This is a genomic window from Ditibartonella apihabitans, assembly GCF_002007485.1.
GTDB classification, from domain to species: Bacteria; Pseudomonadota; Alphaproteobacteria; order Rhizobiales; family Rhizobiaceae; genus Bartonella; species Bartonella apihabitans.
This window is the reverse complement of sequence record NZ_CP015820.1, coordinates 1,326,443-1,384,113: the sequence shown is the minus strand read 5'-3', so window position 1 is coordinate 1,384,113 and position 57,671 is coordinate 1,326,443. Positions and strand designations below refer to the sequence as shown.

Here is a 57,671-nt window from a genome sequence, read left to right as displayed (position 1 = left end):
ACATCATCGACGCTCGTTGGCGCGGCTTCGGCAATAAGTTCAAACGAGTGTTGAATGACATCTTCGACCATTAACGTGATCTGGCGTCTAACGACTTCATAACCGGTTCTTGTCTTATCAAGATCGGGATATTCACTTTTTATCGACCCGAGGATACCGGCTGTTAGTTCGACGTCTTCCAGTTGCTTCAAACTTAAAAGGCGGGCACGTAGCCCGTCATCAATGTCATGAGCGTTATAGGCAATATCGTCGGCAATGGCGGCACACTGGGCCTCAAGACTGGCAAAACGGTCAAGTTCCAGATCCTGATGTTTATTATATTCTGCGACTGCAAGCGGTATTGACGAATTGGTGGCCGCCGGCCCCGCAAGCGGGCCATTATGTTTGGCCAATCCCTCAAGAGTTTCCCAAGTGAGATTTAGACCATTGAATTTCGGATAGCGGTGTTCGAGAGATGTAACAATCCGTAAGCCTTGGGCATTATGGTCAAAACCACCGTAAAGTTTCATCCTTTCATTCAAAGCATCTTCGCCGGCATGACCGAATGGCGTATGGCCAAAATCATGAACCAGCGCGATAGCTTCTGCCAAATCTTCATCAAGACGTAATGCCCGTGCCAATGCGCGGGCTATTTGCGAAACTTCTATTGTATGGGTTAAACGTGTCCGATAAAGGTCACCTTCATCAGCTATAAAGACCTGTGTTTGTGGTTCAGACGCCGAAAAGCATTTGAATGGATTATTCTGTCGCGATCCCGCTGGAAAGGTGTGCGCGTAGGGCTTTCAGGTTCATAAAACAAACGTCCGCGGCTTTTTGCCGGATCGCTGGCATAGGGCGCTCGCGGCCGATAACCAAAGCCTATATTTTTAATATCCATTGCAACTTGTCCGATCGAGACCTAGATTCATCAGAAAATATCTCTTATCTGATATTCAAGTTTACGAAAACAGTTTAACGCAAGGAAATTTTGATTATGGGCGTTGAAGTTACAAGTTCGGCGATCAAGCGCATAGCGCGGATTTTGGCAGGAGAACCTGACAAGACAGCGTTGCGCATTTCCGTTGAAGGTGGCGGATGTTCCGGTTTTTCTTATAAATATGATCTGGTAAACGAAGCCCCAGCCGACGACGATCTGGTCATAGAAAAAGATGGCGCAAAGATATTTATTGATTCGGTGTCATTGCCTTTAATGGATGGTTCTGAAATAGATTTCGTCGATGACCTGATGGGGCAGGCATTTAAAATAAACAACCCCAATGCCGTATCTTCGTGTGGCTGTGGAGCCAGTTTTTCGATATAGTCCGGTTAACAATGAAAGCGCCTGATATGCTTTTCAGTTTATTTTGCTAAAACTCTTGAATCCCATCATAATGCTGACAGTTAAAATGAGATGACAGTAACTTCCAATTCGAAAAACATAGAAAAGATAATCTTTCCAGCGATTATCCTCATTTATTCGTGGATGTTCTGCGCCTTTAATAGCTATGCAGAGGAAAAAAAGCCGGAATTAAATCTGGTTGCTCCGGGACAACATCATCAAGATAATCAATTCAAGCAAAACACGGCGCCCAAAACCTCAAATCCACCTCCGGCAAGCCCGAATTCTCCTCAGGCTCACCCCTCCACAGTTCCATTAGACCATGCGACGTCGTCACAAAAAGCCGATCTCGCACTGAGCGCCAGATTGACAGACAAAGGTACAGATATCACACGCGGTCTCATTTGGCGTATTTACGAACCGATTTATGGTGTCGATAACAAATTACCACTGGTCGCTTCTTCAGAGGGGGGAGACGCACATTTTACGCTCGATCCGGGTAGTTACATTGTGCATGTGTCTTTCGGACATGCCAGCGCTATGAGACGGGTAACTGTAACTACAGACCAAAAAATGTCTGAAATTCTGGTATTGAATGCTGGTGGACTAAAACTCAATGCGACGATGCCGGAAGGTAAGATCAACCCGCAATATTTACGTTTTTCGATTTATTCGGATGACAGCGAGAACGACGATACTGCATTGATTTTGGCTGATGTAAAACCCGGCAAAGTCATACGTTTGAAAGCCGGAGATTATCATATTGTTTCCAATTACGGATCGGCAAATGCGATTTCGCGCTCCGATATCAAAGTTGATGCCGGTAAAATTACCGAAGCAACGATGCAACATCATGCAGCCTTGATCACCTTGAAGCTTGTACGCCAGCAAGGGGGAGAAGCTTTGGCAGACACCAGTTGGTCAATCACCAACGATTCTGGTGATATTATCCGTGAGACGGTTGGCGCTTATGCTACACTGGTTCTGGCTGAAGGCGATTATATTGCTATCGCGAAAAATAAAGATCAAATCTATCAGAAAGAATTTTCCGTCACATCCGGCCACGATCAGGATGTCGATGTGTTGACAACTGCACAACCTGTTGCACCTGTTGATGATTCAATGGATTGACAATTTTTAAATAACAGCAGTTTTCACGAAGCGGTTTGAATAACTAAACCATCCGGGAATGGCTTTTCTTACTTATTTTCAGATGAAAATATTATTGGATAGCATCTACTTGTTAAGTGCGTGGTCCATTTTTGTTTTTAAATTCAATATTGAAATTAATCGGTTCTCAGCAAAGCCAAGGCTTTCATTAATATTCTTGATCACCCGCGATCGATGTCTGAACATCTGGCAGATAAGAAGATTTATCTGCCAGACAATGGTTTAATTTCTATTCTTCTACGTTAGCCCGACGAAGATCGGGAGGCGTTGCTTCCTCTTTTAGATCGGCGATAACTTTTGACAGGGGCAGGGATATTTGTTCCTGACTTCCCAATCGACGCATGTTGACTGAACCGTCTTCAGCCTCTCTTTTACCGCAACCAGAATAACCGGTACTTTTTGTAATGAATGTTCACGAACTTTATAGTTGATTTTCTCGTTCCTGAGATCGGTTGTTGCTAACAAGCCGGCAGCTTTGAGCTTTTTGACGACCTGTTTTGCATAATCATCAGCTTCCGAGGTGATCGTGGCAACCACGACCTGAAGAGGTGCGAACCATAAAGGCAAGTGGCCGGCATAGTTTTCAAGAAGAATACCGAGAAAGCGTTCCATAGATCCGCAAATAGCACGGTGTATCATGACCGGCTGGCGTTTCTCTGAATCTTTATCAATATAGAATGCGCCGAAACGTTCCGGAAGATTGAAGTCGACCTGCGTTGTTCCGCACTGCCATTCTCTGCCAATTGCATCCTTCAGTGTATATTCGAATTTAGGACCATAAAACGCACCTTCACCGGGAAGAATGCCGGTTTTGATGCGGCCATTCGATTTTTCTTCGATTGTGCGCAAAACCTCTGACATGACGCTTTCGGCGTGATCCCATAATTCGTCGGAACCAACGCGTTTTTCAGGACGTGTGGACAACTTGACAGTGATCTCGTTAAAACCGAAATCGGCATAAGTGCTTAAAATCAGATCGTTGATTTTCAAGCATTCGTCGGCAAGTTGTTCATCTGTACAGAAAATATGAGCGTCATCCTGAGTAAAACCGCGAACGCGCATCAAACCATGTAATGAACCTGATGGTTCATAACGGTGAACAACGCCGAATTCGGCAAGTCTGATTGGCAATTCGCGATAAGATTTCAGCCCATGCTTGAAAATTTGCACGTGTCCTGGGCAATTCATCGGTTTCAAGGCATAAACACGGTCGTCATCGGCATCATCGCCCGCCGGTGTAACCTTAAACATATTTTCTTTGTACCAGCCCCAATGCCCCGATATTTCCCATAAGGATTATCAAGTACCTGCGGAGCATTGACTTCCGAATATCCCTGATCATCAAGACGCCGACGCATATAGCTTACGAGATTCTGGAACATTTTCCAGCCCTTGGCGTGCCAGAAGACAACGCCCGGACCCTCTTCCTGAAAATGAAAAGATCCATCTCGCGTCCCAGCCGACGATGGTCGCGTTTTTCGGCTTCCTCAAGCATGTGAAGATAGGCAGCGAGATCTTTTTCGTTTGCAAAGGCTGTTCCGTAAATACGCGTCAACATCGGATTATTGGAATCGCCTCTCCAATAAGCACCGGCGACTTTCATCAGTTTGAACGCGTTTCCGATCTGCCCTGTAGACTGCATATGTGGTCCACGACAGAGATCAAACCATTCACCCTGATGATAAATTTTTACGTCTTCATTTTCCGGAATTGCATCAACCAATTCAACTTTATAAAGCTCACCTTTATCGGCAAAAATCTTCTTTGCCTTTTCACGCGGCAACACTTCTTTTGTGAATTTTGCGTTGCGCTTGATGATTTCATGCATCTTCTTTTCGATGACCGGCAAATCTTCAGGCGTAAAAGGTTGATTGCGGGCAAAGTCATAGTAAAAGCCATTTTCGATAACCGGTCCAATGGTTACCTGAGTTCCGGGAAATAATTCCTGAACGGCTTCTGCCAGAACATGAGCACAATCATGGCGGATCAGCGCAAGCGCACGTGGATCGTCACGTGTGATAATTTCGATCGAGCCGGACTGGCCAAGCGGATCGGACATGTCGCGCAAAACACCGTCAAAGCTATAAGCAACAGCATTCTTTGCCAATGACTTTGAAATGGATTGAGCAAGCTCCAATCCGGTCATCTCTTCAGGATAATCGCGCTTCGAGCCATCAGGAAATGAGATAGAAACAGTGGAAGACATAAAATTACTCCTAGTCCAGTCCCGCCAACGAATGCGGGTGGGGGTGTCAATTGCTTTTGTCGGTTATAACAAAGCGGTTCAATGCCTGCTCTTTTAAGTTTTCTTTTTGTAAAAAGAAAGTCTATTCATGTCTCTTTGCAGCAATTTTCCAATAACGCCAAGGCATATACCAATGGCAAGTTGGGTCGAGACAAGTTGGAACCGGATCAAATCCATGTGTGCCGAACGGGCCACAACGCATAATGCGGAATAGCCCCATCCACGATCCTGTCCATAATCCATAACGTGCGATCGCCTCATATGTATATTCCGAACATGTCGGTAGATGTCGGCACTGGTTGCCAATAAAGCCCGAAAGAGTGAGTTGATAAAAGCGCACGAGACCGGTGCCGAGAAGCCTTCCCGGGGTTTTGCGCCATGGCCCGTCGTAATTACGGCTTCGAGACATTATCATTATGCCCATCTTTTTGGCGGGATTCGATCTGGTCTATACAGTCTACCACCGCATCAAATGTGAGCATAGTGGACGGTTGGCGGGCTTTATAATTCTTGATCGGTTCGAGGCAGGCAAAATCTGCAAATTTGCCTGTTGGAACCGGCCCGTTTTTAGTCAACATCTGCCAGACAGTCTCTCTGAGCGAACGCAGTTCATCAGCTTTGAGGCCGATAATGTGGCTTGCCATCAATGAGGAGGAGGCTTGCCCCAGAGCACATGCCCGCACGATATGCGCGAATCCCGTTACAACCCCGTTTTCCATATTGAGGTCAACAGTGACAGTTGATCCACAGATTCGGGAGTGTTTTTGTGCCGTAGCATCAGGCTGTGGGAGACGACCGATTTTGTCGATATGTGCCGCATAGCCGAGGATTTTGTCGTTATAAATTTCGTCAATCATATTTTGTTGCTCGAAAAAACAACCTGTTTTTTGTGAACTTACTTTGATTCTCGATATATGTGTCTATATAGGAGTAGTCATGAAAACTACCAAGTTTTCTCTGCTGGTAAATTGGAGTTGAATAATGCAATCCGCTCAAAAAAACGCTACTGATGCGGCTCATCAAACAAAAAACAAACGGCCTAGCCGTGAAGAGGCGGAAGCAGCTGTACGGACGTTGCTTCTTTGGGCGGGTGAAAATCCGGATAGGGAAGGTCTCGTCAATACTCCCAAGCGTGTTGTTAAAGCTTATGAAGAAATGTTTGCCGGTTATAACCAGTCGGCAGAAGAAATTCTTGGCACGGTGTTTGACGAAGTATCAGGCTATAATGATCCCGTTCTTATAAAGGATATTCCTTTCTATTCGCATTGTGAACATCACATGGTTCCGATCATCGGTAAAGCCCATATTGCTTATATGCCGGACGGCAGAGTGGTCGGATTATCAAAGATTCCCAGAGTCGTTGACGTTTATGCAAAACGTTTGCAAACTCAGGAAAGCATAACGGCAGAGGTGGCTGATGCGCTTTATCGTTACCTCAAACCGCGTGGAGTTGCTGTCCTTATCGAAGCTGAACATATGTGCATGGCAATGCGCGGAGTGAAAAAACAAGGATCAACAACTGTCACAGCGACTTATCGCGGTTTTTATAAAGATAATGTCGAAGCGCAGGTTAATTTTTTAAAAATGATACGCGGATTGTGATGACAGCGAGGGATGGAATTGTCTGAAGCGAAAAATAATCTGGAAGAGGGGACAGAATTTTTACCCAAATTCGATTCAAAAGGTCTCGTTACCGCAGTCGTAACCGATGCGGAGAGTGACGGTTTGTTGATGGTCGCTTTTATGAATCAAGAAGCGCTGAAGCTCACACTCAAACAGGAATCGCGCATTATTGGTCACGGTCCCGTCAAAAAATATGGAAAAAAGGCGAGAGCTCGGGAAACATACAGAAAATCGAAGAGATTCGTGTCGACTGTGATCAGGATGCATTGTGGTTGAAAGTTCGTGTTCTGGGAGCGGGTGCAACTTGTCATACAGGCCGTAAGAGCTGCTTTTATCGGCGTCTGGAAGTAAAAAATGGCGTTGCCCTCCTTGAAGTGGATTCGGAAAAGCCGCTTTTTAATCCGGCAGACGTATATCGGAGCTGAACTTATTTAAAGACCGAATGCGATAGAGACAAAGCGTTAAAACCGCTTTTCTTAACCGTGTTGTAACATAAATATTCACGTTTTTTGAAAAAAGGTCTTGTTTTGCTCCCGTCGATTTGTTAAATGCCGCCAGCCGGTAAATTACAGGCTTCTACCACGTGCGGTCGTGGCGGAATTGGTAGACGCGCAGCGTTGAGGTCGCTGTGGGGAAACCCGTGGAAGTTCGAGTCTTCTCGACCGCACCATTCTTGTTCCGATTGCGCTATTCATCTCCCGATTGAAACCTGTATTCGTCGGTGGACGGGGTATGAATTAATTTTTGTTAGAAACTCATTGTAAATACTTTTAAAAGGGGCGAAATCCACCCCTTAGAAAGCCGTTGTTTTATTGTGCGCCACTCCTACCCGAAATAGCGCTCAGGCATGATAAATACGGCTGATAACCAAGTGGGGATGGAATGAGTGGATTGATACTTTCTTAATAATATTTGCCAATAAAAAATTCTGTCATAGATAAAGTTGAATAATCAGGAATATGAATTAGTCAGTAACAACGTTTTAGAAGCCATTGTGATCATTAGAAATATTTTATTCGTTTTCCAGTTTAATAGAACAGATTGGTAGTGAACGGACTATCTACGGAACGACAGGACAATCCGATTTTTATTTTTTGTTCGCCCGTTAATCAATGAAGTTTTGTTAGCTTTTCTTTTATAAAAGGTAACTTTTCAAATGCAACTATGGATGATAATGTGACGCGCCAAACTTGGTTAGAAACGCATTCCTTTTTATCGGAATTAGAATGGAGACTGTTTGATGGCTGCAAAAGGTAAGGCAAAATGGGGTTGGATAGCGATCGCTGTGATTGCCATAGTTGCTGTCTATAGTGGCTTGAAAACCTACCTTCATCCGGGGTTGCCCGAAGGTATAGCTATGGGAAATGGTCGCATAGAGGCTACCGAAATTGATATTGCCTCAAAGCTTGCCGGGCGTATTCAGGATATTACCGTGAGAGAAGGCGATTTTGTCAATATTGGTGACGTTGTTGCCCATATGGATACCGAAAACTTGCGTGCGCAGTTACGCGAGGCGCAGGCACAGTTGAAACGGGCTGTTATCAATGTTGATACAGCTAAAATGGAAGTTGAGCAGCGGCAGGCTGAACAAGAGGCTGCCGAGGCGACAGTTGCACAAAATGAAGTACAGCGTGATAATTCCAATAGACGTTACCAACGTTCGGCTACATTGCAGCAAAAAGGTACTGTCTCTACCCAGGTTAGAGATGATGATCAGGCAACCTATGACGGCGCTCTTGCAGCCGTTGCGGCATCAAAAGCACAATTTGCTGCTGCAAAAGTAGCGGTTTCTACAGCCAAAGCAAATGTTGTGAATGCCGAAGCGGCTGTTGAAGCTGCCAAAGCAACGATCGAACGTATCCAATCCGACATTAACGATAGCGAATTGAAAGCAACAAGATCGGGGCGAATCCAATACCGTATTGCTCAGCCCGGCGAAGTTGTTGCAGCCGGAGGTCGGGTGCTTAATCTGGTGGATCTTGGCGATGTATACATGACGTTCTTTTTGCCTACAAAGACGGTAGGTAAGATTGCAATCGGTACGGAAGTGAGAATAGTGCTGGATGCCGCTCCGCAATACGTTATTCCTGCAAATATTTCGTTTGTTTCGGATGTTGCACAATTTACGCCGAAAACAGTCGAAACTGCCGAAGAGCGCGCAAAACTTATGTTCCGTGTTCGTGCACAAATCCCACAAAATTTGTTGGAAAAATACATTAAACAGGTCAAAACAGGCTTGCCGGGCGTGGCTTATGTTAAAACTGACCCGAATGCAAAATGGCCGACGATTGTTAGCACTCCTGTAGTTCAATGACAGAATCTTCTAAACTCTCAAAGCCGGAAACAGATCGACCAGTCGTAACACTATCTGGTGTCCGTCTGGTTTACGGTGAAAAGATAGCGCTAGACGGTATCGATCTTGAAGTGCCGACAGGAAAAATGATCGGCATGATAGGTCCGGACGGCGTCGGCAAGTCAAGTCTATTGTCGCTGATTACCGGAGCACGCGAGATTCAGGACGGCACTGTTAACGTATTGGGCGGTGATATGCGTGATAAGCAGCACCGTCTTGATGTGTGTCCCGATATCGCCTATATGCCTCAAGGTTTGGGAAAAAATTTGTATCCGACTTTGTCGGTTCAGGAAAATGCCGATTTCTTTGCTCGACTTTTTGGACAAGAAAAAGAAGAACGGCAAGCACGTATTTCGGAATTGTGCCAAAGAACCGGACTTAACGGTTTCGAAGATCGCCCCGCCGGTAAGCTTTCGGGTGGCATGAAGCAAAAGCTTGGTCTTATTTGTTCACTTATTCACGATCCGAAACTCCTTGTCCTTGATGAACCGACAACGGGTGTTGACCCTCTTTCAAGGCGTCAATTCTGGGACCTGATCGACGATATCCGCAAAGAACGTTCCGATATGAGCGTTATGGTCGCGACAGCTTATATGGAAGAAGCTGCGCGGTTTGATTGGCTGATTGCTATGTATGACGGCAAGATACTTGCCACAGGTACGCCGGATCAATTGCTTGAACAGACAAAGACGCAAAACCTTGACGAAGCTTTTATAGCTCTCATGCCGACGGAAGAACAGAAAGGCCACGTGGAAGTTGTTATTCCGCCTCGTCAAGAAACCGGAAATGAAGAAATAGCGATAGAAGCTGACGGCCTTACACAGCGTTTTGGCGATTTTACCGCAGTTGATCATGTAAGTTTCCGCATTAAAAAAGGCGAAATTTTCGGATTTCTTGGCTCCAATGGATGCGGAAAAAGCACGACAATGAAGATGTTGACGGGACTGCTTCCGGCAACAGAAGGCACCGCCAAATTGTTTGGACGACAAATCAATGCCAATGATATGGAGACGCGTCGTCACGTTGGATATATGAGTCAAGCGTTTTCACTTTACGCTGAATTGACGGTTCTTGAAAATCTGCAACTTCACGCAAAATTGTTTGAAATTCCGGAGGAAAAAGTCAAGGAACGTATGCAGGCAATGATCGACCGCTTCGAGCTTAAGGATGTGCTCGATGCGATGCCGGATTCGTTGCCGCTTGGCATCAGACAACGTATGTCTCTGGCGGTTGCGTTGCTGCACGAGCCGGAAATTTTGATACTTGATGAGCCGACATCGGGTGTGGATCCGATTGCGCGCGATCAGCTGTGGCAGCAACTTGGTGAATTGTCGCGCAATGATAATGTTACTATTTTTATTACGACACACTTCATGAACGAGGCCGAGCGCTGTGACCGTATTTCGCTCATGCATGCTGGCAAAGTTTTGATTACCGATAAACCTTCGGAAATTGTGAAATCGAAAAATGCCGACACACTTGAGGAAGCCTTCATAGAATATCTGCAGGACGCTATAGATAAGCAGAATGCCGAGAAAAAAGCCAAAGTCGATGTATCTTCGAGTGCCAAAACCGAGGCAAGTGAAAAATCTTCAGAAACGGATGCTAACAAACAAAATCCAACAATAATGGAAATCCGGAGATCGAACGGTCGCATGGAAGCCGTTTTAAACGACGTTTCGATTTTATGCGGATGATGAGCTATGCCAACCGTGAAGCATTGGAATTGCGTCGCGATCCTATCCGCGCAACGATGGCTTTACTTGGCAGTGTCATTTTGATGTTCGTTATCGGCTATGGAATCAATACCGAAGTTGAAAATTTGACTTTTGCAGTGCTTGATCACGACCAATCGGTTATCAGTCGCGATTATGTCCAGCAGATTTCGGGATCCCGATATTTTATTCAGAAGAAAGATATTGTCGATTATGACGACCTTGATGCGCGTATGCGCTCGGGCGAAATAAGTCTCGCTATCGAAATACCACCCGAGTTCGGGAAAGATATGGAACGGGGCCGCAACGTCGAGGTCGGTGCCTGGATTGACGGCGCAATGCCGCTACGTGCCGAAACAGTACGCGGTTATGTTCAGGGTATGCACGCCTTGTGGCTCCAGAATAAAGCTAAAACGCTACAGGGAAAAGCGGCCACTATGGGGGATTATCGCCTGGAAGTCAGATTCCTCTATAACCCCGGCATTGAAAGTCTTACTGCAATGGTTCCTGCAGTTATACCGATTTTACTTTTAATTATTCCGGCCATGCTTGCAGCTTTATCCGTGGTGCGTGAAAAGGAAATGGGCTCCATCATCAATCTTTACGTTACACCGGTCACAAGGCTCGAATTCCTGGTTGGTAAACAACTGCCTTATATCGGGCTTGGACTTATCAATTGTATTTTACTGTGGCTGTTCGCCATTTTTATATTCAGGGTGCATTTTACGGGCGGCATTTTGACATTCATGTTGGCGGGTTTGCTTTATGTGGCATTTTCAACGGCTTTCGGACTGTTGATTTCAACCTTTATGAATAGCCAGATTGCCGCAATTTTTGGCGCTGCAGTCCTCACTATACTACCCGCAACACAATTTTGCGGATTAATGGATCCGGTGAGCTCCCTTCAAGGAGCCGGGCGACTGATCGGCGATATCTATCCGACGACATATTTTATTCTGATTTCACGTGGTACTTTTGCCAAAGCACTCCAGTTCCACGATCTTGTCGGTTCATTTATTCCGCTGATACTGGCAGGTCCGATTTTGGTCATCATAGCCTCGTGGCTTACTAAAAACAGGCGAAGTAAAGTCATGAAGTTAAATCATATTCTGGATTTGGGAATTAAAGAATTGCTCGGCGTTTTCCGTGACCCGATGCTATTGATCCTGATTGTCTACGCATTCACAATATCCATTTATATATCGGCTAATGCGACGCCTGAAACTTTGAACAAGACGCCTATAGCAATTGTTGATGAAGATAGCTCACCTTTGTCGACACGTATTGCCACGGCATTTCTTCCGCCTTATTTCATTACTCCCGAAGATATAAACCAATCCGAACTTGATTCCCGCATGGATCAGGGGATTGATACATTCGCTGTTGATATTCCACCAAACTTTCAGCGTGATGTTCTTGCCGGCCGGTCTCCCGCAATACAGCTTGATGTTGATGCGACACGTACAACGCAGGCTCTCACCGGCTCACAATACATTCAGCAGATTGTCGACGCCGAAGTGAAAGAGTTCGTTTCGCATTACCGCACGAAAGAACCACAACAGGTTTCGCTTACCCTACGCGCACGTTTCAATCCCGAATTGGAAAAATCATGGTTCGGTTCGATTATCAATGTGATTGATAATGTGACAATGCTCTCCATCATTTTGACGGGGACTGCGCTTATCCGTGAACGCGAACATGGAACTGTCGAGCATCTTCTTGTTATGCCGGTCACACCGACCGAAATTATGATTTCGAAGGTGTGGTCTATGGGAGCAATCGTTCTCGTTGCGGCAACGTTTTCGTTGGTCGTTATTGTGCAAGGCCTGCTAAAAGTACCGATCGAAGGGTCGGTTGCGTTATTCCTTGCGGGAACCTGCCTACATCTGTTCGCCACCACGTCAATGGGCATTGCACTGGCAACGGTTGCTGGATCCATGCCACAATTCGGCCTTTTGCTTATGCTTGTTCTGATGCCATTACAAATCCTGTCAGGCGGCGTTACACCGCGTGAAAGTATGCCGGAATTTATACAGAATATCATGCTTGCAGCGCCGAATACGCATTTCATTATGATGGCTCAATCAATTCTTTATCGTGGAGCCGGTTTTTCGGTTGTTTGGGTAAATTTTGCTGCTTTGGCAGTGATAGGTTCTGTACTATTTGTCTTCTCGCTCAATCGTTTCAGGGCTACACTTAAATGAGAATAAAACTACTGGGTCGATATATAGCGTTTTGCGTTTGTCTGATCGCCCTTACAATTGTGGTGGCCCCCGTGCTGTTTTATGGCACGGAAAAAATGCTACACCGGCAACTGTTGCAGCTCAAAATGCCGCTATTCACAAACCTGGCCAACCCAAGGCAGTGGTTCCTGTCTATGTTGCAACGAGCAGACAAGCACAAGATGATTATTCCGAACCTTTTGGCACAAAGAGGTCGAAAAACCTGAATTACGCACGTGTTGATGTGGGTATACCACAAGAACACAAAAAAGGATTGGTTGAAACAAACGGTTATAAGCCCGATTTGAAAAAGTATTTTTCTGCGGTTAATATGGTTAAATATAATGGCCGCGAGGAATTCAAGAAACAGCTCAATAAAGCGCTTGATCAGAAACCTAAAGGAAAGCGCGAGATATTTCTTTTTATCCATGGCTACAACAACAATTTTGCCGATAGTACCTTTAGAGCAGCGCAATTTTCTTACGACTATTCTTTAAAAGCGGTTACCGTGCATTATTCATGGCCATCAGGCGGCTCTATCCCGCTTTATGTCTATGACCGTGACAGTGCGGATTTTGCACGTGACGGGCTTGCCGATCTTCTGACATTGCTCAGTGAAACGGATGCCAACGAGATTACTGTTGTCGCTCATTCCATGGGAAATTACGTAACAATGGAAGCGTTACGTAGCCTTTCGCTTCAGGGTAAACGTTATCCGATCGACAGAATATCAAGTTTCCTTATGGCCGCGCCGGACATTGATGTCGACGTTTTCGAGCGTCAGCTCAAGGATGTTAAAAAAATGCCGCAACCGACTGCGGTTCTGGTATCACGGAAAGACAAGGCGTTAGCAGTGTCCGGTCGTCTGGTTGGTGGGCACGCTCGTGTCGGAGATGGTTCAAGTATACCGTTATTGCAAAAAAACGGTATTGCGGTTCTGGATTTGTCCGATGTTGACGGTGGTGCCCATAATGTGTTTGCTTCTTCTCCAACGCTCATGGCTCTTGCCCATGATGGTTCGCTTTCAACTTCCATGATGAAAGAAACGAGCGAGACAAACGGGCAGCGGATGATGGACGATAGTGGAAACATCTTGCGCGGCACAACCAATCTTATTTTCTACACTCCGGCGAGAATAATTTCGGCTGTAAGTCAGGATTAAGGTCGTGCAGGGTTGAAAACCCGGAACAATGATCAAAAATAGATGCTAGAGGTTTTGTTGGAGTGCAATCTTGCAGGTTGATTAAGGTGTTTTTAAAAATATACCGGTTGTTTTCACTTGCTTTCGTTCTAACAATCGCCACCTCTCTTGTAGCGCATTCAGCTTATGCGATTGATAGAGATGCTTTCGTTAAACGTTTTTCGGAAGCTTTCGGAAAATCTGTGACGGTTTCCTATGGCGCAGTCCTTGGTGATGGCGATCATGTTATACTTGATAATGTGCGGGTAACGGGTACGCCGATTTCACCGGATTCATCACTGGGTAAAGTCGAATTTTCAGGTATCAAGCAAGAAGACCATGGCGGTTTTTCCGTCGAAAAAGTGGCGATACCGCAAATTTCATACGTTTACGAGGGTAACACAATCAAAGTTGCCGATGTAAGCTTTAACAATGTAATACTGCCTCCGAACAAGGGCATTTATAACCAGAACATCGGTTTCCGTTACCGGAATGGGCGATTTAGCAAGTTGGAGTTGCAAGACAATTCCAAAAAACGTTTGGCGTTGCTCGAAAAAGGCTCTGTTTCTCTTCGCCCCTCTATTCGTGAAAATCCGGTTGATTTTACGATCAATATTCAGAAAATAACTGTTTTTGTTGATAATTTTGCGGATGGCTCGACCAGAAAAGACTTTATTGCGATGGGCTATAAAAATGCGACCGGACGATTGGATATTTCGGGAGCATATGGCGGTTATCTTGCTATGATGGATTTGAAACATTTCCATCTTGTGCTTGATAAAGGTGGGGTGCTCGATGTCAGCCTGAAAATGGATGGAATGACACTTGACTCACTGTTAACCGTGGTAACACTTCAGCGCGAGAATGAACGCGGCCATATCAAGTCTAGCCAAATGTGGCTTGGTATGCTTGCTCAGGTTCAGCGTTATAATTTTTATGGTGGTAAATTAAAGTTTGAAGACCGCTCCATTACCCAAAAGCTTGTTAATACCGAAGCAAAGAGAATGGGAATAAGTGCTGATGCGCTTAAAGCAAAATGGAAAACGGGTCTTCCTGGCTGGCTTTCATTTGCAAAGGATACGAATTTTGAAAATGAAGCCCAAAAAGCCGTAACAGCTTATCTGGACATGCCTCGTTCATTGGAAATTTCATCCACTCCGATGGATAAATTACCTGTCATTATGCTTGCCATATCAGGAAAGCTTAGTCCGAAAGAATTCGTGCGCGAGCTTAACCTTGCAATTTCGGCAAATAAATAGCCCGAAATTGGCACATAGACCATCATACTATTGATGGTTTAAGGCTTAGGTAATTCGTGTTTTTCTCTTTCGACACCAAGCCGGAGCCAATTTTATATCACAAAGTGTGTCAGCTTTCTTCATTGAAATAGACGGTTGTTGACTGAAGACGTCAATGAATCCGAGAAAATTTCTATCGTTATTGAACGTCGGCTGTTTTTGATCACGAATATTTTTGAAAATAAATAGCGCGATAATTGAACAGTGAGCGAGCAATTCAAGCATGCAAATTTTTTGAACAATGAAATTTCAAAACCTTTGCAGAAAATGGATTTTATTGATTACGTGCTCAACTTATGTTTTTCGCTAACAATGCATTTGCAGAGTTATTCTTAAACCGGAAACCTTTAATGATTTAGATTCCGGCAGAAACGCTCAATCCTATCTGATCAATATAGTTGTAAGAGGAAAATTGGTGGAGCTAAGCGGAATCGAACCGCTGGCCTCTTGCGTGCGATGCAAGCGCTCTCCCAGCTGAGCTATAGCCCCTTGGCGAATGGAACGTCCATTACATTGTAGGCGGTATTAAAGTGCAACGCCTAGAAGATCAAGAGCGTTTTTCAATTCAGTTAAATTATCGCCTTAATTCTTTAAAAACAAACAAAAAAGGAGGCGAAATTCGCCTCCTTTTACTTTTATCGCATTCAGCCTGCTTTACGTGGCTCAACGAAGACTTCAACCGGGGGAAGTGTACTGGTGAATTTTTCGATTTCTACCACGGCAGTTTGACCGCAGTTCGCCTGAGCCAATTTTGAAGTCGATACACTGGTTGTCAAGTTATTAACGTCGCCATATCGACAGAGCGAATGAGGCTCTCTCGGATTTACCGGATCATACCAGCCGCCTTCATTGATACGGATAACACCGGGGCGGATAACATCGGTTACTTTGATGCCGACCAAAATCTGTCCGCGATCATTATAGGCACGAGCAATGTCACCATCTTTCAAACCACGTGCTTCTGCATCTTTCGGGTTGATCCAGCATGGTTCGCGTCCACCGATTGCATATTTCTCTCTCAATTTGGTGCCGCACAATTGTGAGTGCAAGCGATAAATCGGGTGATTGGATGCAATGTGCAGCGGATATTTGGTTGTCGGTCCGTCAAGACGTTCAATCGGCTCCATCCAGGTGGGGTGGGGCGGGCAATCGTCATAATGCATCTTCTCAATGTTGAGCGAGTAGATTTCGATTTTTCCGGAAGGTGTGCCCAAAGCATTGAGCAGCGGATCTTCACGGAAATCGGCATAACGGACAAACTGTTTTTGCGCTTCCTTTACAGGAAAACCGAGTGCTTCTTCACTTTGCCAGAAAGTGTCGAATACGGGCATTTCCATTCCCTTGGCACGAGATTCCAGACGGGCTGATTCATAGAAGCTCTTGATCCAGTCCATTTCGTTCATGCCTTCAGTGTATTCTTCACGTTTACCAAGACGTTCACAGATATCGCTAAAAATATCGAAGTCGGAACGTGCTTCATACATTGGTTCGACAAGTTTCTTCATCGGAACAATATGGCTTAACGCATAGTCACCCAATTGTTCGATGTCGTTGCGTTCATAGGAAGTTGTTACCGGCAAAACGATGTCGGCGTGACGTGCCGAGGCAGTCCATTGGAAATCATGAACAACAAATGTATCCAGTTTTTTCCAAGCCTCGACCATTTCATTGCGGTCCTGCTGGTGCGAGAACGGATTGCCACCAGCCCAATAGACCATATGAATTTCAGGCAGAACAATGTCCGACCCGTTATACTTTATGGTTCTGCCAGGGTGAAGCAGCGCTTCCACAAGGCGACAAACCGGAATGGAATTGGATTTAGGTTGGCAAGCAGATTCGGTAGAGCCGGGGTGACAACCGGCAGGCAAATCTGTTGCGGGAGCTGCAGGTCCATCGGTAATACCACCGAGAATTGGACTCGTAGCCGTTGGTGAACCACCACTGCAGTAGTGGTAGGAAAAGCCGAATCCGCCTCCGGGTAAACCAATTTGTCCAAGCATCGAGCAGAGGGTGACCAACATCCAGTGGGATTGTTCACCATGGTGCTGACGCTGGATAGACCAACCGGCAGCAATCATTGTGCGGTTCTTAGCAAAATCCCGAGCAAGCTGTTTGATTATGTCGGCATCAATGCCGCAAATTTTCGAAGCCCATTCGGCCGTTTTCGGAGTTCCATCTTCCTTTCCAATGAGATAGGCGAGGAACTTGTCAAAACCGACGGTATACTTTTTCAGAACTTCTTCATCGTGAAGTTTTTCCGCATAAAGTGTGTGGGCAATACCGAGCATCATGGCAACATCGGTTTGCGGGCGGGGAGCTAGCCACTCGCCGTCAAGATATTGACAGGTTTCCGTTTTGATCGGATCAATACAGATAACGCGGATGCCGGCTTTCTTGACCTCTTCGAGACCAACAAATGCACCATGGTCAGCAATCAACCAACCAATCTGGTCTGTATTCACAGGATTACATCCCCAGAACACAAGCGTCTTTGTGTTGTCACGTACAACGTCCCATGATGTACATTGTTCATAGACTTCCAAAGATCCGACAACATGGGGCAAAATAACCTGAGCAGCACCGGTTGAATAATCACCCAGTGAGTTTACAAAGCCACCGGTTGTCTTCAACATTCTGCGCAACAATGTTCGGCAATTGTGGAATTTACCAACGCTTTTCCAGCCGTATGAACCGCCGAAAATTCCGTTAGAGCCGTATTTCTTACGAACGCGGGTTAATTCGCCGGCAACAAGATCAATGGCCTTATCCCAGCTTACACGGACAAAGTCACCGGTTCCACGCCCTTCAGGGTCGGCGCCGGGACCTTTTTCCAACCAGGCACGACGGACCATCGGATATTTAATGCGCGAAGGTGAATAGATAGAATCCATCATACCTTCCAACATCGGCGTCGGATGAGGGTCATGTTCCCAAGGTGTCACTTCAACCAGGCGGCCGTGGTCAACACGTCCCCGGAAAACGCCCCAGTGACTGCCGGACATAGTCAATTTGGAGGCTGATTGAGCCTGTGCACCGCGGCTGAGAAGCGAACCGCTCGCGGCACCGACCATGGTCAACATAGCACTACTTTTGAGGAATGAACGGCGGTTCATGTCCGGTAGGGTAATTTTTGTTTTGTCGAATGACATAGCATTCTCCTAGTGTTTAATGTTGTCTTGGTTGCCAAAGAGGCGACCGAAAGACGAAAGATAAATAATAAGCAACTCGACCAAATGGGTATAGAGGCTATGACTAGCCACTTTACCCAATGCAGCATGCATTTCGGGAAGCCATGAAGCCAGACGAGATGTCATGTTGCGAATGGCGTCTTGATCATGTTGACGGAAAGCTTCAGCCAAAGCGGCCAATTCCAAAGCAATATGATCGGCCGGTTCTTTGCAAGATGCAGCAACCGAAACATCAAGTCTCGTCAATACATCCAGCATTTCGACATATGGGGCCTGGAATAATCTTCCGTTTTCATCCCGATAGTAACTTTCATAGGGAGGAACAGAGAGCGGTCCAAGAGCTCCGTCAAACAAACTTATATATTGCTGCGAAATCAAATGATTGAGCTCTTCCGGAGAATGATTGCGGAAATAATCCGCAATCATTGTGGTTAACTCCGTAGCTTTGAGCTCTTCACCGAATTCTTCCAGAAAAGTCATAACGGGAAGCGAACGACATTCCTCAAGCAATTCGATCTTCGGCGGGGCGATGAATAAACGGGCGAACCAATCGGTTATTGTCGCTTGAGCCTGATCTTCCCGAGAATTCGGTTGCTTGTTTCCGCTATATGACGTTTCTGATTGAACAACAGCCATCAGTGTACCTCTTGACCGTCATTGACATCTTTCGAATGGTTCTGGAGATAGCTCAAGAGCAAACGATATTGGTCAGGTGTCAAAGACGTATAACGTTTCATTGCATTCAGGTTACCGATCCACTGATTGGCCAGCAAATGGCCGGATTCAGGGAGTGAATGGCAAACGCTACAGGTTGCACTGAAGAGATCGGATGTGTACGACCACATGTCGCCGATTGAAACATTGACATCCTTATCGCTTGTCCACAATTCGAGACTTACAGGATACCAGGTTTGTTTGGTTTCCTCATCAACAACTGCTTTGCCAAGTTTATAGGAGGCCATGGCCTTGTCGCCCAACACGGCATACATAATGCGTTGGCCTTTCAGCGCATAGACTACCGAGGGAGCACCGTCCATTTGCCAACCGTCGAGACGAACTTTCAACTTATCGCCTTTGTGGTCAAGAACCGCGAGCTTGGCTGCTGCCAATAACTTACCATCCTCGTCACCTGAACCCTTTTCTTCGACATAAAACGGTTTTGTATAGACAGCATAAACTGTGTCTGCACCTTTAACCGCATTATCCGATGACGTTGGCAAAGTAACGTCGAGTTTGTTTGTTGTGGGCAACATTACAAGCTTCGAAGTATGGTTTGACTTCGGCTGTCCGGGAGCGGGCAGATCAACGCCTGGCAAGGTTTTGATATAGGCGGCCATCGCACGAAGATCCTCATCGGGAAGTTGCTTCGTATTTTTGATGACTTCCGCCATATCGCCGCCAGCGACCTTGTTAATCGGGCTTTTGCCGGTCTTCAAATAATTGAAGATAGAATTTTCAGCCCAGAATTTGATGCCGGTATCGTCCTGACTGATATTCGGGAAATGACCCTTGCCATCCGGAGTAGCACCACCGCCATAACGCAGATTGCTTTTTATCACGCCTATAAAATTTCGTGTGGAGTGACATTCGGCACAGTGACCGGCTCCTTCAACGAGGTAACGTCCGCGTTCGAGGAGTGCTTCTTCATCTTTGGTGTCTTTTGTGTCTGTCGTCGGTGTGACGGCCATGGGTGACAGTGCTTTACCGTCAAGAAACGCCAAACGCCACACACCAATGCCGCGACGCATATTGAACGGGAATTTCAAATTATGATCAGGTGCAACACCTGGTACCGGTTCGAGCGATTTGATGTAAGCAAAAAGATCACGAACATCATTTGCTGTCAAACGCTGATATGATGTGTAAGGGAAGGCCGGATAAAGGTTTTGTCCATCGGGCATGATACCATTTGGCCCTACACCTTCTCGTACTGCTTTAGTGAACTCGGCAAGTGTCCAATTACCAATGCCGTCCTTTTTATCCGACGAAATATTAGGCATATAAAAACGCCCGAATTCTGTGTCCAATGCACGCCCACCACCAAGCTTTAGCGGGTTATCCTGATTGGGCGAAGCATGACAGGTCGAGCAATCACTGGCAACAAATACAACGCGACCATTTTCCAGATCAGGCGCGGTATTATCAGCAACGTCTCGAGTGGGATGAGTAAGTGACCAAGTGATCGGGGAGGTAAGAACAAAAAAACCTACGATCCCTATAACAACAAGGACCAAAAACCATCGGGTTAGCCGTTTCATATTTTTGGCATCCTTCTATGCAATTTTATTCCAATTTTATTTGTCAACATTTTCTCCTGTTTCTACCTCCGCAACAGGAATGCCTTCGGGTTGAAGTTAAAATTAAACGTGACAATCTATTCATAGTTGCGAAATATCACTATTTCGTGACAGAAAAAATATTTTTGGAAAAACCGAAAAAAAGGAAAATCTAATGGAAAAACAGCAAGTTGAAGGTTGATATTTATCAAATAGTGATAAATAGGCCATTTTCTGTTCCTATTTTGAAACAGCCTCCGTTAAAAAACTAGCCAAATAAATAACATGATAGATTAAGACAGATTTTAAAAAACAGTAATCGAGAAGAAGCGATTCCGTTTAAATTTCAGTGATGGTTGCCTCTGCTGTTTCAAGATATTGGTTGCGGCCATTCACGATGACACTTTGGAAGGACCGCCATGCTGTCAAAAAAATGGCCGGTTTTTTGTATTTTAGATTAAGGAAATACAGGTTAATCGATTTGGTGGCCGAATAATCGCATCGGTTTTTCGCTCGTTAGGCTCATATCGTCTCAAAAGACAAATCGGCATCATACACCGGATATTATGTGATTGAACTTTCCACTCCTCATCAGACTTAAGTGATCGCACATGTAAGAGATGTAACTATTGATTGGACATTCTGTGATTTTCGCAAACCGGAAAGCAGAGTTGTTCCGAACATGGATAAAATTATGGCAATGATTTTGTTGGAAATGTCCGTTCTCGTTTTTTATTGGCAAAAAACGGTATTTTACTGAAATTTCCAATAGGGTGAAAATAGATAACGATATAATAATTTAATTATTTTAACAGATATTATGAGTTTATTTAGGATAATACTATAATAAATGACAAGTAAATATTTTTGATTTCTGATTTTTATTTATATGAAAGCTGTCGAACGTTTTTCGTTATCAATACTAAAAATAAAACGACTGCGCAACTACGCCTAGTCATTCAATAAAATATGTCATAATGTTTTCATCATGTTTAATTCGACGGACGTAAAAAGTTATATTCTTTAACAAACATATATCAATTCATGACCAAAAAAATTCCGACAACATATCGTAAAATTAGCTTGTTATTTTTCGTATCGCATGAAAAATGGACTTACACGACTATATTTATATGTTCGAATATGAAACAGTAGAGTGGATAAATAAGTATAGTATTTTTTTGAACATTCTTGATTGATATAGCATTAACAAATATTAACTTCGAGAAACGAGAAAAAATCAAAAACGAGCTTGTTGAAAAAGAAAAATTTTCCATATTTCAAAAGGCGTGCGGTTACCGCACCAATTTAGAATTCGTCAAATACAAATACAGAATATGTGAATTACCGGACTAATCCGTAAAAGCTCATATATTCCTAGCCAATGAAGGAGACCATCATGGCAAAGACGATGCAAGCCGCAGTAGTGCGTGAATTTGGAAAGCCGCTTACCATCGATGAGGTACCAATTCCCGAACCGGGTGAAGGAATGATTCAGGTAAGTGTGCAAGCCTGTGGTGTTTGTCATACAGATTTACATGCTGCACATGGCGATTGGCCGGTGAAACCGAACCCGCCCTTTATTCCCGGACATGAAGGTGTGGGCTATGTCTCAGCTGTGGGGCGTGGTGTAAAACATGTGAAAGAAGGCGATCGGGTGGGCGTTCCGTGGCTATATACGGCCTGTGGATGTTGCTCGCATTGTCTGGCCGGATGGGAAACGCTTTGTGAAAATCAGCTTAACACAGGTTATTCTGTCAATGGTGCATTTGCCGATTATGTTGTGGCTGATCCGAATTATGTTGGACATCTACCAAAAAATATCGGATTTAACGAGATAGCACCCATTCTGTGTGCCGGTGTCACAGTTTATAAAGGTTTGAAAGTAACAGACGCAAAACCGGGCAACTGGGTTGGTATTTCCGGCATTGGTGGCCTTGGTCATCTCGCCGTACAATATGCAAAAGCAATGGGCTACAATGTTGCGGCAATCGATGTTGCCGATGACAAAATCGAACTGGCAAAACAATTAGGGGCAGATGTCGGAATCAATGTAACAAAATACACTGATGCAACTGCCGAATTGCGTAAGCTTACCGATGGTGGCGTGCATGGCATGCTCGTTACGGCTGCGTCTCCAAAAGCGTTTGAACAGGCGCTCGGTATGGTTCGTCGTGGCGGCACTTTGTCCATGAACGGGCTACCGGCAGGCAGTTTTCCGGTATCGATCTTTAATATGGTGTTGAATGGAATAACACTGCGTGGCTCCATTGTCGGTACGAGGTTGGATCTTCAAGAGGCATTGGATTTTACCGCTGCCGGAAAGGTCAAATCACATATTTCCACCGATAAGCTGTCTGACATCAATCATATTTTTGATAATATGATAGCAGGCAAGATTGAAGGCCGCGTTGTCCTTGATATGACTAAATAAACATATGCCAAGCAAACGTTTTTCGGGTCTGATTATTCAGGCCCGATTATTTTAAGGGCTATATTTTTGACGAATTTGGAACCGCATTCGGATGTTTTTCTGGAGCCATGTGTTCTCTAAATTTATGCCGTATTGTCTAAAGGGGGCAATCGCCAGATCAAGCGTTTATCAGCTCTTTCTGATTGTTCGATATGTTCAGAAAAATGGGCGTTAAATGATCTTGAAGTGACATTAGGAAGCTTCATCAATCCCGCTTCCTGCCATATATAAGCGCTGTGAATCTTGTCGGACAATGATTTTCGGTAACCTACTGCTTTTATAAAGCTGCTTTAATCTGGCTAAACGTTTAACGCATGAATCATTATAATCTTGTCTGGTGGAAACCCGTTCGTTTTTTGCCATCAGTGCAGATTTCATAAGAAAAAACGTACCTGTTTTTTGGCAATCAATTTCAATTTTCTTTTGTCTAATCGTAATTACTCAAAAACCACCCATATAGCTTCGATTGAAGTCAAATTCGTCTTGGTCGGGCACAAATTGGTATTAATCGATTTTTGTTCGAAGTTTGCACAAAAAAGAGTTTGGCTAAACAAGATTGAAAGACAATTATCGATCAAAATCGGAATTTTATGACTTTTTGCTAAACCCGCATTTGCAGTGGGCACTCTATTTATAAAATACGGTTTGAACCCGGGGATTTCATTTTCGTGAATCGAAAAAGTTGTAAATTTACGTTCCTAAATGTGGGGGGGGGAAAAAGCTTTCGTAAACTGGAAACCACTTTTCTTTTCTGATGCCAGCGGTGCTGTTTGGCGGTGTCAGATTGTAAGACATAAGTACTTTTAACCAAATGTCCGGGTAAAGTACTGGTGCGTCAGATATTCACAGGTAATTTTATTGTGTTGATTAATGCAGTAGACAAAACTTTATAAATAATAATAGAAATTTGAAGGAGGGCTTTTGTTGGCGGTGGAGGCCACAAAGCAAGTATTTTTCATTGTGAGGATTTTCAGGAGGAGGGGCATATGGCGACCATAAGAAAACCCTTAACCACAACTCAAATCATAATTTTGATCATCTTGGCGGTACTGGGAGCCTTTTCATTGGGCTATATCGCGCTTCAACGGGGTGAAGCAATCAACGCCATGTGGATTGTTGTGGCGGCAGTTTGTGTCTATCTGGTTGCCTACCGGATTTACGGGATTTTTATATCCAGTGTTGTTTTAAAAGCGGACAGCACGCGTATGACACCAGCCTATCGGCGTAATGACGGGCTTGATTACGTTCCCACAGACGAGAAAATTCTTTTTGGGCATCATTTTGCAGCAATAGCGGGAGCAGGGCCTCTTGTTGGGCCGGTACTTGCTGCGCAAATGGGGTATCTACCGGGCCTCTTGTGGATTCTGGCGGGATGTGTTCTGGCGGGCGCCGTTCAGGATTTTATGGTATTATTTATATCCACGCGGCGCGATGGACGTTCACTCGGCGAGCTGGTTCGTGAAGAAATGGGGGATGTTGCCGGTGTAATAGCCTTGATTGCCTGTTTCATGATTATGATTATCATCCTCGGCGTGTTGGCAATGGTGGTTGTAAAGGCTTTGGCGGGAAGTCCATGGGGAACATATACAGTCGCTTTCACTATCCCTCTTGCTTTTTTTATGGGAATATATCTGCGCTTTATCCGGCCTGGCAGAATAGGTGAAGTTTCCGTTATCGGCCTTATCCTGCTTCTCTTCGGCATTGTTTCAGGCGGGTGGATAAAAGACAGTTCTTATGCATCCTGGTTCAATTATGAAGCAACAACATTGACGTTGATGATCATCATCTACGGATTTATTGCAGCGGTTTTACCTGTGTGGTTATTGCTTGCACCACGCGATTATCTGTCTACTTTCTTGAAAATCGGGACGATTGTTGCTCTTGCAATCGGTATTGTTGTGGTTCGGCCGATGCTTGAAATGCCGGCTTTAACCAAATATGTGGATGGCTCCGGACCGGTTTGGGGCGGTAACCTCTTTCCATTTCTTTTTATTACAATTGCCTGTGGGGCAGTCTCGGGTTTCCATGCTCTCATTTCATCGGGAACGACACCGAAAATGTTGGCTAATGAAGACCGAGCCTGTTTCATTGGTTACGGTGGCATGTTGATGGAATCTTTTGTTGCCATCATGGCTCTGATTGCTGCGAGCGTCATTAATCCCGGTGTCTATTTTTCAATGAACGCACCATTGAGTGTGCTTCTTCCATCTGGAACCGGCGATCTTGTGCAATCGGCTGCAACAGTTGTTTCAGGATGGGGATTTCAGGTGACACCTGAAATGTTGACAAATATCGCTAACGAAGTGGGCGAAAAATCCATCATTGCCAAAACAGGTGGTGCACCTACCCTTGCCGTGGGGATGGCTCATATTTTGCATAATGCCTTAGGCGGCTGGATGGGCATGTCCTTCTGGTATCATTTTGCAATTTTGTTTGAAGCATTGTTTATCTTGACGGCGGTTGATGCCGGTACACGTTCGGCCCGTTTTATGCTTCAGGATCTCCTTGGTATTGTGGTTCCGCATATGCGAAAAACAGATAATCTTTTCGCCAATTTGATAGCTACTGCACTGGTTGTGCTGATGTGGGGATATTTTGTTTACCAAGGTGCGGTCGATCCCAAAGGCGGTATATATTCGCTCTGGCCGTTATTCGGTATAGCAAATCAAATGCTTGCAGCTGTCGCGCTCCTGCTTTGTGCTGTTGTGTTGTTTAAAATGAAACAGCAACGTTATGCCTGGGTGGCGATTGTTCCGGCGGCATGGTTGTTTATCTGTACGATGACGGCCGGTTGGCAGAAGGTGTTTGATGCCAAGCTCAGCTTTTTTGTTGCAGCCGGAAAAGCAGCTAACAAACAATTGGCAGTTGGTAATTATATCAACGGTATCTTGACGGCATTATTTATGGTTGTCGTTGTTACGTTAACCTTATTCACGATCAGATCGGCCTTAAAGTCACTGAAAAGCGATAAACCCACTGTACATGAAACGCCTTACGAACCGTTTCCGACTGAACCTATTAAAGTCAGATAAAAGTGGCGGGTACAAATGACGTTATGGCGTTACCGGAAGGTAGCGCTATAACGTTAAAAATATGGAGGATGCTGAATATGTGCTTGAATTTCCTTAGTGTTGGCAAGTTTCTTGGACAAACGGCGAAGTTGATGGTCGGAGTACCCGATTATGACACTTACGTTCAACATATGAAGAATGTTCATCCTGACCAGACGCCCATGTCTTATAATGATTTCTTCCGGGAGCGTCAGGAAGCAAGATATGGAGGGAAGGGCGGTTTCAAATGTTGCTGACATGAAAGGCAAAAAGAAGGGGCTTACCGTTTTTTTACAAAAACGAATAAAATTAGAGAATAGTGAAATCAATGGATTCAAAAGATTTCAATTGGTTTTTCCTATTTTTTAAGTACGCAATCTTTTAATTGCACCGTCATATTTCATGTTGATGTTCTTTATCGTAAGCGAGGCGAATTAATAATTAAACTGCTGTAAAGACTTCCGGATTTGAAACGCAATTCGTCCGATAATAACGTGGCTGGCTTTATGATTATGCCTTGAATATGCTTGTTCTATTCACGGGGCACGATGCCCTTTCTTGCTCCCTTCAAATAGCTCATCGAGAAGGCAAGCAAACTCACGATTGACGATGGATTTCAATTGGCAGGTTGGTTGCGAAGTTTTGAATAATGGCAGAACATTCTCTGCTTAATTGCCGAATTTTACGTGGCTCTTTCGATTTTTAGAATGTGGTTAACCTGTTAAAATTCTAAATTTGTCTCCTTTATTGCTTTGATAATCGTAGTACTCAAAGTTGTTTGAGCCGGTTTTTACAAAACGAGATATCGGTGTCGTTATTTTAATCGGTGTGAAAAACTTGCAGAAACACCAGAAAAGCGTTTTTGCACAAACTTATCTCACAGATTACTATTTTTAAATCACCGTGCAAAAGAAGTCAGTATCCGACAAATTCGAGAAAGACGGGTATCCTCATTTCTCTATCGGTTTGATGACTTATGGTCATTTTTTTCTGCCTGTATCTTGTCAATCAAGATTGCATGAAGAGATTTTGCAAGACTTTTATAATCTTCATCAAAATGATGTCCGCCGGGCAGTTTTAAACGTTTTGTTGCATCAAGCGCAGGATCTGTACAAGCAGTATCATCTTCGTCCTCCCCATAGACACAGACCGTTTATCTGCAGGCACATATTGCATCTGATCAAGAACAGGTGTGTCACCCGAACCGCCGAGCCAACCATCAATGGAAATCTGAAAATCCGCTGTTTTGGACAAGCCCATGAGCGCTATCATAACCGTTTGGTCTTTGACCGTTTCATCAAGTACTTCCCAAGCAAACGGTAAAACATCCGCTCCGAAAGAATAACCGAAAAGTGCAACCGGTAACCGTTGTTCGGGGTCAGCCTCCTGAACAAGTTGCTCTATATCTTTGGCAATTTCCTCAGGGGTGCGTGTACTCCAGAAATAACGTAACGAGTCGATACCGATCACATGAATATCCTGGCTTTGCAAAAGATCGCCAATTTCCATATCGATATCGCGCCAACCGCCATCGCCAGAGAAGAAAATAACCAGTGCTTTTGCGGGGTTTTTGGACGGCATATCAATAATGGGCAGGTCGGCATCAGCCGCATCGCGAATAGCATAATCAAGTGCTGTATCAACAGTTTCCTTCATTCGCGATTCAAAAGCCGGGTCCTTGATGATTGCGGCAACTTTATCCCGTGCCGCCTGCTTTACGTCATTACCGGCCAATGAATTACTGATAATCGTCACCGGAGAGGGGACTTTTACACCTGTTTCATAACTATAGCCGCCGTCGGGCATTTTTGTTGCGTCAGCCTCTTCCGTGCAGGAAGGTAACCGTGTGTGCGACGATTGCGACGGATCAAGAACCACAGTGCCAGCTAATGTATTTTCGGGAGAATCGGCCGCCGCTGCATAGGAAACCGTGCCTCCTTCACCAATTCCAACCACAACAGGATGAAAATAGACGTCAAGATCCAACCGACGCAAAATGTCTTTTGAAAGAGCTTCAAGATCGGATACGAGATAAACACAATCGCCATCTTCTTTATCCAGTTCCTCGCGCCAGTTGTCAAAATTGACAGATGCAACAATAAGGTTCCGTTTCAGCAATGCCGCAGTCATATCTGTTTCCCGTGTTTTTGGACCACCGGTATCGGAAACGAGTATAACAAGACCTCTGATATCTCCTTGCGGCAAATAAACCGGTATATCGGTGAAACGTTCTCCTTCTGCATAAACAACAGGAGATGTGGAGCCGATAAAACTTGCCCATAGCCGGTTGATCTTGCCCCGATGCAAAACACCATAAGCAGCGGCTGCGATAATAAAAACGGCCAAGACCAATAAAATTATACGTCGGATTGTCATTTGCGTAAAAACTCCAGCGGGTTGCCGTTGATAAGTGTTGTGACATCAAAAAGAACTTTAGCAGTTTCAAAACCACCGGGGCAGATCAGATAATGCGGTGACCAAACCGGATCGAACTTATCCTTGAACGCTTTCAAGCCATCAAAATGATAAAGATCACGTCCGCGCCGATAAATAAAAGAGCCTATACGTTGCCACCTTGCTGCCAGACGGTTGGTCGACAGACCAGCGAGAGGAGCAGCTCCCAAATTGAACCACTGGAATCCTTGTTCTTTGCCATAAAGCAACAGATTGGCAAATAATGCATCCATCATAACTTTGGATACATTGGGCAGGTAACGCATCATATCGACTGTTATTTCATTTTTGTTACCACTTTTCCAGACATTGGCAAAAGCGACAATCTGATCATCTTTGGTCATGACTGCGACATCGTAACGTTTTAAAAATTCGTCATTGAAATAACCGATTGAAAAACGTTTTTCAGCTCCGGATTTCGAGGCAAGCCACGTATCAGACACATGTCGCAGTGCTAACAAATGATTTTCTACTTCATTTGCCGGAATAATGGAAAACACCAAGCCCTCGCGGGTCGCTTTACGTTCAGCATAACGAAATGGTTGGCGTTTTGGCCCGTCAAGTGAAAAATCGGGGAGGTAGACTTTGGCGACCTCGCCCAACTTGATTGCGGTTAATCCCATGTCGAGATAAAGCGGCAAATGACGCGGTCCTACACCATAAAAAACAGTGCGCAAGGCTGCGTCATCGGCATGTTTGCGAAATTCCCAAGCGAGATCGTTAAAAACCTTTTCGTCATTGCTTACGGGTTCACCTAAAGCAATCAAGCTACCACCGGATTTACTGTACATAATAAAGCCGTCCTCGTTGGGAGAAATCAGAAACTGTTTATCTCCAAGTAGCGCTAATGCAGTATCCGACAAAGGTGATTGGGCGACGAGCTTAGGGATACAATCAGGAATCGTTGTCGCGCGTTTTAACCGCTTGCGCAGTGGTCTATGGATAATATTGTAAAGCGCTGCAATAAAGATAACGGAAAATATGACAACGCTTGCTCTTAAAAAACGCGGTGCATTGGCGTTCCAGGCGAAGCTCCACCACAATTCATTTGAATATTCGACGTGACGGTAAACAAAAAAGCCAAGCCATATAACCGCACATGCAAAGGCGGCAATACTGGCAAGCCAACCCCAACTTATGGTCAAACCATTATTCAGTGGACGACGATAAAACGAGCGTTTGAACCCCCATAAGATCAATGCAAATATGCACAGAATAGTTGCTTCTTCCCAATCAAGTCCTTTGGTCAGACAAAAAACCGCACCTGCAAGCAAAAGAAAAATGGTAACAAACCACGCATTGACGAGGCGTCGCGCCAATCCGTAGGAAACAACGAGAAGTGTTACACCGATAAGGCTGGCAGCCAGATTCGACGTCTCGATAAAAATTAGTGGCAATATATCCGACAGGACATCAAGTCTTATCCGGCGCCCGGGAGTGACAACCGATATCAACATTACGACACCGGCCAGAAAGGTCAGACCGGCCGATATGAACGGTATCATCGGTTCGATAATGCGCGAAACCTGTGCGGCACGTGCCGAAACACGTTTGCGTTGCCGGAACATTTCCCAGAATGCAATGCCGACAATTGCAATGACAAGCGGCAATATTGTGTAAATCAACCGGTAAGTCAACAGAGCAGCCACACCTTGTGCGTTTCCGGCAAGGCCCAAACCACCAATAAGAATGGCTTCAAAAGCGCCAAGGCCACCCGGTGAATGGCTAACCACACCGATAACAATGGCAACTGCGAAGACCAGATTGAAAGCGAGAAAACCGGTTTGTAAATCGGCAGGCATGAGCACATAAAGCGTGGCAGATGCAGAGGTAATATCGACAAGCCCTGCAAAAATTTGCATCAAAGCGCCGCGAGAACCAGGAAGTTTCAAAGAAAGCGGGCCAATTTTCAGCTCTCTTGCTCCGCCGTAAAGCCACAATATCAAGGCAATCAATATGAGAATAATGGCGATGCCGGCAATCCTGTCAGCCGTTAAATTTAAGGTGCCGAGAAGGGGGAGATTTTCAGGTTCGAACGCAAGCGCAAATCCGATAACGGTAAGCAAAGCAAACCACATTGAAAACCAGGACATGCTGATGATACGCCCGATATCGGCAAGACCGACACCTTCTCCCGCATAAACGCGGTAACGGAGTGCTCCTCCGGTAAGAAAGGAAAAACCGAGAGCATTGGATACAGCATAACCGGCAGATCCAGCGAGAGCTGCGACCGGCATTGTGATTTTACCAGGTGCTATTGTGCGAGCCGCTACGACATCATAAAGCGCAATGCCGCAAAAACTTAGCGCGGTGAAGAACAATGCAAGCAACAATGTCGGTGTTGTATAACTTTTGAAAGCCTCGATTGTGTCGTGTCTGGAAGTCGTTTTCAAAAGTTCCCAGAGAACAAAAAATGAAATTGCAGCGATTGTCAGTCCTAATAACGGAACAATCGATGTTTTTGCCAGATGCAAAAGGCGCGAGGGCTGCTTGCGAGCGTTTTTGTCAACGGTGTTCTCGTTCAGTTCATTTTCGCTTGTCATTTTTATCCTTTTAAACCGTTGGTCAATGCGCCTATCGGGACTGTTTGGAACCAGTATTGCAAAACTCTATGGATTTAATTTGTCATATTTATACGAAGGAACAGATTTTTATAAGTGTAGCTTTTCGTAAGGTTGAAGGTTTTCATTGAGATTAATATAGGATAGAACTGTTACAAAATTTACGGAACGAGACAGTTGTTTTCAGAATTATCGACATTCGGGGTATTTTTAGGCGGCGCACTATCATTTTTATCGCCTTGTGTATTGCCGCTGGTGCCTCCTTATCTATGCTATATGGCCGGTGTTAGCGTCGAAGATTTTCGCAATAGCGACATGCAAAACAAACAGCCCGTCCGTCTAGCATTGTTTGTCGCGGCAATCGCCTTTTCATTGGGCTTTTCAACAGTTTTTATCGCACTGGGTGCAACAGCCAGCACCGTCGGGCATTTTATCGGTCAATATCGTGACATATTGGCGATGGTTGCCGGGATTATTATTATAATCTTCGGACTTAATTTTTTAGGTGTATTCAGAATCGGAATTCTCGCGCGGGAAGTTCGCTTCCAGATGAGAAAAACACCGGCGGGCCCATTGGGAGCCTACATTATCGGTCTTGCGTTTGCTTTTGGATGGACACCCTGTGTGGGACCGGTCCTTGGACCGATTCTTACTTTTGCCGGATCAAAAGAATCGGTTGGTGAAGGCGCGTTGCTGCTCGGTATATATTCGCTCGGTCTTGCTATTCCTTTTATTCTGGCGGCCTTGTTTTCAAACTTCTTTATGTGGTTTTTAAGCTCGTTCAGAATGCATTTGGGAAAAGTCGAAAAGATCATCGGTATATTGTTAATTATCGCCGGTATCCTTTTCTTAACCGGCGATATGCAAAATGTTTCATTCTGGTTGTTGGAAAAATTTCCGTCTTTGAGCAGTGTCGAAGCATTGGGCTGGTCGGACATTGTCGATTTTTTCCATAATCTCTTTGAGGATTAAAGGGCAAATGATTAACCGTAGCTGTCTCTCAATAATTCTAGCAGCAGGCGAAGGCACGAGAATGAAATCGGATTTGCCGAAGGTGCTGCATAAAATTGCCGGTTTGCCTTTGGTTTGCCACGTCGTTCGGCAAGTTCAGGCACTTGAAAATAGTGAAATAGCAGTTGTTGTCGGGAAGGGAGCCGAAGAGGTATCTTCGGTGGTGAGAGACTTTTCCAAAAGTGCCAAAATATATGTTCAAAAAGAACGACTTGGCACTGCGCATGCAGCACTGGCGGCGCGCGAAATGCTGGTCCAAAATTTTGATGATGTGCTGGTTGTTTTTGGTGATACACCACTCATCGAGTTAGCTTCGCTCAATCGCGGGCGTGATGAGCTCGCGAACGGTGCCGACATTGTTGTAATGGGGTTTGAAACCGAAAATCCGTCAGGCTACGGTCGTTTGATTGAAAAAGACGGAAAACTTCAAGCAATTGTCGAAGAAAAAGACGCAAACATTGAACAGAAAAAGATAAAATTCTGTAATGGCGGTGTTATGGCGTTGAATGGCAAACGTGCTCTTTCATTGCTTGAACAAATTAAAAATGAAAACGCAAAAAAAGAATATTACCTCACGGATGTTGTTACAATCGGTGTTTCTCAAGGACTGGATGTCAGAGCAATTACGATACCGGTCGAGAATGTTCTAGGTGTGAATACACGCGTTGAACTCGCCGAAGCCGAAGCGTTGTGGCAAAAACGTAAGGCCAAAGAACTCATGTTATCCGGCGTAACAATGCTGCGACCGGAAACCCTTTATTTTTCATATGACACCGAAATCGCCCGCGATGTCATTATTGAACCGAATGTTTTCTTCGGTCGTAATGTAAAAGTGGAAACCGGCGTTGTAATTCATGGCTTTAGCCATTTGGAAGGGGCAATTGTCAAAACGCATTCGGAAATCGGGCCTTATGCGCGTTTGCGTCCCGGAGCGATTCTCGAGAATTCTTCAAAAGTCGGTAATTTTTGCGAGATAAAAAATGCAAAAATTGGTGAAAAGGCCAAAGTCAACCATCTTACTTATATTGGGGACGCAGAAATTGGTCGCGGCACCAATATCGGCGCGGGAACCATAACCTGTAATTACGACGGCTTTAACAAGTGGAAAACGATTATCGGCGAGAATGCATTCATCGGGTCAAATTCCGCTCTGGTCGCGCCTGTTGAAATTGGTAAAGGTGCTTACGTTGCGTCGGGCAGTGTAATAACCGAAGCGGTACCAGAAAATTGTGTGGCCTTTGGTCGCGCAAGGCAGATAAACAAAGAAGGACGAGCGGATTTGTTGAGACAAAGGTTCTCGTCAATGAAAACAAAAAATAGTTTATGACAGAAAAAAAGCCATTTTTGACATTTAAAAAAAGGGAATTATTTTCTATCTAGAACTAACCCAGGCCAGAAAAGTCAGGAACAAAAACACTTTTAAATTGGTTATTCTGTCCTAACTCTTCTAATAAACAGATTTATACCCGGAGCGAAGTTTTATATGTGCGGAATTATTGGAATCCTTGGTAAAAGGGACGTGGCACCTTTGCTGCTTGACGGTTTGAAAAGGCTTGAATATCGGGGTTACGACTCCGCAGGCATTGCTACTGTCTACCAAGGTCATCTTGGACGCTTACGAGCCCCCGGTAAGCTCGTCAATCTCGAGGAAAAACTGAAAAAAACGCCGCTGAAGGGCGAAATTGGCATTGGACACACCCGTTGGGCTACCCATGGCGCACCGATTGAACGTAATGCTCATCCGCAGATGACTGAAAAAGTAGCTGTGGTTCATAACGGCATTATCGAAAATTTCGCCGAATTGCGGGACGAACTCGTAGCTGATGGCTGTGTTTTTGAATCTGATACGGATACCGAAGTTCTGGCTCATCTCGTGACCAGAGAAATAAAAGGTGGATTGACACCGGTCGAGGCAATGCGTGTTAGCCTCAAGCGGTTGCGCGGCGCTTATGCTGTTGCTCTGATTTTTGAAGGTGAAGAAGACCTGATGATTGCGGCTCGCTTTGGCCCGCCACTTGCTATCGGTTATGGTAAAGGCGAAATGTTCGTCGGGTCGGACGCGATAGCGCTTGCTCCATTCACCGATCGCATCAGCTATCTGGAAGACGGTGATTGGGTTGTACTTACCCACAATAGTGCAACAATCTATGATGCCGATGACCGGATTGTCGAACGTGAAATATCGACATCTTCAGGTAATGCTTTTCTTGTTTCGAAAAGTAATCATCGCCATTTCATGCATAAGGAAATGTTCGAACAGCCTGAGGTCATTTCGCACACTCTGGCCCATTATGTCGATTTGGGGGCTGGCAAGGTCAATGAATCTGCCAATCTGATCAATTGGGCCAATATTGATCGTTTGGTCTTTGCAAGTTGCGGAACAGCCTATTATTCGACATTGGTAGCACGTTATTGGTTTGAAAAATTATGCGGGCTGATTGTCGAAAATGATGTTGCTTCGGAATTCAGATATCGCGAGCCGCCTATGACCGATAAAACCTTGGCGATGTTCGTGTCACAGTCGGGGGAAACCGCTGACACACTTGCATCCTTGCGATATTGTCGGGCCAAAGGAATAAAAACAGCAACTGTTGTCAATGTTCTCGAATCAACCATGGCAAGAGAAGCGGATTTTATGTTCCCAACGCTTGCCGGCCCCGAAATAGGTGTTGCCTCGACAAAAGCTTTTACCTGTCAATTGTCCGCTCTGGCATCGGTTGTTCTGACTGCTGCCAAACACCGAGGTATGCTTGACCGGAAAAACGAACAGAAAATGGTTCAACAACTTTCCGAACTTCCCAGAATTATTACGGATGTTCTGAAACTTGATAGTGATATTGAAGAAATATGTCGTGATCTTATGAGTGTTAAGAACATTCTCTATATTGGTCGCGGCACGTCTTATCCAATTGCCTTGGAAGGCGCTCTCAAGCTCAAGGAGCTGTCCTATATCCACGCCGAGGGATATGCAGCCGGTGAGTTGAAACACGGGCCAATCGCACTTATTGATGAAAACATGCCTGTTATTGTGGTCGCGCCACATGATAGGTGGTTTGACAAAACGGTTTCCAATTTGCAGGAAGTGGCTGCGCGCGGCGGACGCATTATTCTGATTACAGATAAGGATGGTGTGGCTAAAGCAGGGGTGAATAGCCTGTCAACGATTGTTATGCCGGACGTTCCGGAATTCATTGCACCTATTGTTTATGCAGTTCCGGTCCAGTTGATTGCTTATCACACGGCAGTACTGCTTGGTACAGACGTAGATCAGCCACGCAACCTCGCTAAATCTGTAACCGTTGAATAGAACCGATATTTAATTTGCTAAAAAATAATCATTCCTCCTCGTTTATGGGGAGGAATGATATTAATTGCCGGATTTTGAATCCTGCGTCTCCAAAGGAATAGCAACAGCAATAATAGGACCAAGCCCATACCACCAATCATAACGTTTCAGTTCGGGGGCGTAGAGGCTTGAGACTGACCCGTCAAGGAAAAGCGCGTTCGGGGTTTTCATTTCATCACGAAAAAACCGCGCGAATTCTTCAAAATTCACTCGTCCTTCGGAATTGACAAAAACAACAGTTCCATCTGTTCTGATGCCAACGCCATTGCGATATTCAAGGTAAGGCGAGTTGACAATAAACCGTGGATGAATTTTGTTTTCGATGACGAGCATCGGCCCGGATTGTGTTGCAATATCCGGTTTGATTGTCGATTTCAGAAATCTATCCGTATCCATAACACCGGCTTTTTTCCCCTCGACAAAGAAAATACCGTTCGGCTTCATATGAAAATTTCCCGGCCCATCCTTGGTAGAAACGGGATGAAGCGTTTTGCCATTTTCAATATAAAGGCCCACCGCTGAAAAATCCTTGTGGTACATGCCGCCATTGACAGCAAAAGCAATCGTTTTCCCTTGTTCCCGTAAATATTTTTCAACGTTGCGAAAATATTTGAAAGGTTCACCGTTTGCATTGTTTAGAAAAAGCGAAATATCATATTTTTCGGGATCGACCTCGCAAACAATATAAGATTTATTTTCGAATTTCTGGTGGTAGCAGAAATTGTGTGTTGTGATTTTTTTTGGCGTTTCGTGAGGCTTTTGATCTTGTTGTTGTGGCTCGGTTACGATGGGCGGATTGGAACCCTGCGGGGTGCTTTCAGGCTTTTCGAACGTTGGTGTTTGTCTGAAAAACATAAAACTTCCCACCGTTACCAATATTCCGGTGAGCGTTATCAAAAGCGGCGTGATGATATGGTTCTTTTTCATGATTTAACCAGCCCGAAGTAATTTTATGGCCCCGTCCTGGCGGAAAAGGTAAAGCAACAGTCGCAATGCCTGACCGCGTTCCGACATGAGTTGCGGGTCTTTTTCGAGTATGAGGCGCGCATCCTTTCGGGCAATTGCCAATAAATCGCTGTGAACTTCAAGATCGGCCATGTGAAATTCGGGAAGTCCGGATTGTCTGGTTCCTAATACTTCACCTTCGCCACGAAGTCGTAAATCTTCCTCGGCAATACGAAAGCCATCTTGCGTTTCACGCATGACATTCAGTCTCGCTTCGGCAATTTTACCAATCGGTGCCTTATAAAGCAAAATACAAGATGATTGTTTGTCACCTCTTCCAACTCGTCCACGTAACTGATGAAGCTGTGAAAGACCAAACCGTTCGGCATGCTCGATAATCATAATCGATGCGTCAGGGACATCGACGCCGACTTCCACGACGGTGGTAGCGACAAGCAAACGCGTTTTGCCTTGCTTGAAATCCTGCATCGCCTGATCTTTTTCGGTGGCAGCCATTTTACCGTGAACAATTCCCACAATATTGCCAAAACGGGCATGGAGAAATTCAAATCGTTTTTCAACGGATGTGAGCTCCAGGCTTTCTGACTCCTCGACCAGTGGGCATATCCAATAAATCTTGTCACCACGTTGAAGTGCCACACTGACGCGGTCGAGGAGCTCTGCCAATCGCTCTTCCGGTAAAATAGCTGTGGTTACCGGTTTCCTCCCTGACGGCTTTTCTTTTAGTTGTGAAACATCCATGTCGCCAAATGCAGTCATAACTAAAGTTCGTGGAATAGGGGTGGCGGTCATGACAAGCATATCGGGTCGGATGCCCTTGGCCAAAAGATTAAGGCGTTGATGAACGCCAAAACGATGCTGTTCGTCAATAATTGCAAGCGAGAGATTATGATAGTCGACGCTGTCCTGAATAAGTGCATGCGTCCCGATGATAAACGCAGTTTGCCCGCTTTTTATGTCGGCGAGAATTTTTTCGCGACTTTTACCTTTTTCGCGGCCAGTCAACAAAACGGTTTTCAGGCCGATTTTTTCAGCCAAAGGGCTGATTGTTGCAAAATGTTGCTGTGCCAGAACTTCAGTAGGCGCCATGAGTGCGGATTGACCGCCATTTTCGGCAATTTGTGCCATTGCCATAAAAGCCACCACAGTTTTACCTGATCCGACATCACCTTGTAACAATCTCAACATTGCCTCGTTCGAGGCGAGGTCTTGCGATATTTCGGCAATGGCCGCTTCTTGACCTTTCGTCAAAGTGAAGGGTAGGACGTGCAGGAGTTTTTTTGTATATGTGCCTCTTGGGGGATTGGCTTTACCAGCCAATTTCTTGGTTTTGTGCCGGACTAACCCCAGCGCTAATTGACCGGCTAGAAACTCATCATAAGCAAGGCGTTTTCTGGGTAGACTGTCGACACTGACATCGGCGGGGTCTACCGGTGTGTGAATTCGGCGCAAAGCGACGCCGAAGGATGGAAAGCCGGATTGTTTGAGCATTGTGTGATCAATCCATTCCGGTAACAAGGGTAACCGGTCAAGTGCTTCACCTATTGCACGGCCTAAAGTTTTTCCCGACAAACCTGCCGTTAGCGGGTAAACGGGCTCTATAAGTGGCAGTTTTTCACTCTGTGATGACGGAACGATGTAATCGGGATGAACCATGGTAACATGGCCGTTAAAGCGTTCCACTTTACCGGAAACAATAACTTTTTCGCCCTCGGGCAATTGGCTTTTTAGCCAATTTGGTTGAGCATGAAAAAACACCAAGGTAATTTCCCCCGTGTCGTCATGACCGAATATCCTATAGGGAAGGCGTTTATTATTGCTTGGAGGAGCCTGATGATAATCGACAACTATCTCGGCAGTCGTAACAGCACCGTCTAACGCAAAAGCAACCCCGGGGCGCTGTCTGCGGTCGATAACAGAGTGTGGCATTAACTGGATGAGATCGATAAGTCGGGGTTCGTCTTGTGCCGGATCGATGTTCAGGAGTTTGGATATCGTTAAGCCGACCTTTGGCCCTATGCCAGAAAGGCTTCGTATCGTCGCAAAAAATGGGTCAAGTAATGTCGGTCGCATGGCTATGAATTTAGCGGCGGGAAACCATTTTTACCAGTATCAAAATCCTGTTCATCAGCTAAAACTTTTGAAGCTGAAACGGTTTCGAAAATCGCGAGGAAAGTTTTTCCGTACGGTCAAAAAGGAACAAATGTCATTCCTTTTGAAATGACGATAATTGCTATTGGTCTCTCACTGCATATGCCGGATAGACTGGTCTTTTGCTATTCTCCTATTCGACGTGGGGCATAACAATTCGAAACCTCGAACAGGTTGTAGCAGGAGTTCCTCGAAGATCTCACTCCATTCAACAACAACGGAATTTTTTTAAATTCAAAAGAATGATTGCAGAAAAAGCATGTTCGACTATTTTGACCTTTAACATGCATCTTGAGGACCGGATAGGCGCCTGTTTTTTAAAAGCCTGATAGTTTGAAACATTCGTATTGTCGTTTTGTGCGGATTGGATATTTTAAGCCTCAAAACAATCGGCCGATCATTGCGAAAGTGCTGACGGATGCCGCTTAAGCGAAACTTCTCATTTAAAAATGCAGGACCGGGCGGGATCGGAAACCCTGTATCAGTCGAATATCTGGGAAAAGATAACGTGTAACCGAACCTTGATTGCAAGGACAAAGTCCTGACGAGAATATTTCTCTCTATTGAAATTGTGAGAGGAAATATCATTCATGGAAATAAATCATTAACTATGGAAAGCATGGCGAAAATAAAAACTTGAAAACAGAACAAAACAAGAACATAAAGGATACATAACAAGAAAGGAAAAGCTGATGTCTGAAATTTTATATGATGTGTTGTCCTTTGTTTCTGTGAGTTTGTTCGTGACAACGATAGGAATCTGGTTAATAACGTTCTAAAACAAAAGCGTGATTTTGCGAGTTGGGGCTGATGTTGCAAGCCGGGGCCTTCGCCCAAAGCTATGAAAGCCTTCCTGAGCCCGTCGTGATGATGATCGAGAGCTGCTTTGATCACGAGAGAATCTGGCAGAATCATTGACATTTCTTGTCGTGGCGATCGCGAACAATTATTGGAAAGATTGAACGTGTCTGACGGTAGTACTGAAAAACAAAACGAGGAAATTGAACGCCCGCGGTTTATCCATTTGAGGATTCACTCGGCCTATTCATTGTTGGAAGGTGCAATAAAGGTCAAAGAAGTCATCAAATATGCCCTTCATGACCATGCTCCGGCTATCGCGATTACCGATACAAATAATCTCTTCGGTGCACTCGAATTTACCCAATATTGTTTTGCCGACGGTATTCAACCGATTATCGGTTGCCAATTGGCTATCGACTTCGAAGATGTGGGGTATGACCCACGTGTTACAAAATGGCGTTATCCTTCGGACTTTACGTCAATTGTTCTCCTTGCAGCTACCGAAACGGGCTACAAGAATTTGGTGCATCTTGTAAGCCGTGCCTATCTCGATAAAAGCGAGACTGACCCCGCAAATGCGAGGATAGAATGGGTCGCAGAACTGAGTGAGGGCATTATTGCCCTGACCGGTGGACCGAACGGTCCGATAAACAGCTCGATTGTTGCAGATAAAAGAGATCGCGCTATCGAACGTTTGCAACGTCTGCAAAAAGCCTTCGGCGACCGGCTATATATGGAACTACAGCGCCACGGCAATTATGATCGTGCAACGGAAGCGGAAATTGTCGAACTCGCCTATAAATATGGCATACCGTTGGTAGCGACTAATGAAGCTTTTTTCAAAGATAAAAGCGGTTATGAAGCGCATGATGCATTATTGGCAATTGCCGAAGGACAAATTGTATCCAATCCGGACAGAAGGCGCGTTACACCCGATCATTACCTGAAATCGCAAGATGAAATGGTCGAGCTGTTTTCCGATCTTCCGGAGGCAATCGACAACACCGTTGAAATTGCAATGCGCTGTCACGCCTATACGCCGACAAGAAAACCGATTTTGCCACGTTTCACCGGTCAATCGGATGATCCTGCAGCAGCTGTCAAAGCGGAAGCTGACGAAATGATACGTCAGGCAAGAGAAGGGCTGAAGATGCGCCTTGAAACGGCCGGTCCTTCGGAAGGTTATACGCCTAAGGATTACGAAGAACGACTGGAATATGAAATATCCATTATTACAAAAATGCAGTTTCCGGGCTACTTCCTGATCGTTTCTGACTTCATCAAATGGGCAAAAGCGCATGATATCCCCGTAGGGCCAGGACGTGGATCAGGTGCAGGCTCGCTTGTTGCCTATGCTTTGACAATTACCGATATAGACCCGTTGCGCTTTTCATTGCTGTTTGAACGTTTTCTCAATCCGGAACGCGTATCCATGCCGGATTTTGACGTGGATTTCTGTCAGGATAGACGCGAAGAAGTTATCCATTATGTGCAATCCAAATATGGCAACGAACAAGTTGCACAAATTATTGCACTCGGTAAATTACAGGCTCGAGCAGTTATTCGCGATGTCGGTCGCGTCCTTGAAATGCCTTATCGTCAGGTAGATTATCTTTCCAAATTGGTTCCGCAAACGCCCGGAAACAACGTCGAGCTTGCAAAAGCCATCAAGGATGAACCAAAATTCGAGGAAGAAAAGAAAAAAGATCCAACGGTCGGTCATCTCCTTGATATTGCACTTCAGCTTGAGGGACTTTATCGGCATACATCCACACATGCCGCCGGTATCGTTATCGGCGACCGGCCTTTGTGGCAATTGGTGCCAATGTATCGTGATCCGCGCTCGAATATGCCGGTTACGCAGTTCAATATGAAATTTGTTGAAAAAGCGGGGCTAGTCAAGTTCGACTTTTTGGGTTTGAAAACCCTTACAGTTTTGAAGACGGCTGTCGATTTTGTCGCGCGCAAAGGAATAAAGATCGATCTTTCCCATATTCCGCTTGATGACAAACCGACTTATGACATGCTGACACGTGGTGAAACAGTCGCGGTATTCCAGGTTGAAAGTACGGGCATGCGCAAGGCGCTTATCGGAATGAAACCTGACCGTATCGAGGATATTACCGCCCTTGTCGCACTTTACCGGCCGGGTCCTATGGAGAATATCCCGACCTATATTGCCCGTAAACACGGTGAAGAAGAGATTGCCTCCATTCACCCGAAAATAGATTATCTTGTGAAGGAAACCCAAGGCGTCATCATCTATCAGGAACAGGTGATGCAGATCGCGCAGGTGCTCGCGGGATATTCGCTTGGACAAGCGGACCTTTTGCGCCGCGCCATGGGTAAGAAAATTCATGAAGAAATGGAGCGCCAGCGTGTCCACTTCGTTGCCGGAGCTGTTGAACGGGGCGTGGATAAAAATCAGGCAAATTCGATCTTCGATTTGCTGGCAAAATTTGCTGATTATGGTTTCAATAAATCCCATGCGGCAGCTTATGCTTTTGTTTCTTATCAAACGGCCTATATGAAAGCCCATTATCCGGTTGAATTTTTAGCCGCTTCCATGACTTACGAAATGGGCAACACAGAGAAGCTCAATGATTTTCGGCGTGAAGCTGAAAGACTTGGAATTGAAGTTGTCGCCCCTTCTGTCCAGACATCCTATCGTGCGTTCGAGGTCGGCGAAAATCGTATTTATTATTCACTTGCAGCAATCAAGGGGGTTGGCGACCCTGCAGTCAATCACATTGTGGAAAAACGCGGCGACAAGCCGTTCAAAGATCTGGAAGATTTTTGCGAACGCACGGATCCACGTATTGTCAATAAGAGGGTGATGGAAAGTCTCATCCATGCCGGCGCCTTCGACTGCTTCCATATTCCGCGTGAAGTGCTCGTGGCAGGAATTGATGTCATCAATGCCCGTTCAATGCGGGTGCTTGACGATAACCGGAGCGGCCAGACCGATATTTTCGGAATGAGCGACGGACCGAAAGAACCACTTTTATTGCCTGAGGCAAAGCCTTGGTTGCCGGCTGAAAAGCTCCATCATGAGTTTCAAGCCATTGGTTTTTATCTATCTGCCCATCCATTGGATGAATATAAGGATGTTTTGCAAAAACTCCGCGTTCAAAACTGGAACGATTTTTCCAATGCTGTGCGGCGAGGGGCAAATGCCGGTCGTCTTGCCGGAACGGTCAGTGCAAAACAGGTAAGAAAGACGAAATCGGGAAAGAAAATGGGCATTATCCAGTTTTCCGACCCGACCGGACAATTCGAAGCGATCCTTTTTTCGGAAGGATTGGCGGCCTATGGAGATATGCTTGAACCGGGGCAATCGGTCGTCATAACAGTTAATGCCGAAAATCGTCCGGAAGGTATCAGTTTACGGATAGAAACAGTTCAGTCATTGGAACATGAAGCAGAACGTATTCATAAAACAATGCGTATATTTGTTCGTAATGCCGATATGGTAGAAGAAATCGGCAGTAGCCTCGAGCGTGGCGGCGACGGGGATGTAGGCTTCATTATCATCAAGGATAATGGTGCCCGCGAAATAGAAGTTTCGCTCCCGCATAAATATCGCGTAACTCCGCAGGTAGCAGGTGCTATGAAAGCCATTCGCGGTGTTGTCGATGTCGAGCTTGTATAAAATTATAAAATGGTTTAAAAAAAACATACAACCGATTGATATTCAACAAAAATAGGAAGGTAAATCTATTACCTTCCTCATATTGTAATTTCGTTATTTTTTTTGAATTATCTTCAGAGCTTTGTTGCGATTAACGCCTGTTCAAGATCAGCTTTCAGGTCATCGAAATCCTCAATGCCGATTTGAAGCCTCAGAAGTGAACCTAAATATTGGTGTTTGAAAACTCGGTCTTCCAAGTGGACTTCGACAGCCAGACTTTCATAGCCGCCCCAGGAATATCCGAGTTTGAAAATTTTAAGTGCATTCAAAAAAGCGTGGGCTTGTTTTTCGCCGCCGCCTTTCAAAACAATCGAAAACAATGACGAAGCGCCTTTGAAATCGCGTTTCCAGATTTCATGGCCTTTATGGCTTGGAAGTGCCGGATAAAGCACTTCTGCAACCTGCGGCATAGTTTCCAACCATTGGGCGAGAGCTAAAGCAGTCTTGCTTTGATGGGCAAGTCTTATACCCATGGTGCGCATCGAGCGCAGAGTATTGTAAGCATCATCACCGGAAACGCTCATTCCAAGAAACATATGGGCGTCTTCGACAATTCTTTTCGTCCGTTCATTCGCAGAGATGAAACCGATCAGAATATCGGAATGGCCTGCCGGATATTTTGTTCCTGCGGTAATTGAAATATCGACACCATGGTCAAGTGGCTTGAAATTAACAGGTGTTGCCCATGTATTATCCATCAGTACAACTGCGCCATGTGCGTGTGCAACCGACGAAATTGCCGGTATATCCTGAATTTCGAATGTATTTGATCCCGGTGACTCGGTAAAAACCACCTTGGTGTTCGGCTTCATCAAAGTTTCTATAGCTCTGCCGATTGTCGGGTCATAATATTCTACCTCTACCCCCATTTTCCGGAGCATATTATTGGCAAAACGACGTGTCGGTCCGTAGACAGAATCGGCAATCAATGCATGGTCACCTTGTGCCAATACACCGAGGAGCGGAACGGTAATTGCGGCAAGCCCCGAAGGCACCAGAACGGTTTTTTCCGCTCCTTCAAGCATGTTGATCGCCTCGCAAAGAGCATCGGTTGTGGGCGTTCCATGCGTGCCGTAGGTGTAACGTTGATTTTCGGATTTTAAAGTCTTCGCATCGGGAAACAACACCGTTGAAGCATGAACAACCGGTGGATTGACAAAACCGAAATAATCGGCCGGATTATTTCCACAATGAGCAAGTTTGGTATTGATGCCGGACGGATTTGAATGTTTATTTGAGGTCATCAACTGTACTTTCCAATTTTTTATTCCACTTTATATTTTACCTTTGATAAAACATGATAAAGGTCAAGCAAAATCTGTTCGCTTTTCATTAGAATGATAGCACGCTATTTGCTTGACGTTATCGGGATAATGCTTTTCGATAGCGATCAGGACAAGTTTTTGCAAAAGCAGGAGAGGACATTATGTTTTTCAACACTTACATCGCTGCTGTCGGCGTTGCTGTTGCGGCCTTAAGCGCTGTTTCGGCCTCTGCAGGCACTTTGGATGACATTAAGGCGAGGGGATATCTGCAATGTGGCGTAAGCACGGGACTTGCCGGTTTCAGCATTCCCGATGAAAAAGGCCATTGGACAGGTTTTGATGTTGATTATTGTCGTGCCGTTGCTGCCGCTGTCTTCGGAAGTGGTGACAAAGTAAAATTTGTTCCCTTAAGCTCTAAAGAGCGTTTTACGGCACTTCAATCAGGTGAAATCGATGTTTTGATCCGCAATACCACTTGGACAATCAATCGGGAAACAGCCTTGGGACTGGATTTTGTCGGTGTCAATTATTACGATGGACAGGGCTTCATGATTAACAAAAAGAATCTTGAAGGTGTGACATCAGCGCTTCAATTATCGGGTGCATCAATATGTGTTCAGTCTGGTACATCAACCGAACTGACACTTGCCGATTATTTCCGTAATAACAAAATGGAATATACACCTGTTGTTTTTGATAAATTTACCGAAGTCAATCAAGCCTACGATGCAGGGCGTTGCGATGTTTACACAACCGACCAGTCGTCACTTTATGGCTTGCGCTTACAGCTAAAAAATCCGGAAGATCATGTTGTTTTGCCGCAGATCATTTCGAAAGAACCTTTCGGTCCGGCCGTTCGTCAAGGTGATCCCCAATGGGCGGATGTTGTGCGTTGGACGCATAATGCACTGTTGAATGCTGAAGAATTCGGCATAACACAGGCAAATGTCGACGATATGTTAAAATCCGACAATCAGGATATCCGGCGTCTTCTCGGAGTGGAACAGGGTAATACAATTGGTAAAGACTTGGGGCTTGATAATGATTGGGTCGTAAAAATCATTAAAGCGACCGGCAATTATGGTGAAATCTTCGAGCGTAATATCGGGCAGAATACACCTTTGAAAATTTCACGCGGCATCAATGCCTTGTGGACGAAAGGCGGGCTGCAATACGGTCTCCCTATTCGTTGATGGTCTTTTATAGCGTCAATTTTCCTAATGACTAAACACCCGCTAATAATGTCCGAGCGCTCCCTGAAGGCAGAATTGGCTGCCTTTTTCAATATGCGTTCGCTTTTATCTTTTGGCCTTCAGTGTTTGGTCATTTTGGGCCTTTTTCTCGTCATTCGATGGATAGCCCACAATACCATTGTCAACCTGCGTGCTTCCAATATTGCTTCCGGTTTTGATTTTCTGGATAAACGTGCCGGATTTAACCAGCCATCAAGCATCATTCAATATGATGATAACGCAACCAACGGCGAAGTTATTGCAGCAAGTCTCGTCAATCTGGTGTTCATTTCGGCATTAAGTCTGGTAACAGCTACGCTGATCGGGCTTTTTATCGGTATTGGCCGTTTGTCGCAAAATTGGCTGGTTGCCAAGCTCTCGCTCTGTTATGTCGAATTTTTCCGTAACATACCGCCGCTCGTCCTGTTATTTTTCTGGTCAATCGGCATTATGCAGATTTTACCGCCTGCAAGACAAAGTCTTCATTGGGGTGACTTAGCAATTAATATTCGGGGAATTTATCTGCCACGGCCGGTTTGGGGTGAACATGTATTATTATTTGTAGTTTTATCCGTTATATTGATGGCTTTAGCGTTCGTTCTCCATTTCCGTGGCCGTTATATGATAAAGGAAACCGGTAACACACGGATAAAATGGTGGTATGGCCCCTTTATCGGTATTTTTTGTCCGATCATTCTATTTCTGTTATTTGCCTATCCCACGTCGTGGGACATTCCTACATTGAAAGGTTTCAATTTCAGTGGCGGGTATTATATTTCGCCGGAATTCCTTTCGCTTTATCTTGCACTATCAATCTATACGGGTGCATTGATTGCCGAGACAATTCGCGCAGGTATTCAGGGTGTGGATAAAGGCATGTCTGAGGCCGGTGCATCGCTCGGTCTTTCCAATGGCCTGATTATGCGTCTGGTTATATTGCCGCTTGCTCTGCGTATCATTATTCCACCGCTTGCCAGCCAATATATGAACCTGATCAAAAATACATCTCTCGGCGCAGCCGTCGGTTATTCCGAACTTATGATGGTCTCAAGCACCATTATGGAAAGAACCGGACAGTCCGTTGAACTGGCGGTTATCTGGATTGAAGTTTATCTGGGCTTGAGCATTGTCGTTTCGCTTTTTATGAACTGGTTCAACCGACATATGGCTTTGGTGGAGCGCTAGAATGACCGAGCGTTATGTCCAGACGAAGTTTATATCGGCGTCTCCTCCTCCTATACTCGATAGGGGAATATGGCATTGGTTGAGGCACAATCTTTTTTCCACACCTCTAAATTGTGTAGTGAGCATCATACTTGTGCTCGCAGTCATCTATTTTGCCGTTCCGCTTATTAATTGGCTCATTATCAAAGCTGTATGGAGCGGTAGCGACCGCAAGGCCTGCACAACGATCACTCAAGGCGGAATAATGCCGGATGACTGGAGCGGGGCGTGTTGGGCTTTTGTGAAAGCGAATTTCTGGCAATTCATTTACGGCCGCTATCCCGATAGCGAACGTTGGCGTGTCGATCTCATGGCATTGATCGTGGTTATCATAAATTTGCCATTACTTATTCCCTCTTGCCCGCTAAAAATAGCCAATGCACTTGTATCGCTCTTTGTTGTTCCGCTTATCGGCTATTTTTTGCTTTTTGGTGGGTATTTTCATTTACAACCGGTCGCAACCCAATTGTGGGGCGGATTGCTTGTGACTTTGACGATTGCCTATTGCAGTATTACCATTTCACTTCCCCTAGGGAGCCTATTGGCACTTGGCCGCCGTTCGAAAATGCCCGTTATCCATACGATCTCGTTGATTTTTATAGAGACTGTACGAGGCATACCTTTGGTTGCCGTGTTATTTATTGCCAGCGTTATGCTTCCTTTATTTCTTCCGCCGGATATAACCTTCGACAAATTTTTGCGCGCTTTGATTGGCGTTGCATTATTCACCTCCGCTTATATTGCCGAAGTCGTTCGTGGCGGACTACAAGCAATACCGCGCGGACAATATGAGGCGGCAGAAGCGCTTGGTCTTGGTTATTTCAAAACAATGGGTCTTGTTATCTTGCCCCAAGCCTATAGCCTGGTCATACCCGGCATTATAAATGTGCTTATCGGGATGTTTAAGGAAACAAGCCTTGTCTATATTATCGGGATGTTCGATCTTCTGGGGATTGTACGACAGGCAATTCAACAGGCCCAGTGGAGCACTCCCCAGACGCCCCTTACAGGAATGGTGTTTATAGGACTGGTTTTCTGGGTATTTTGTTTTGGCATGTCAAGATATGCGCATTTTATTGAAAGGCGCTTGAATGCTCCGAAGACTAACGGTGCGGAAGGATAAGCACTTGCGGAAAAAGCCGGATATGATTGATGAGAATTTGGATGTAGCGATGCACCATGTCAACAAATGGTACGGCAGGCTTCATGTTTTGCGCAACATCGAACTCGAAGTCAAACCGAAAGAGAGGGTGATAATATCCGGTCCTTCAGGGTCGGGAAAATCCACATTGATACGATGTATCAACGGTCTGGAACGGGCGGAAGAGGGGGATATTACGGTAACGGGAATTCCTCTCAAGCATGGAATGTGGAGTTTGAACAAAATACGTAGGAACGTCGGCATGGTTTTCCAGCATTTCAATCTGTTTCCTCACCTGACTGTTCTCGAAAATTGTGTGCTTGCGCCTATCTGGGTGAAGCATGTGGGCCGGCGCAGAGCAGAAGAGCAGGCAATGCATTATCTGGAACGTGTCAAAATTCCGGATCAGGCCCATAAATATCCCGGACAGCTATCAGGTGGACAACAACAACGTGTTGCTATTGCCCGTTCTCTTTGTATGGAACCGCGTGTCATGTTGTTTGATGAACCAACCTCGGCTCTGGATCCGGAGATGATCAAAGAGGTTCTGGATACAATGATTGATCTTGCCGAAAATGGCATGACGATGCTTTGTGTCACCCACGAAATGGGCTTTGCCAGACAAGTTGCCGATCGGGTAATTTTTATGGATGAAGGGCAAATCCTTGAAGTTGCCCCACCGGATGAGTTTTTTGACCATCCGGTGCATGAAAGGGCGAAGGCATTTTTAAGCCAGATTTTATGATTGTGCTATTGGTTTTTGGCAAAACCGGTAGAGTCATATCCATAAAGCCAGTCAAGATTTGCCATGAAATTTTCTGACGGGCGTATCTTCATCACAAAATTGCGCGCAAGAGCAACAGGTCCGGTGGCGTGGTATACAAAACGGTTGAACGCACCCCTTTTATTGACAGCAGCAACGCGTGGCGTGCGAATATTGCTGTAAAGTCTCATAGCCGAAGACAGGTCCATATCTTCACTAGATAAAATTTCAGCCAGAGCGGCTGAATCTTCGATGGCCATAGCCGCACCTTGCGCTGCAAAGGGTAAAAAACCATGCGCTGCATCGCCAACAAAAACGCGAAATTTATTATCGGTGAACCGGTGTGGTAACATTTGGAACAACGGCCAGAATGTCCATTTATCGACCAGAGTGAAAATGTTCCTTATCGCCGGATGCCAGCCCTTGAAATGCCTGAAAAGCTCATTTTTATCACCATCACGTGACCAGACTTCACCCGGGTTGTATCCTTGCGTGATTGCAACAAAGTTAAACGACTTACCTGCTTTCAACGGGTAGGCTACAAGATGATTGTTCGGTCCCATCCATGCGGTTACAGTTTTAACGTCCTCGAAAGAACTCAGAAATTCTTTCGGAAGAAGATCAACGTCAATTGTAGCTCTCCAGGCAATATAACCGCTAAAACTCGCTTGGTCATTTAATGGTGGGAATTGTCTCAACTTCGACCAAACGCCATCACACCCGATGACGAGCGGTGTTACTAAGCGTTGTTCGACCCCCTGATGATCAGATAGGATTTCTGCCAAGTCATCGGTTTCATTGGAAACAGCAATCACTTTTTCGTCCAATTTAATCTCGATCAAGGGATTATTGCTTGCTTTTTCATAAAGTACATTTTGCAAATCGGCACGGTGAATTGTAATATAAGGAGCATGCCAACGCCGCTCCGAGATATCCTGCAAGTCGACATGGAGAAGTGTCTTGGCTGATGAACCGTCTCTGAGCTCAAGGAATTTGGCTTTGACGCCAACGTCCAATAATTGATCGAGAACGCCCCAGCGCTTTAATAATCGGGTAGCATTCGGTGCCAATTGAACACCGGCGCCGACTTCTTCCAGATGATCTCGACTTTCAAGAACAAGGGTGCTTATTCCCTTTTGAGCTAATGCCAATGCCGAACTTAACCCGGCAATTCCTGCCCCCACTATGATTGGTTTTTCCTGATTCTGCCAATTCATAGTTTATTCCTTATTCAATATTGATAGATTGACAATCAACCCGCGATTTTGAATTGCTCCACGTCAAATGTGCAACCGGCAGGTTTCGTTTCTGTTTCAGAAAGAGATGGGTTATATCTGTACAATGTCGAGCAATATGAGCAAATTTTTTCGTCATCGGCTCCCATATCTATAAAAATATGCGGATGATCGAACGGAGGATTGGCACCGACGCACATGAACCTCTTCACGCCGATTTCTATCATTTTATATCCGCCATCATTTTGAAAATGAGGAATGTTATGACTAGCCATGCCTGAACTCCATGTCGTTATTGAAACCCTGTGCATTTTACGCACTTCCACTGATAACGTTCTCTCTATAACCTAATTGTTCAATAATGGCTAATAGTTTGTATGTGGGCACCGACACGAAAACTCGATTATCCATTTTTCATGGTCGATAGGAGAAGAGAGCTATTTAAAACCAGCTGCGATTTTTGCGGTTATCTGAAGTAAAATGATCAAATTTTTCAGCAAGCTGAACAACCATTCAACTACAAGTTACGATATCACAATATTTTTGGCTAAAACCGACGTTTAGTGTTGCAATTTCGTAGAGTTTTTGATGCGGTATACCGAGCTTTTTCTGGCCGGCTTCAAAACTGTTAAATCAAAATAAAACCGGCTAATTGTGCTAGCTACCCAGTTGTATGTTTCCGAAAAAAAGAGCCAGAAACACTGGATAAAACGAATATTGGTATCAAAAAATTGATATTGGATTTGTCATAGCGGTATCCGAGTTGTAAGCTTGAAGTTGTGACTAAACCGGAACGTGATGACTCGAAACGTTTTCGCCGGAAGCGGACTAATGTGATTATTTCGGTTGCAGCATTAAAACAATAAGGATGAAGGGAAAAGCAATATGGCTTTACGTACAAAAAACTCATCAAATTCCGAGGCAAAACAGCCTAATGCTGATACAATCAATATGGAAACTCCGGAACGTTTTATAAATCGCGAGTTTTCGTGGCTTCAATTCAACAATCGTGTGTTGATGGAAGCTGCCAATAAAAAACATCCCTTATTGGAACGTCTACGTTTTTTATCCATATCGGCGACAAATCTTGACGAGTTTTTTATGGTTCGTATTGCCGGTCTTGCCGGTCAGGTGCGTGCTGGAATTGTTACGCGTAGTGCGGACGGGCGCACTCCTCAGGAGCAGCTTGATTTTGTGTTGGCGGAAGTGGCAAGGCTACAAGCAAACCAACAACAAGAATTGCGTGCATTACGTCATGAACTTGAACAGGAAAAAATTGCGATTATCCGTCCTGATCGTCTGACCGAAACTGAAAAAACATGGCTTGAAAATCATTTTCTTGAGACAATATTTCCTGTTCTCACGCCACTTTCGATCGATCCGGCTCACCCGTTTCCGTTCATTCCGAATTTAGGCTTTTCAATTGCACTTCATTTGTTACGTCGTGCAGACCATCAGCCTATGACAGCACTTTTAAGGTTACCGACTGCGCTCAAACGTTTCACGCTGCTGCCCGATGAAGGTCACGGTTATCGCTTTATTTCTTTGGAAGATGTTGTCAGTCTTTTCATCGGCAAACTCTTTCCCGGATATGAAGTGAACGGGGCAGGAACATTCCGGGTCATTCGCGATAGTGATATTGAGGTCGAAGAAGAAGCCGAAGATCTCGTTCGGCTATTTGAAACCGCTTTGAAACGTAGACGTCGCGGTCAGGTTATTCGCATAGAATTCGACGCCGAAATGCCGGATGATTTACGCCAGTTTGTAACGACCGAGCTTGGTGTTCCGGATAATCGTATAAGCGTGCTTGATGGCTTGCTGGCGCTCAATATGATTTCGGAAATTGTTTCAATCCCGCGCGAAGACCTGAAATTTGTTCCTTATAACCCGCGTTTTCCGGAACGGATTAGAGAACATGCAGGCGACTGTTTTGCAGCCATTCGTGAAAAAGACATTGTTGTGCATCATCCTTACGAATCATTTGATGTCGTTGTCCAATTCCTGCGCCAAGCTGCAGCCGATCCGGATGTTTTGGCAATCAAACAAACGCTCTACAGAACATCGAATGACAGCCCGATTGTACGTGCGCTCATTGATGCATCGGAAGCAGGGAAATCTGTTACGGCTCTGGTCGAACTTAAGGCCCGTTTCGACGAAGAAGCGAATATCCGCTGGGCGAGAGACCTAGAAAGAGCAGGGGTGCAGGTGGTCTTCGGGTTCATTGAACTCAAAACCCACGCTAAAATGTCGCTGGTCGTTCGTCGCGAAGAGAACAGGTTACGCTCTTATGTTCATCTGGGAACAGGAAACTATCACCCGATAACGGCAAAAATCTATACCGACTTGTCATTTTTCACGACGGATGACGACATCGGGCACGATGTTCAGTTGATCTTTAATTTCATTACCGGTTATGCACAACCGGACGAGCCGATGAAACTGGCCTTTTCACCTTTGACATTGCGGCGTCGTATTCTGGGACATATTGAGGATGAAATTGCTCATGCAAGGGAAGGGAAACCTGCGGCAATCTGGATGAAGATGAACTCGCTTGTCGACCCTCAGATTATTGATGCTTTGTATCGAGCAGGGCAGGCCGGTGTTCAGGTTGATCTGGTGGTTCGCGGCATTTGTTGTTTACGCCCCGGTATTCCCGGTTTTTCCGATAATATTCGTGCAAAGTCGATTGTCGGGCGTTTCCTCGAACATAGTCGTATTTTCTGTTTCGGCAATGGAGAGGATTTGCCGAATGAAAACGCAATTGTCTATTTTGGTTCGGCCGATATGATGACAAGAAATCTTGACAGACGCGTTGAAACGCTAGTACCGGTCTTCAACAAGACGGTTCACCAACAAATTCTTTCCCAGATTATGCTGGCAAATATTATAGACAATCAGCAAAGTTTCGAGATATTGAGCGACGGAACCTCGCGCCGTATTACTCCGCTTAAAGGTGAAAAACCGTTCAATGCCCAGGAATATTTCATGACCAATCCAAGTCTTTCCGGACGTGGAAAATCTTTGAGGTCCTCGGCTCCTCGAATCATTGCATTACGCCGTCAACAAACTGATACAACGAACACAGATAAACCGATACAACGAAAAAAGACTGAAACATAAATGGATAGCTCCGTTGCTCAAGGCCGTTTAAAAGGCCGAAAACCTGTTGCCGTAATCGATATCGGATCAAACTCGGTTCGATTGGTCGTTTATGAGGGGTTGGTGCGCTCCCCCACGGTTCTCTTCAACGAGAAAATTCTTTGTGGACTGGGGAAAGGCGTTGCAAAAACCGGTTGCCTCGAACCGGATTCGGTCGAAATGGCGTTACGTACTTTAAGACGCTTCCATGCCATTTGCGAACAGATCGGTGTGTCGGCAATTCATACATTGGCAACAGCTGCAGCACGTGAAGCCAAGAATGGACCGGCCTTTATTGCAGAAGCTGAAAAAATTCTCAAAGCTGAAGTAAAGGTTCTGACTGGTAAAGAAGAGGCGACCTACTCCGCCTATGGTATCATATCTACTTTCCATCATCCGGATGGAATTGCCGGTGATTTGGGCGGAGGAAGTCTGGAGCTGGTTGATATCCATGAAACGTCTGTCGGCGATGATGGAATTACTTTGCCGCTGGGAGGTTTGCGGCTTCAGGATATGTCTGACAATAATCTGGCGGAAGCTACAAAAATTGCCCGACGCTATCTCAAGAGAAGCGAGATTCTTGGCAAAAACAAAGGAAGAAACTTTTATGCTGTCGGGGGGACATGGCGAAATCTCGCAAAGCTCCACATTGCAGTCAAACACTATCCTCTTCCTGTCATGCACGGCTACGAGGTCGAAGCATCCGATATGGAATCATTTCTTCACCGCGTTGCAAAGGGTGAGATCGACCAGTTAAAAAACATCTCCGCCATTTCCAAAAACCGCCGGCAACTCTTATCCTATGGAGCAACTGTCCTGACAGAACTTATGCGTTCTCTTAACCCGAAGAAAATTATATTTTCAGGTGCGGGGGTACGTGAAGGATTTATGTTTTCAGAACTAAGTCCCAAAACACGTCTGGAAGATCCGCTCATAGCGGCCTGTCAGGAAATGGCAACTTTGCGTGCCCGTTCCCCGGCGCAGGCTTATGACCTTATCGGCTTTACAAAGAATGCTTTCGATATTTTCGGCTTTCAGGAAAACGAAGAACAAAAAAGATATCGCGAAGCGGCTTGTCTTCTTGCCGATATCGGTTGGCGTTTTCATCCCGATTATCGAGGCGATCAATCGGCTAATCAGGTGGCTTTCGGGCCTTATCCCGGCATTACACATATCGGTCGTGTCTATGTCGCATTATCGGTTTTTTATCGTAATGAAGGACTATTCGTGGATGATGACGCACCGTCAATCATAAAACTTGCGAATAAAGAAATTGTAGAAAGAGCCCGTTTTCTGGGCGGGCTTATGCGCGTTGCCAATCTCTTTCTGCTTCGACTGCCGGTATTCTGCCAGATTTAATATGGAAAACACAAGATAAGTCTATTGTTCTAACAATACCGGAACGCCATTCCGATCTTATTGCGGAACGGCCGCTAGGGCGTTTGCAGCAACTCGAAAAAGTTACGAATAAGGACTTGCGCTATTTGGTGGTTTGAAATTTTAAAGAAACCAACGGCTTTCTCATTCGGTTAGAGGATATTTAAAGGCAATGCATCCGCATTTAACCAAGGCTCGTAGTTCTAATTGAAAACGGAAATCAACTTTAAGACTCTCGTGTAATTTCACGCCTTAGGTGGCCTTCAACATAGAAGTCCCAATTAGTTGGATAGACACCCGATTAGCGACCAAAGAGACGGTGTTTTAACACTTTTTGAACGAGACACTGAACATACAATCAAAAGGCTATTAAAGTCGATTTCATCGGGCTGAATTTTTAAAACGTTTTCATTAAAAACTCATGATATGAATAAGTTAAAGACGAATTTTAATAAAACGGACGAACTAAAATAAAACCGGAATCTGTTTGTTTTCAAATGCCGGAAAATCCGTTTCAGAAGATAAATAACCGTATGTCCATAAGGCGCGCTTCCGACGTCGTTACTAATTTAACAACGTTGGATAGTTGTTATTATTTCCCTGAATAAAGCTCACGGGAATGCAGCAGTTAAACGCGCTGCGATCTATTTTTATATGACTAGTGCTAAAACCCGTGCATCAATCCAAAGAAAACATCCAAATGGTTGCCGAAACTAGATCTATAATGTGCCGATGGAGGGGCTTATAGCCCCTCGACTTTTTAGTCCTGTGATAGGGTTGCCGGACCGATATTTTTACCTTTGCGGGCAAGATAATTATAAAGGCGTTTGATATTTGGAAGCTGGCACAAACCGTTTCCTTTTTCAGCCACAGCAGCAGTGCCACAGGCTGTTGCCAAACGAAAAGCATCCTCGGCTTCCCAACCAAGAGCCAATCCTTGCACCATACCTGCAACAAAGCTATCACCGGCGCCAGAAGCACTGATAACCCGCACATGAGGCGAGGGTAGATAAAGTGTTTTATCCTTTGTGGCCAACACTGCCCCCTGATGTCCCAGCGTAACAGTGATAATTTCGGACGCGCCCTTGATGCAATATTCCTGAGCAGCTTTGGCAATATCGTCGGTAAGATTATAGGTTTTTCCGGTACAAGCCTCGAACTCGCCCTGACTAGGTTTTACGAGTGTTACTCCGCCTTTATCAAGGACATGTTTAAGAGCCTCGCCAGAGGTATCTATTACAATACGGGCATTTCTTTTTTAGCAATGTCTATCAACATATCGTAGACATCAATAGGAACATTTCGAGGAAGACTACCGCTTACAACAATCCAGTCCCATTCGAGTTTTTTGTCGCATCAATGACCGCTTTCCATTCTGTCTCTTTCATAATGGGACCTTCGGCAATAAAGCGGTATTCCATACCGGAAGCCCGTTCGTGAATAACATTATTCACACGTGTATTTCCTGAAATCGCAATTTTAATGCACTGTATGCCACGGTCTTCCAGAAGATGGTTCAGAACATTCCCCATAATGCCACCGCTTGCATAGAGCGCTTTGACATCGCCACCCAAACGATGAACCACGCGGGCAACATTGATTCCGCCGCCACCTGGATGAAAACTTTCATCAAATGTTCTGATTTTATGGGTCGGACGCACGACCTCCGCTTCGCTGGCAGCGTCAACGGTCGGGTTAAATGTAACTGTAAGGACTTTTTCCATCATCCGCCTCTGCAATAAAACTGCGTGTTTCAAGCCAAATCAGAATTTTGATAGGATATTTCTTTCCGTTCAGAGTTCTTTTGTCAATATTTTCCCGTTATGAAAATAAAAACCCAAATTGCCATTTAACAGTTTCTCTGCTTTTTCACCAAATATCTTGTAACGCCAGCCTTCCAACGCCGGCACATGACCATCGCTATCCTGTTTTGCAATTTTTTCAAGCTCGTCATTATTCGCGATTATACGGGGTGCAATATTTTCCTCATCCGCCACAAGCTTAAGCAATACACGTAGTAGCTCGACGGCCGCTGCCGTACCATTTGCAACGGGAACATGTTTATGAATTGGCGGTAACGTACTAAGGTCTGTTGTCAGACCAGTCTGGACTGCTTTCAATAATTCTGCGGCCGCAGCCGAACGTTCCCAACCTTTCGAAATACTGCGCAATTTAGCCAAAGCATCGGCATCTTTCGGTTGTTGCGTTGCAATTTCGATAAGACATTCATCTTTTAAAATGCGTCCGCGTGGGACATTGCGATTTTTTGCCTCTTGTTCGCGCCATGCAGCAATCTGTTGGAGAACGGCCAATTCTCTTGGCTTTCTTATGCGCCCCTTAATTCTTTTCCATGCATCTTCATTTGGCATGTCATAGGTTTTTGTCGAAGTTAAAATAGACATTTCATCGTCTATCCAATGGGTTCTTCCAGTTTTTTCAAGCTTTTTATCAAGATATTTATAAACGTCTCTCAGATGGGTTACATCAGCCAATGCATATGACAACTGTTTATCGCTGAGCGGCCTTCTGCTCCAGTCTGTATAACGGGATGATTTGTCGATATGCTGACCTGTAACGCGTTCGACAATTTGTTCGTAAGATACGCTTTCGCCAAAGCCGCAAACCGCGCCCGCCACCTGCGTATCGAATAACGGAGAAGGAATGATATTTCCAAGCTTGTAGATAATTTCTACATCCTGACGTGCAGCATGAAAAACTTTTACAACATTCTGGTTTTTCATGAGCGAGAATATTGGTGCGAGATCAATGTCGGGAGAAAGCGGATCAACGATGACTGCAATATCGTCTGATGCCAATTGTATGAGGCACAGTTGCGGCCAATAAGTTGATTCACGAATAAACTCCGTATCAACAGTTACAAAATCCGATTTAGAAAGTGTAGCGACAACGTCTTTTAGGGCGTCTGTATGTGTAATAAGTTTCATATTCAAGGCTATAACCTATTATATAATATTTGTCTTTTCCTATATTTTTTCATACACAATCCTTCAATAGCTTGACAAATGTGCGGCAAAATGCGCTTTTGCGCACAAGTAGACTATTTCAGAATGCATGAAACAAAAAAGGCAAGACTATGCATCGTTATCGTTCCCATAACTGTGCCGCTCTGCGCAAGAGCGATGTTAAAACAAAAGTTCGTCTCTCGGGATGGGTTAACCGTGTTCGGGATCATGGTGGGATATT

Annotated in this window: 33 protein-coding genes, 2 tRNA genes and 7 pseudogenes (2 of these 42 running past the window's edge); 24 read left to right on the top strand and 18 right to left on the bottom strand. The window is 45.0% G+C overall.

What is annotated here, in order from left to right; all coding sequences use genetic code 11:
• Positions 1 to 877 (bottom strand): annotated as a pseudogene (locus BBC0178_RS06165) (deoxyguanosinetriphosphate triphosphohydrolase) (it extends 325 nt beyond the left edge of the window).
• Between the two features lie 96 nt (positions 878 to 973).
• On the opposite strand from BBC0178_RS06165, the gene BBC0178_RS06160 reads away from it, so the two are divergent.
• On the top strand, positions 974 to 1,300 hold the full coding sequence (locus tag BBC0178_RS06160; protein WP_077971587.1) for a HesB/IscA family protein: 327 nt from the start codon (positions 974 to 976) through the stop codon (positions 1,298 to 1,300).
• A 90-nt stretch (positions 1,301 to 1,390) separates the two neighbouring features.
• The gene (locus BBC0178_RS06155; RefSeq protein WP_077971586.1) at positions 1,391 to 2,449 is read left to right on the top strand and encodes a hypothetical protein; all 1,059 of its coding nucleotides are present in this window, start codon (positions 1,391 to 1,393) and stop codon (positions 2,447 to 2,449) included.
• 268 nt (positions 2,450 to 2,717) lie between these two features.
• Here BBC0178_RS06155 and thrS read toward each other — a convergent pair.
• The 3 genes and pseudogenes from thrS to BBC0178_RS06140 all read right to left on the bottom strand — a co-directional run bounded on the left by thrS (position 2,718) and on the right by BBC0178_RS06140 (position 5,590).
• Positions 2,718 to 4,694, bottom strand: a pseudogene (gene thrS, locus BBC0178_RS06150) (threonine--tRNA ligase).
• Between the two features lie 121 nt (positions 4,695 to 4,815).
• Positions 4,816 to 5,142, bottom strand: coding sequence for a membrane protein insertion efficiency factor YidD (gene yidD, locus BBC0178_RS06145; RefSeq protein WP_335617855.1), 327 nt, complete (start codon positions 5,140 to 5,142; stop codon positions 4,816 to 4,818).
• Complete coding sequence (locus BBC0178_RS06140; RefSeq protein WP_078039556.1) at positions 5,126 to 5,590, bottom strand: iron-sulfur cluster assembly scaffold protein; 465 nt, start codon at positions 5,588 to 5,590, stop codon at positions 5,126 to 5,128. The genes yidD and BBC0178_RS06140 overlap by 17 nt, the downstream gene beginning before the upstream one ends.
• A gap of 124 nt (positions 5,591 to 5,714) precedes the next feature.
• Here BBC0178_RS06140 and folE point away from each other — a divergent pair, with 124 nt between their 5' ends.
• The 8 genes and pseudogenes from folE (at position 5,715) to BBC0178_RS06095 (ending at position 15,085) form a co-directional block, all read left to right on the top strand.
• Positions 5,715 to 6,335 carry a GTP cyclohydrolase I FolE gene (folE, locus tag BBC0178_RS06135; protein ID WP_078039555.1) on the top strand — a complete coding sequence of 207 codons (621 nt, stop codon included), beginning with the start codon at positions 5,715 to 5,717 and terminating at the stop codon, positions 6,333 to 6,335.
• 12 nt (positions 6,336 to 6,347) lie between these two features.
• Positions 6,348 to 6,781 (top strand): annotated as a pseudogene (hisI, locus tag BBC0178_RS06130) (phosphoribosyl-AMP cyclohydrolase).
• A 160-nt stretch (positions 6,782 to 6,941) separates the two neighbouring features.
• Positions 6,942 to 7,026, top strand: a tRNA-Leu gene (locus BBC0178_RS06125).
• Positions 7,027 to 7,596: 570 nt separating this feature from the next.
• A complete protein-coding gene (locus BBC0178_RS06120) occupies positions 7,597 to 8,670 on the top strand; it encodes an HlyD family secretion protein (RefSeq protein WP_077971578.1) in 1,074 nt (357 codons plus the stop codon).
• A pseudogene (gene rbbA, locus BBC0178_RS12005) lies at positions 8,667 to 11,497 on the top strand (ribosome-associated ATPase/putative transporter RbbA); the annotation flags it as partial. The gene BBC0178_RS06120 and the pseudogene rbbA, both read left to right, overlap by 4 nt.
• Positions 11,498 to 11,515: 18 nt before the next feature.
• Entirely contained in the window at positions 11,516 to 12,628 is a 1,113-nt protein-coding gene (locus BBC0178_RS06105) for an ABC transporter permease (RefSeq protein WP_078040387.1), read from the top strand.
• Positions 12,625 to 13,808, top strand: a pseudogene (locus tag BBC0178_RS06100) (alpha/beta hydrolase). Before BBC0178_RS06105 ends, BBC0178_RS06100 begins: the two are co-directional and overlap by 4 nt.
• A gap of 86 nt (positions 13,809 to 13,894) precedes the next feature.
• Entirely contained in the window at positions 13,895 to 15,085 is a 1,191-nt protein-coding gene (locus BBC0178_RS06095) for a hypothetical protein (protein WP_078039553.1), read from the top strand.
• A gap of 452 nt (positions 15,086 to 15,537) precedes the next feature.
• On the opposite strand, the gene BBC0178_RS06085 is transcribed toward BBC0178_RS06095, so the two are convergent.
• From BBC0178_RS06085 to BBC0178_RS12260, 4 genes are all read right to left on the bottom strand, one after another.
• Positions 15,538 to 15,613 (bottom strand) — tRNA-Ala (locus BBC0178_RS06085).
• Between the two features lie 155 nt (positions 15,614 to 15,768).
• On the bottom strand, positions 15,769 to 18,273 hold the full coding sequence (gene torA / locus BBC0178_RS06080; RefSeq protein ID WP_078039551.1) for a trimethylamine-N-oxide reductase TorA: 2,505 nt from the start codon (positions 18,271 to 18,273) through the stop codon (positions 15,769 to 15,771).
• Positions 18,274 to 18,282: 9 nt separating this feature from the next.
• Positions 18,283 to 18,948, bottom strand: a complete 666-nt coding sequence (locus BBC0178_RS06075) for a TorD/DmsD family molecular chaperone (RefSeq protein ID WP_078039550.1) — start codon at positions 18,946 to 18,948, stop codon at positions 18,283 to 18,285.
• Positions 18,948 to 20,570 (bottom strand): c-type cytochrome, encoded by a 1,623-nt coding sequence (locus tag BBC0178_RS12260; RefSeq protein WP_078039549.1) that lies wholly within the window; start codon positions 20,568 to 20,570, stop codon positions 18,948 to 18,950. The genes BBC0178_RS06075 and BBC0178_RS12260 overlap by 1 nt, the downstream gene beginning before the upstream one ends.
• Before the next feature lie 1,417 nt (positions 20,571 to 21,987).
• Here BBC0178_RS12260 and adhP point away from each other — a divergent pair.
• The 3 genes from adhP (at position 21,988) to BBC0178_RS06045 (ending at position 26,368) form a co-directional block, all read left to right on the top strand.
• Positions 21,988 to 23,022 (top strand): alcohol dehydrogenase AdhP, encoded by a 1,035-nt coding sequence (gene adhP, locus BBC0178_RS06065; RefSeq protein WP_078039548.1) that lies wholly within the window; start codon positions 21,988 to 21,990, stop codon positions 23,020 to 23,022.
• Between the two features lie 1,025 nt (positions 23,023 to 24,047).
• Positions 24,048 to 26,093, top strand: coding sequence for a carbon starvation CstA family protein (locus tag BBC0178_RS06050; protein WP_078039545.1), 2,046 nt, complete (start codon positions 24,048 to 24,050; stop codon positions 26,091 to 26,093).
• 77 nt (positions 26,094 to 26,170) lie between these two features.
• On the top strand, positions 26,171 to 26,368 hold the full coding sequence (locus BBC0178_RS06045) for a YbdD/YjiX family protein (protein WP_078040385.1): 198 nt from the start codon (positions 26,171 to 26,173) through the stop codon (positions 26,366 to 26,368).
• Positions 26,369 to 27,069: 701 nt separating this feature from the next.
• On the opposite strand, the pseudogene BBC0178_RS11995 reads toward BBC0178_RS06045, so the two are convergent.
• Both BBC0178_RS11995 and mprF read right to left on the bottom strand, forming a co-directional pair.
• Positions 27,070 to 27,620 (bottom strand): annotated as a pseudogene (locus tag BBC0178_RS11995) (AcvB/VirJ family lysyl-phosphatidylglycerol hydrolase).
• An 863-nt stretch (positions 27,621 to 28,483) separates the two neighbouring features.
• Positions 28,484 to 31,108 carry a bifunctional lysylphosphatidylglycerol flippase/synthetase MprF gene (gene mprF, locus BBC0178_RS06035; RefSeq protein WP_078039544.1) on the bottom strand — a complete coding sequence of 875 codons (2,625 nt, stop codon included), beginning with the start codon at positions 31,106 to 31,108 and terminating at the stop codon, positions 28,484 to 28,486.
• A 195-nt stretch (positions 31,109 to 31,303) separates the two neighbouring features.
• Between mprF and BBC0178_RS06030 the strand changes: the two genes are divergently transcribed.
• From BBC0178_RS06030 to glmS, 3 genes are all read left to right on the top strand, one after another.
• Entirely contained in the window at positions 31,304 to 32,098 is a 795-nt protein-coding gene (locus BBC0178_RS06030; protein ID WP_078039543.1) for a cytochrome c biogenesis CcdA family protein, read from the top strand.
• Between the two features lie 7 nt (positions 32,099 to 32,105).
• On the top strand, positions 32,106 to 33,464 hold the full coding sequence (glmU, locus tag BBC0178_RS06025) for a bifunctional UDP-N-acetylglucosamine diphosphorylase/glucosamine-1-phosphate N-acetyltransferase GlmU (RefSeq protein WP_078039542.1): 1,359 nt from the start codon (positions 32,106 to 32,108) through the stop codon (positions 33,462 to 33,464).
• A 156-nt stretch (positions 33,465 to 33,620) separates the two neighbouring features.
• Positions 33,621 to 35,444, top strand: a complete 1,824-nt coding sequence (gene glmS, locus BBC0178_RS06020; RefSeq protein ID WP_078039541.1) for a glutamine--fructose-6-phosphate transaminase (isomerizing) — start codon at positions 33,621 to 33,623, stop codon at positions 35,442 to 35,444.
• 60 nt (positions 35,445 to 35,504) lie between these two features.
• On the opposite strand, the gene BBC0178_RS06015 is transcribed toward glmS, so the two are convergent.
• Entirely contained in the window at positions 35,505 to 36,410 is a 906-nt protein-coding gene (locus BBC0178_RS06015) for a phosphodiester glycosidase family protein (RefSeq protein ID WP_225868286.1), read from the bottom strand.
• 3 nt (positions 36,411 to 36,413) lie between these two features.
• Complete coding sequence (gene recG / locus BBC0178_RS06010; RefSeq protein ID WP_078039540.1) at positions 36,414 to 38,522, bottom strand: ATP-dependent DNA helicase RecG; 2,109 nt, start codon at positions 38,520 to 38,522, stop codon at positions 36,414 to 36,416.
• A 1,042-nt stretch (positions 38,523 to 39,564) separates the two neighbouring features.
• On the opposite strand from recG, the gene dnaE reads away from it, so the two are divergent.
• Entirely contained in the window at positions 39,565 to 43,053 is a 3,489-nt protein-coding gene (gene dnaE / locus BBC0178_RS06005) for a DNA polymerase III subunit alpha (protein WP_078040383.1), read from the top strand.
• 113 nt (positions 43,054 to 43,166) lie between these two features.
• Here dnaE and metC read toward each other — a convergent pair whose 3' ends face one another.
• Complete coding sequence (gene metC, locus BBC0178_RS06000; RefSeq protein ID WP_078039539.1) at positions 43,167 to 44,336, bottom strand: cystathionine beta-lyase; 1,170 nt, start codon at positions 44,334 to 44,336, stop codon at positions 43,167 to 43,169.
• A gap of 182 nt (positions 44,337 to 44,518) precedes the next feature.
• Here metC and BBC0178_RS05995 point away from each other — a divergent pair, with 182 nt between their 5' ends.
• The 4 genes from BBC0178_RS05995 to BBC0178_RS05980 are packed head-to-tail and all read left to right on the top strand — an operon-like array spanning position 44,519 to position 48,699.
• Entirely contained in the window at positions 44,519 to 45,550 is a 1,032-nt protein-coding gene (locus BBC0178_RS05995; protein WP_078039538.1) for an amino acid ABC transporter substrate-binding protein, read from the top strand.
• A 48-nt stretch (positions 45,551 to 45,598) separates the two neighbouring features.
• On the top strand, positions 45,599 to 46,774 hold the full coding sequence (locus BBC0178_RS05990; RefSeq protein WP_149867431.1) for an amino acid ABC transporter permease: 1,176 nt from the start codon (positions 45,599 to 45,601) through the stop codon (positions 46,772 to 46,774).
• Between the two features lies 1 nt (position 46,775).
• On the top strand, positions 46,776 to 47,936 hold the full coding sequence (locus BBC0178_RS05985) for an amino acid ABC transporter permease (protein WP_078039536.1): 1,161 nt from the start codon (positions 46,776 to 46,778) through the stop codon (positions 47,934 to 47,936).
• Positions 47,937 to 47,958: 22 nt separating this feature from the next.
• Positions 47,959 to 48,699 (top strand): amino acid ABC transporter ATP-binding protein, encoded by a 741-nt coding sequence (locus BBC0178_RS05980; RefSeq protein WP_149867511.1) that lies wholly within the window; start codon positions 47,959 to 47,961, stop codon positions 48,697 to 48,699.
• 5 nt (positions 48,700 to 48,704) lie between these two features.
• Here the strand turns inward: BBC0178_RS05980 and BBC0178_RS05975 are convergent, their stop codons facing one another.
• Both BBC0178_RS05975 and BBC0178_RS05970 read right to left on the bottom strand, forming a co-directional pair.
• A complete protein-coding gene (locus BBC0178_RS05975) occupies positions 48,705 to 49,934 on the bottom strand; it encodes an FAD-binding protein (RefSeq protein ID WP_078039535.1) in 1,230 nt (409 codons plus the stop codon).
• Between the two features lie 35 nt (positions 49,935 to 49,969).
• On the bottom strand, positions 49,970 to 50,227 hold the full coding sequence (locus BBC0178_RS05970) for a zinc-finger domain-containing protein (RefSeq protein ID WP_078039534.1): 258 nt from the start codon (positions 50,225 to 50,227) through the stop codon (positions 49,970 to 49,972).
• 610 nt (positions 50,228 to 50,837) lie between these two features.
• Here BBC0178_RS05970 and BBC0178_RS05965 point away from each other — a divergent pair.
• Both BBC0178_RS05965 and ppx read left to right on the top strand, forming a co-directional pair.
• Positions 50,838 to 53,072 carry an RNA degradosome polyphosphate kinase gene (locus tag BBC0178_RS05965; protein WP_078039533.1) on the top strand — a complete coding sequence of 745 codons (2,235 nt, stop codon included), beginning with the start codon at positions 50,838 to 50,840 and terminating at the stop codon, positions 53,070 to 53,072.
• Positions 53,073 to 54,586 (top strand): annotated as a pseudogene (ppx, locus tag BBC0178_RS05960) (exopolyphosphatase). It abuts the gene before it with no gap.
• 641 nt (positions 54,587 to 55,227) lie between these two features.
• Here ppx and BBC0178_RS12140 read toward each other — a convergent pair.
• The 3 genes from BBC0178_RS12140 to rnd form a co-directional block, all read right to left on the bottom strand.
• Entirely contained in the window at positions 55,228 to 55,704 is a 477-nt protein-coding gene (locus BBC0178_RS12140; protein ID WP_250638115.1) for a PfkB family carbohydrate kinase, read from the bottom strand.
• An 82-nt stretch (positions 55,705 to 55,786) separates the two neighbouring features.
• Entirely contained in the window at positions 55,787 to 56,194 is a 408-nt protein-coding gene (locus BBC0178_RS12135; protein WP_078039531.1) for a PfkB family carbohydrate kinase, read from the bottom strand.
• Between the two features lie 66 nt (positions 56,195 to 56,260).
• Positions 56,261 to 57,412 carry a ribonuclease D gene (gene rnd, locus BBC0178_RS05945; protein ID WP_077971533.1) on the bottom strand — a complete coding sequence of 384 codons (1,152 nt, stop codon included), beginning with the start codon at positions 57,410 to 57,412 and terminating at the stop codon, positions 56,261 to 56,263.
• Positions 57,413 to 57,561: 149 nt separating this feature from the next.
• Here rnd and aspS point away from each other — a divergent pair, with 149 nt between their 5' ends.
• On the top strand, positions 57,562 to 57,671 hold the 5' end (the start) of the coding sequence (aspS, locus tag BBC0178_RS05940) for an aspartate--tRNA ligase (protein ID WP_078039530.1). 1,681 nt of this gene lie beyond the right edge of the window; 110 of the gene's 1,791 nt are visible here — the first part of the coding sequence; its start codon is at positions 57,562 to 57,564; the stop codon falls past the right edge of the window.

Bases quoted from the DNA above. Each gene is read 5' to 3' on its own strand.
- BBC0178_RS12260 (WP_078039549.1), bottom strand. From the start codon at position 20,570: ATGAAACGGCTAACCCGATGGTTTTTGGTCCTTGTTGTTATAGGGATC.
- BBC0178_RS06160 (WP_077971587.1), top strand. From the start codon at position 974: ATGGGCGTTGAAGTTACAAGTTCGGCGATCAAGCGCATAGCGCGGATT.
- adhP (WP_078039548.1), top strand. From the start codon at position 21,988: ATGGCAAAGACGATGCAAGCCGCAGTAGTGCGTGAATTTGGAAAGCCG.
- BBC0178_RS06045 (WP_078040385.1), top strand. From the start codon at position 26,171: ATGTGCTTGAATTTCCTTAGTGTTGGCAAGTTTCTTGGACAAACGGCG.
- BBC0178_RS06105 (WP_078040387.1), top strand. From the start codon at position 11,516: ATGAAGTTAAATCATATTCTGGATTTGGGAATTAAAGAATTGCTCGGC.
- BBC0178_RS05975 (WP_078039535.1), bottom strand. From the start codon at position 49,934: ATGAATTGGCAGAATCAGGAAAAACCAATCATAGTGGGGGCAGGAATT.
- mprF (WP_078039544.1), bottom strand. From the start codon at position 31,108: ATGACAAGCGAAAATGAACTGAACGAGAACACCGTTGACAAAAACGCT.
- BBC0178_RS06015 (WP_225868286.1), bottom strand. From the start codon at position 36,410: ATGAAAAAGAACCATATCATCACGCCGCTTTTGATAACGCTCACCGGA.
- BBC0178_RS06050 (WP_078039545.1), top strand. From the start codon at position 24,048: ATGGCGACCATAAGAAAACCCTTAACCACAACTCAAATCATAATTTTG.
- BBC0178_RS05980 (WP_149867511.1), top strand. From the start codon at position 47,959: ATGATTGATGAGAATTTGGATGTAGCGATGCACCATGTCAACAAATGG.
- BBC0178_RS05990 (WP_149867431.1), top strand. From the start codon at position 45,599: ATGTCCGAGCGCTCCCTGAAGGCAGAATTGGCTGCCTTTTTCAATATG.
- BBC0178_RS06140 (WP_078039556.1), bottom strand. From the start codon at position 5,590: ATGATTGACGAAATTTATAACGACAAAATCCTCGGCTATGCGGCACAT.
- recG (WP_078039540.1), bottom strand. From the start codon at position 38,522: ATGCGACCGACATTACTTGACCCATTTTTTGCGACGATACGAAGCCTT.
- glmU (WP_078039542.1), top strand. From the start codon at position 32,106: ATGATTAACCGTAGCTGTCTCTCAATAATTCTAGCAGCAGGCGAAGGC.
- BBC0178_RS06075 (WP_078039550.1), bottom strand. From the start codon at position 18,948: ATGGCTGTTGTTCAATCAGAAACGTCATATAGCGGAAACAAGCAACCG.
- torA (WP_078039551.1), bottom strand. From the start codon at position 18,273: ATGTCATTCGACAAAACAAAAATTACCCTACCGGACATGAACCGCCGT.
- rnd (WP_077971533.1), bottom strand. From the start codon at position 57,412: ATGAAACTTATTACACATACAGACGCCCTAAAAGACGTTGTCGCTACA.
- metC (WP_078039539.1), bottom strand. From the start codon at position 44,336: ATGACCTCAAATAAACATTCAAATCCGTCCGGCATCAATACCAAACTT.
- BBC0178_RS05995 (WP_078039538.1), top strand. From the start codon at position 44,519: ATGTTTTTCAACACTTACATCGCTGCTGTCGGCGTTGCTGTTGCGGCC.
- folE (WP_078039555.1), top strand. From the start codon at position 5,715: ATGCAATCCGCTCAAAAAAACGCTACTGATGCGGCTCATCAAACAAAA.
- BBC0178_RS06155 (WP_077971586.1), top strand. From the start codon at position 1,391: ATGACAGTAACTTCCAATTCGAAAAACATAGAAAAGATAATCTTTCCA.
- BBC0178_RS05970 (WP_078039534.1), bottom strand. From the start codon at position 50,227: ATGGCTAGTCATAACATTCCTCATTTTCAAAATGATGGCGGATATAAA.
- BBC0178_RS05965 (WP_078039533.1), top strand. From the start codon at position 50,838: ATGGCTTTACGTACAAAAAACTCATCAAATTCCGAGGCAAAACAGCCT.
- BBC0178_RS12135 (WP_078039531.1), bottom strand. From the start codon at position 56,194: ATGATGGAAAAAGTCCTTACAGTTACATTTAACCCGACCGTTGACGCT.
- glmS (WP_078039541.1), top strand. From the start codon at position 33,621: ATGTGCGGAATTATTGGAATCCTTGGTAAAAGGGACGTGGCACCTTTG.
- BBC0178_RS06120 (WP_077971578.1), top strand. From the start codon at position 7,597: ATGGCTGCAAAAGGTAAGGCAAAATGGGGTTGGATAGCGATCGCTGTG.
- BBC0178_RS05985 (WP_078039536.1), top strand. From the start codon at position 46,776: ATGACCGAGCGTTATGTCCAGACGAAGTTTATATCGGCGTCTCCTCCT.
- yidD (WP_335617855.1), bottom strand. From the start codon at position 5,142: ATGTCTCGAAGCCGTAATTACGACGGGCCATGGCGCAAAACCCCGGGA.